Annotated in this window: 55 protein-coding genes and 2 pseudogenes (2 of these 57 cut by a window edge); 28 read left to right on the top strand and 29 right to left on the bottom strand. The window is 69.3% G+C overall.

What is annotated here, in order from left to right:
- Positions 1-422: the 5' portion of an amino acid deaminase/aldolase gene (locus ABZ877_RS23060; protein WP_361074178.1), read on the bottom strand. 781 nt of this gene lie to the left of the window's left edge; only the first 422 of its 1,203 coding nucleotides appear in the window; it begins with the start codon at positions 420-422; the stop codon falls past the left edge of the window.
- Between the two features lie 427 nt (positions 423-849).
- Here ABZ877_RS23060 and ABZ877_RS23065 point away from each other — a divergent pair, with 427 nt between their 5' ends.
- Both ABZ877_RS23065 and mycP read left to right on the top strand, forming a co-directional pair.
- Complete coding sequence (locus ABZ877_RS23065) at positions 850-1,713, top strand: hypothetical protein (protein ID WP_361074180.1); 864 nt, start codon at positions 850-852, stop codon at positions 1,711-1,713.
- Positions 1,710-2,870: a type VII secretion-associated serine protease mycosin gene (gene mycP / locus ABZ877_RS23070; RefSeq protein WP_361074182.1), complete on the top strand. Its 1,161-nt coding sequence runs from the start codon at positions 1,710-1,712 to the stop codon at positions 2,868-2,870. The genes ABZ877_RS23065 and mycP overlap by 4 nt, the downstream gene beginning before the upstream one ends.
- Here mycP and ABZ877_RS23075 read toward each other — a convergent pair.
- Entirely contained in the window at positions 2,854-3,747 is an 894-nt protein-coding gene (locus ABZ877_RS23075) for a serine hydrolase (RefSeq protein WP_361074184.1), read from the bottom strand. The genes mycP and ABZ877_RS23075 overlap by 17 nt on opposite strands.
- Before the next feature lie 96 nt (positions 3,748-3,843).
- On the opposite strand from ABZ877_RS23075, the gene ABZ877_RS23080 reads away from it, so the two are divergent.
- A complete protein-coding gene (locus ABZ877_RS23080) occupies positions 3,844-4,578 on the top strand; it encodes an SseB family protein (RefSeq protein ID WP_361074186.1) in 735 nt (244 codons plus the stop codon).
- Positions 4,579-4,591: 13 nt separating this feature from the next.
- On the opposite strand, the gene ABZ877_RS23085 is transcribed toward ABZ877_RS23080, so the two are convergent.
- Positions 4,592-4,972, bottom strand: a complete 381-nt coding sequence (locus tag ABZ877_RS23085) for a DUF1844 domain-containing protein (RefSeq protein ID WP_361074188.1) — start codon at positions 4,970-4,972, stop codon at positions 4,592-4,594.
- Positions 4,973-5,377: 405 nt separating this feature from the next.
- Here ABZ877_RS23085 and infC point away from each other — a divergent pair, with 405 nt between their 5' ends.
- From infC to ABZ877_RS23135, 10 genes are all read left to right on the top strand, one after another.
- Positions 5,378-6,025 (top strand): translation initiation factor IF-3, encoded by a 648-nt coding sequence (infC, locus tag ABZ877_RS23090; RefSeq protein WP_361074366.1) that lies wholly within the window; start codon positions 5,378-5,380, stop codon positions 6,023-6,025.
- 123 nt (positions 6,026-6,148) lie between these two features.
- A complete protein-coding gene (gene rpmI, locus ABZ877_RS23095) occupies positions 6,149-6,343 on the top strand; it encodes a 50S ribosomal protein L35 (RefSeq protein ID WP_003977225.1) in 195 nt (64 codons plus the stop codon).
- Positions 6,344-6,443: 100 nt separating this feature from the next.
- Entirely contained in the window at positions 6,444-6,830 is a 387-nt protein-coding gene (gene rplT, locus ABZ877_RS23100) for a 50S ribosomal protein L20 (protein ID WP_006350245.1), read from the top strand.
- A gap of 170 nt (positions 6,831-7,000) precedes the next feature.
- Positions 7,001-7,831, top strand: coding sequence for an RNA methyltransferase (locus ABZ877_RS23105; RefSeq protein ID WP_361074190.1), 831 nt, complete (start codon positions 7,001-7,003; stop codon positions 7,829-7,831).
- Between the two features lie 102 nt (positions 7,832-7,933).
- Positions 7,934-9,052 (top strand): ATP-binding protein, encoded by a 1,119-nt coding sequence (locus tag ABZ877_RS23110; RefSeq protein WP_361074192.1) that lies wholly within the window; start codon positions 7,934-7,936, stop codon positions 9,050-9,052.
- Between the two features lie 153 nt (positions 9,053-9,205).
- Positions 9,206-10,333: a phenylalanine--tRNA ligase subunit alpha gene (pheS, locus tag ABZ877_RS23115; RefSeq protein WP_361074194.1), complete on the top strand. Its 1,128-nt coding sequence runs from the start codon at positions 9,206-9,208 to the stop codon at positions 10,331-10,333.
- Entirely contained in the window at positions 10,333-12,846 is a 2,514-nt protein-coding gene (gene pheT, locus ABZ877_RS23120; RefSeq protein ID WP_361074196.1) for a phenylalanine--tRNA ligase subunit beta, read from the top strand. The genes pheS and pheT overlap by 1 nt, the downstream gene beginning before the upstream one ends.
- A 171-nt stretch (positions 12,847-13,017) precedes the next feature.
- Positions 13,018-14,109 carry a PP2C family protein-serine/threonine phosphatase gene (locus tag ABZ877_RS23125; RefSeq protein WP_361074198.1) on the top strand — a complete coding sequence of 364 codons (1,092 nt, stop codon included), beginning with the start codon at positions 13,018-13,020 and terminating at the stop codon, positions 14,107-14,109.
- A gap of 254 nt (positions 14,110-14,363) precedes the next feature.
- The gene (locus ABZ877_RS23130) at positions 14,364-15,704 is read left to right on the top strand and encodes a transcriptional regulator (RefSeq protein WP_361074200.1); all 1,341 of its coding nucleotides are present in this window, start codon (positions 14,364-14,366) and stop codon (positions 15,702-15,704) included.
- 71 nt (positions 15,705-15,775) lie between these two features.
- Positions 15,776-16,306 (top strand): NUDIX hydrolase, encoded by a 531-nt coding sequence (locus tag ABZ877_RS23135; protein ID WP_361074201.1) that lies wholly within the window; start codon positions 15,776-15,778, stop codon positions 16,304-16,306.
- A gap of 13 nt (positions 16,307-16,319) precedes the next feature.
- Here ABZ877_RS23135 and ABZ877_RS23140 read toward each other — a convergent pair whose 3' ends face one another.
- Both ABZ877_RS23140 and ABZ877_RS23145 read right to left on the bottom strand, forming a co-directional pair.
- Complete coding sequence (locus ABZ877_RS23140) at positions 16,320-16,577, bottom strand: hypothetical protein (RefSeq protein ID WP_361074203.1); 258 nt, start codon at positions 16,575-16,577, stop codon at positions 16,320-16,322.
- Between the two features lie 206 nt (positions 16,578-16,783).
- Positions 16,784-17,644, bottom strand: coding sequence for a 3-hydroxybutyryl-CoA dehydrogenase (locus tag ABZ877_RS23145; protein ID WP_361074205.1), 861 nt, complete (start codon positions 17,642-17,644; stop codon positions 16,784-16,786).
- Positions 17,645-17,812: 168 nt separating this feature from the next.
- On the opposite strand from ABZ877_RS23145, the gene ABZ877_RS23150 reads away from it, so the two are divergent.
- A complete protein-coding gene (locus ABZ877_RS23150) occupies positions 17,813-19,033 on the top strand; it encodes a family 10 glycosylhydrolase (protein WP_361074206.1) in 1,221 nt (406 codons plus the stop codon).
- A gap of 16 nt (positions 19,034-19,049) precedes the next feature.
- Here ABZ877_RS23150 and ABZ877_RS23155 read toward each other — a convergent pair whose 3' ends face one another.
- Positions 19,050-19,247 (bottom strand): DUF1918 domain-containing protein, encoded by a 198-nt coding sequence (locus ABZ877_RS23155; RefSeq protein ID WP_361074208.1) that lies wholly within the window; start codon positions 19,245-19,247, stop codon positions 19,050-19,052.
- A gap of 80 nt (positions 19,248-19,327) precedes the next feature.
- Entirely contained in the window at positions 19,328-20,251 is a 924-nt protein-coding gene (locus ABZ877_RS23160; RefSeq protein ID WP_361074210.1) for a DMT family transporter, read from the bottom strand.
- Here ABZ877_RS23160 and ABZ877_RS23165 point away from each other — a divergent pair.
- Complete coding sequence (locus ABZ877_RS23165) at positions 20,250-21,680, top strand: PLP-dependent aminotransferase family protein (protein WP_361074212.1); 1,431 nt, start codon at positions 20,250-20,252, stop codon at positions 21,678-21,680. The genes ABZ877_RS23160 and ABZ877_RS23165 overlap by 2 nt on opposite strands.
- Here the strand turns inward: ABZ877_RS23165 and ABZ877_RS23170 are convergent.
- The 6 genes from ABZ877_RS23170 to ABZ877_RS23195 form a co-directional block, all read right to left on the bottom strand.
- Positions 21,631-22,095, bottom strand: coding sequence for a DUF6314 family protein (locus ABZ877_RS23170; protein ID WP_361074214.1), 465 nt, complete (start codon positions 22,093-22,095; stop codon positions 21,631-21,633). The two genes, ABZ877_RS23165 and ABZ877_RS23170, sit on opposite strands and share 50 nt — an antisense overlap.
- A 285-nt stretch (positions 22,096-22,380) precedes the next feature.
- On the bottom strand, positions 22,381-23,349 hold the full coding sequence (locus tag ABZ877_RS23175) for an S-4TM family putative pore-forming effector (RefSeq protein ID WP_361074216.1): 969 nt from the start codon (positions 23,347-23,349) through the stop codon (positions 22,381-22,383).
- Positions 23,346-24,212 (bottom strand): CBASS oligonucleotide cyclase, encoded by an 867-nt coding sequence (locus ABZ877_RS23180; RefSeq protein ID WP_361074218.1) that lies wholly within the window; start codon positions 24,210-24,212, stop codon positions 23,346-23,348. Before ABZ877_RS23180 ends, ABZ877_RS23175 begins: the two co-directional genes overlap by 4 nt.
- Before the next feature lie 24 nt (positions 24,213-24,236).
- The gene (locus tag ABZ877_RS23185) at positions 24,237-24,740 is read right to left on the bottom strand and encodes a hypothetical protein (RefSeq protein ID WP_361074220.1); all 504 of its coding nucleotides are present in this window, start codon (positions 24,738-24,740) and stop codon (positions 24,237-24,239) included.
- A complete protein-coding gene (locus tag ABZ877_RS23190; protein WP_361074222.1) occupies positions 24,737-25,141 on the bottom strand; it encodes a hypothetical protein in 405 nt (134 codons plus the stop codon). The genes ABZ877_RS23185 and ABZ877_RS23190 overlap by 4 nt, the downstream gene beginning before the upstream one ends.
- 61 nt (positions 25,142-25,202) lie before the next feature.
- Complete coding sequence (locus ABZ877_RS23195) at positions 25,203-26,090, bottom strand: AAA family ATPase (RefSeq protein WP_361074224.1); 888 nt, start codon at positions 26,088-26,090, stop codon at positions 25,203-25,205.
- A gap of 262 nt (positions 26,091-26,352) precedes the next feature.
- Here ABZ877_RS23195 and ABZ877_RS23200 point away from each other — a divergent pair, with 262 nt between their 5' ends.
- A complete protein-coding gene (locus ABZ877_RS23200; protein ID WP_361074226.1) occupies positions 26,353-27,468 on the top strand; it encodes an XRE family transcriptional regulator in 1,116 nt (371 codons plus the stop codon).
- Positions 27,469-27,520: 52 nt separating this feature from the next.
- Here the strand turns inward: ABZ877_RS23200 and ABZ877_RS23205 are convergent, their stop codons facing one another.
- The 6 genes and pseudogenes from ABZ877_RS23205 to ABZ877_RS23230 all read right to left on the bottom strand — a co-directional run bounded on the left by ABZ877_RS23205 (position 27,521) and on the right by ABZ877_RS23230 (position 34,357).
- Entirely contained in the window at positions 27,521-28,564 is a 1,044-nt protein-coding gene (locus ABZ877_RS23205) for a hypothetical protein (protein WP_361074377.1), read from the bottom strand.
- Between the two features lie 375 nt (positions 28,565-28,939).
- A pseudogene (locus ABZ877_RS23210) lies at positions 28,940-29,395 on the bottom strand (TniQ family protein); the annotation flags it as partial.
- A gap of 3 nt (positions 29,396-29,398) precedes the next feature.
- Positions 29,399-30,613 (bottom strand): TniB family NTP-binding protein, encoded by a 1,215-nt coding sequence (locus ABZ877_RS23215; protein ID WP_361074228.1) that lies wholly within the window; start codon positions 30,611-30,613, stop codon positions 29,399-29,401.
- Between the two features lie 62 nt (positions 30,614-30,675).
- The gene (locus ABZ877_RS23220) at positions 30,676-32,946 is read right to left on the bottom strand and encodes a transposase (protein ID WP_361074229.1); all 2,271 of its coding nucleotides are present in this window, start codon (positions 32,944-32,946) and stop codon (positions 30,676-30,678) included.
- A 17-nt stretch (positions 32,947-32,963) separates the two neighbouring features.
- Positions 32,964-33,776, bottom strand: coding sequence for a TnsA-like heteromeric transposase endonuclease subunit (locus ABZ877_RS23225; RefSeq protein WP_361074231.1), 813 nt, complete (start codon positions 33,774-33,776; stop codon positions 32,964-32,966).
- A gap of 299 nt (positions 33,777-34,075) precedes the next feature.
- Positions 34,076-34,357, bottom strand: a complete 282-nt coding sequence (locus tag ABZ877_RS23230) for a helix-turn-helix transcriptional regulator (protein ID WP_361074233.1) — start codon at positions 34,355-34,357, stop codon at positions 34,076-34,078.
- 107 nt (positions 34,358-34,464) lie between these two features.
- On the opposite strand from ABZ877_RS23230, the gene ABZ877_RS23235 reads away from it, so the two are divergent.
- Complete coding sequence (locus ABZ877_RS23235; protein WP_361074235.1) at positions 34,465-34,794, top strand: transposase; 330 nt, start codon at positions 34,465-34,467, stop codon at positions 34,792-34,794.
- Between the two features lie 507 nt (positions 34,795-35,301).
- Here ABZ877_RS23235 and ABZ877_RS23240 read toward each other — a convergent pair.
- The 3 genes from ABZ877_RS23240 to ABZ877_RS23250 all read right to left on the bottom strand — a co-directional run bounded on the left by ABZ877_RS23240 (position 35,302) and on the right by ABZ877_RS23250 (position 40,131).
- Positions 35,302-38,400 carry a type ISP restriction/modification enzyme gene (locus tag ABZ877_RS23240; RefSeq protein WP_361074237.1) on the bottom strand — a complete coding sequence of 1,033 codons (3,099 nt, stop codon included), beginning with the start codon at positions 38,398-38,400 and terminating at the stop codon, positions 35,302-35,304.
- Between the two features lie 276 nt (positions 38,401-38,676).
- Positions 38,677-39,120, bottom strand: a complete 444-nt coding sequence (locus ABZ877_RS23245; protein WP_361074239.1) for a hypothetical protein — start codon at positions 39,118-39,120, stop codon at positions 38,677-38,679.
- Between the two features lie 414 nt (positions 39,121-39,534).
- Entirely contained in the window at positions 39,535-40,131 is a 597-nt protein-coding gene (locus ABZ877_RS23250) for a TetR/AcrR family transcriptional regulator (protein ID WP_361074241.1), read from the bottom strand.
- A gap of 19 nt (positions 40,132-40,150) precedes the next feature.
- Between ABZ877_RS23250 and ABZ877_RS23255 the strand changes: the two genes are divergently transcribed.
- Together ABZ877_RS23255 and ABZ877_RS23260 are read left to right on the top strand one after the other, a co-directional pair.
- Positions 40,151-40,255, top strand: a complete 105-nt coding sequence (locus tag ABZ877_RS23255) for a hypothetical protein (protein ID WP_361074368.1) — start codon at positions 40,151-40,153, stop codon at positions 40,253-40,255.
- A gap of 15 nt (positions 40,256-40,270) precedes the next feature.
- Entirely contained in the window at positions 40,271-40,789 is a 519-nt protein-coding gene (locus ABZ877_RS23260; protein WP_361074243.1) for a hypothetical protein, read from the top strand.
- Between the two features lie 35 nt (positions 40,790-40,824).
- Here ABZ877_RS23260 and ABZ877_RS23265 read toward each other — a convergent pair whose 3' ends face one another.
- On the bottom strand, positions 40,825-41,928 hold the full coding sequence (locus tag ABZ877_RS23265; RefSeq protein WP_361074379.1) for a hypothetical protein: 1,104 nt from the start codon (positions 41,926-41,928) through the stop codon (positions 40,825-40,827).
- Positions 41,929-42,237: 309 nt separating this feature from the next.
- A pseudogene (locus tag ABZ877_RS23270) lies at positions 42,238-42,813 on the bottom strand (TniQ family protein); the annotation flags it as partial.
- A 238-nt stretch (positions 42,814-43,051) separates the two neighbouring features.
- Here ABZ877_RS23270 and argC point away from each other — a divergent pair.
- The 5 genes from argC to ABZ877_RS23295 are packed head-to-tail and all read left to right on the top strand — an operon-like array spanning position 43,052 to position 47,953.
- The gene (gene argC, locus ABZ877_RS23275; protein ID WP_361074245.1) at positions 43,052-44,080 is read left to right on the top strand and encodes an N-acetyl-gamma-glutamyl-phosphate reductase; all 1,029 of its coding nucleotides are present in this window, start codon (positions 43,052-43,054) and stop codon (positions 44,078-44,080) included.
- The gene (gene argJ, locus ABZ877_RS23280) at positions 44,077-45,228 is read left to right on the top strand and encodes a bifunctional glutamate N-acetyltransferase/amino-acid acetyltransferase ArgJ (RefSeq protein ID WP_361074247.1); all 1,152 of its coding nucleotides are present in this window, start codon (positions 44,077-44,079) and stop codon (positions 45,226-45,228) included. Before argC ends, argJ begins: the two co-directional genes overlap by 4 nt.
- Positions 45,225-46,157 (top strand): acetylglutamate kinase, encoded by a 933-nt coding sequence (argB, locus tag ABZ877_RS23285; RefSeq protein WP_361074249.1) that lies wholly within the window; start codon positions 45,225-45,227, stop codon positions 46,155-46,157. Before argJ ends, argB begins: the two co-directional genes overlap by 4 nt.
- A complete protein-coding gene (locus ABZ877_RS23290) occupies positions 46,154-47,362 on the top strand; it encodes an acetylornithine transaminase (RefSeq protein WP_361074251.1) in 1,209 nt (402 codons plus the stop codon). Before argB ends, ABZ877_RS23290 begins: the two co-directional genes overlap by 4 nt.
- A gap of 18 nt (positions 47,363-47,380) precedes the next feature.
- Positions 47,381-47,953, top strand: coding sequence for an arginine repressor (locus tag ABZ877_RS23295; protein WP_361074253.1), 573 nt, complete (start codon positions 47,381-47,383; stop codon positions 47,951-47,953).
- A gap of 23 nt (positions 47,954-47,976) precedes the next feature.
- Here the strand turns inward: ABZ877_RS23295 and ABZ877_RS23300 are convergent, their stop codons facing one another.
- The 3 genes from ABZ877_RS23300 to ABZ877_RS23310 all read right to left on the bottom strand — a co-directional run bounded on the left by ABZ877_RS23300 (position 47,977) and on the right by ABZ877_RS23310 (position 50,387).
- Complete coding sequence (locus ABZ877_RS23300) at positions 47,977-48,990, bottom strand: bile acid:sodium symporter family protein (protein ID WP_361074255.1); 1,014 nt, start codon at positions 48,988-48,990, stop codon at positions 47,977-47,979.
- 92 nt (positions 48,991-49,082) lie between these two features.
- Positions 49,083-49,796 carry a L,D-transpeptidase family protein gene (locus tag ABZ877_RS23305; protein WP_361074257.1) on the bottom strand — a complete coding sequence of 238 codons (714 nt, stop codon included), beginning with the start codon at positions 49,794-49,796 and terminating at the stop codon, positions 49,083-49,085.
- Positions 49,797-49,799: 3 nt separating this feature from the next.
- Positions 49,800-50,387, bottom strand: coding sequence for a pyridoxamine 5'-phosphate oxidase family protein (locus tag ABZ877_RS23310; protein WP_361074259.1), 588 nt, complete (start codon positions 50,385-50,387; stop codon positions 49,800-49,802).
- A gap of 98 nt (positions 50,388-50,485) precedes the next feature.
- Here ABZ877_RS23310 and argH point away from each other — a divergent pair, with 98 nt between their 5' ends.
- Positions 50,486-51,913, top strand: coding sequence for an argininosuccinate lyase (gene argH / locus ABZ877_RS23315; protein WP_361074261.1), 1,428 nt, complete (start codon positions 50,486-50,488; stop codon positions 51,911-51,913).
- A 114-nt stretch (positions 51,914-52,027) separates the two neighbouring features.
- Here argH and ABZ877_RS23320 read toward each other — a convergent pair whose 3' ends face one another.
- Positions 52,028-52,297: a hypothetical protein gene (locus ABZ877_RS23320; protein WP_361074262.1), complete on the bottom strand. Its 270-nt coding sequence runs from the start codon at positions 52,295-52,297 to the stop codon at positions 52,028-52,030.
- Positions 52,298-52,441: 144 nt separating this feature from the next.
- On the opposite strand from ABZ877_RS23320, the gene ABZ877_RS23325 reads away from it, so the two are divergent.
- Together ABZ877_RS23325 and ABZ877_RS23330 are read left to right on the top strand one after the other, a co-directional pair.
- Positions 52,442-52,993, top strand: coding sequence for a helix-turn-helix domain-containing protein (locus ABZ877_RS23325; RefSeq protein WP_361074264.1), 552 nt, complete (start codon positions 52,442-52,444; stop codon positions 52,991-52,993).
- The gene (locus ABZ877_RS23330) at positions 52,990-54,519 is read left to right on the top strand and encodes an MFS transporter (RefSeq protein ID WP_361074266.1); all 1,530 of its coding nucleotides are present in this window, start codon (positions 52,990-52,992) and stop codon (positions 54,517-54,519) included. The genes ABZ877_RS23325 and ABZ877_RS23330 overlap by 4 nt, the downstream gene beginning before the upstream one ends.
- A 57-nt stretch (positions 54,520-54,576) precedes the next feature.
- Here the strand turns inward: ABZ877_RS23330 and ABZ877_RS23335 are convergent, their stop codons facing one another.
- Positions 54,577-55,206 carry a lysophospholipid acyltransferase family protein gene (locus tag ABZ877_RS23335; protein ID WP_361074370.1) on the bottom strand — a complete coding sequence of 210 codons (630 nt, stop codon included), beginning with the start codon at positions 55,204-55,206 and terminating at the stop codon, positions 54,577-54,579.
- Positions 55,207-55,520: 314 nt separating this feature from the next.
- Here ABZ877_RS23335 and ABZ877_RS23340 point away from each other — a divergent pair, with 314 nt between their 5' ends.
- Positions 55,521-56,174, top strand: the 5' portion of a protein-coding gene (locus ABZ877_RS23340) for a glycerophosphodiester phosphodiesterase (protein ID WP_361074268.1). It continues 549 nt past the right edge of the window; 654 of the gene's 1,203 nt are visible here — the first part of the coding sequence; its start codon is at positions 55,521-55,523; its stop codon lies beyond the right edge, outside the window.

Below are 56,174 nucleotides of genomic sequence, written 5' to 3' on the forward strand. Positions count from 1 at the left end.
ACCCGGATCTCCTCCCGGCCCCCGTCCCGGGCGCTGTCGATCAACCGCAGCTGCGCCGGATCGTCGATCATCACGGTCACGGCTGCGGCCAGCTTGGGATCGTGCGCCAGTTCGGCGTACCCGGCACGGTCCGCCGACGGATAGGCGAGCAGGACGTCCTCGAACCCGGACCGCGCCAGCCAGATCGACTCCGCGAGCGTGAACGACATGACCCCCGCGAACCCGTCCCGCGCGAGGACCCGTTCAAGGAGGGCCCGGCACCGTACGGACTTGCTGGCCACCCGGATCGGCTTCCCCGCGGCACGCCGCACGAGATCGTCGGCGTTGGCGTCGAAGGCGTCCAGATCCACGAGCGCCAGCGGGGCGTCGAGGTGTGCGGTGGCCCGGTCGAAGCGGGCCCGGTCGGCGGCGCGCGGTGTCATGGACGCAGCCTGCCAGACGCGATTACCGCAGGGTAGAGGGACGTTCCGGGCAGATCGGCCGCCGGCGCGGAGTGTGTGGCCCGGTCCCTGGGCGGGCCCGTTAGAGTGACGCGCACGCAGGCTGAGGAAACGGGGAGGCATGAGCACGGAAGCCCGCAGCGTCCCGCCGCGCCCCTCAACACCACCCCGCCCGACCCAGCCCCCACCGATGCCGACGACCCCACCCCCACCACCCGCATCATCCCGCCTCCCGGACACCCCGCCAAGCCCCGTCAGGGGCGCGGGGAACGGCGCGACCAGCCACGACGGCGCAGCACCCGCGACGAACACGACGACCCCCCACGGCGGGCCCGCGCACGCCCCGAGCGAAAGCACCGCCCGCCTCCGCCCGGCCCCGCCCCAAACCCCCCGCCGCCCCCTGGGCACAGTGGACCTCACCCCGAACCCGGCAACGGCCGGCAGGCCCTTCGTCACGTTCGCCCGCCCCGAGCACTACGACGACAGCACCACCCGCCTCCGCCCCATCGGCACCCGCCTCCGCCCCCGCGCGGCGGCCGCGGCGGCCTGCCTGGTCCTGGGTCTGGGCCTGATCGGCGGCGCGGCCACCGGCACCCTGCTGACCGGGGACGACAGCGGCGCCGCCGTCTCCGCGCAGAGCGCCTACCGCGACGCCGCCGACCTGTGGCACGCCACCCCCGTCGACCGGCTCTTCCCCCGCACCCTGAACGGCGAGGGCGCGGGCCCCGGCGGAGCCGACCGCACCTGGACCCGGATCGGCGTCGCCCCCGACAGCGGCTGCAAGGACGCCTTCGACCCGCTGCTGAGGAAGGCGCTGCGCCCGGCGGGCTGCCAGCGCCTGCTGCGGGCCACGTACACCGACGCGACGCAGAGCAACGTCACGACCGTCGGCCTGCTGTTCACCACCGCCGACGCCGAGACGGCCAAGTCCCTGCGCACCCGCTTCACGGAAGGGGGCCTGGACCGCCGCGCCGACCTCCTGCCCCGCCCGTACGCCGTCCCCGGCACCGACGCCGCGCACTTCGGCGACGCCCAGCGCGCGTCCTGGACGCTCAACGTCCTGACCGACGCCCCGGTCGTCGTCTACGCGGTCAGCGGCTTCGCCGACGGCCGCACCGTCGCCGACCCGCAGCCCGCCGCCGACGCCATGAAGACCGACGCCACGACCGCCCCCGCCCAGGCCGGCCTCGGCCACGAGGCGCAGGGCATCGCGGACCGGGTCGAACGGGGTCTGCGCAAGGCCGTCCAGAAGTCCACGGAGCAGACGTCATGAACCGCCTCCGCCGGGTCGCCGCCCTCGCGGGCGCCGCGGCCCTCACCCTGCTCCCGGCCACCGCCGCGCACGCCGACTCGGTCCGCGCCCAGCAATGGGGCCTGACCGCCCTGCACACCCAGGAGGCGTGGCGGACGACGAAGGGCGCGGGCGTCACCGTCGCCGTCCTGGACACCGGCGTCGACGACCAGCACCCCGACCTCGTGGGCAACGTCCTGGCCGGCAAGGACCTCATAGGGTTCGGCGCCGGACGCGGCGACCGCCCCTGGGCCCGCCACGGCACCGCCATAGCGGGCATCATCGCGGGCCACGGGCACGGCGCGGGCAACGGCGACGGCGTCATCGGCATCGCCCCGGAGGCCAAGATCCTGCCGGTCCGCGTGATCCTGGAGGACGGCGACGCCTCCCGCGCGAAGGCCCGCGAGACCCGCGGCAACGCCCTCGCCGAGGGCATCCGCTGGGCCGCGGACCACGGCGCCGACGTCATCAACCTCTCCCTCGGCGACGATTCGCCGACCGCCCACGCCGAGGCGGGCGAGGACGAGGCCGTCCAGTACGCCCTGAAGAAAGGTGTCTCCGTCGTCGCCTCCGCGGGCAACGGCGGCCAGAAGGGCGACCACATCTCCTACCCGGCGGCCTACCCCGGCGTCATCTCCGCCACGGCCGTCGACTCGGCGGGCAACCGCGCCGACTTCTCCACCCGCCGCTGGTACGCCAGCGTCGCCGCGCCCGGCCGCGGCATCGTCACCGCCGACCCCGACCGCAAGTACTACTCGGCGTGGGGCACCAGCGCCGCCTCCGCGTTCGTCTCCGGCGCCGTCGCCCTGGTCCGCGCCGCGCACCCCGGCCTGAGCCCCGCCCAGATCAAGCAGCTCATGGAGGACACGGCCGGGGACCCGCCCGCCGGGGGCCGCGACGACTCGCGCGGCTTCGGCATGGTCGACCCGGCCGCCGCGATCAGCGCGGGCGCGAAGCTGAGACCGCGGACCCTGGCCCCGGCCTCGTACGGCGAGAAGTACTTCGGCCCTGGCCCCGACGACCCGGACGACACCGAACCGGCGGGCTGGGTGGCCCCGGCCGCCTACACCCTCGGCGCGCTGCTCCTCGGCGCGGCGTTCCACCTGTGGCGCACCCACCGCGTCACGCGTCGCCGCTGACGGCCCCCACCGCCGCCCTCGCCACGCCCTCCACCAGCGCGATCCCGTCGTCCTTGGTGGTGCTGCCGTTGGACACCACCGCCACCAGGTACCGCCTCTCGGCCGCGCTCACCCGCCCGACGCTGTTGATGTCCCACAGCTCGGTGGTGGACCGCCGCAGCCAGCCGTTCTTCAGCTCGGCGGCGGCCCCGGCGGAGCCCGCGGCGGAGACGCCCCACGCCTGGTCGGCCTCGACGTTCCCCATCAGCCCCTGGACGTACGCGCGGGACGCCGCGCTCAGCACCGAACCGCCGACGCCGAACACCTGCCGGAGCAGGACGAGCTGATCCGCGGCGGTCGTCTGGGTGAGCCCCCACAGCGGGCCGTCGCCGCCGGTGGTGCGGGTCAGACCGAGGCGGCCGTTCGCCGCGTCGAGGCCGTCCGCGCCGCCGATGGTGCTCCACAGGGCGGTCGTCGCGTCGTTGTCGCTGCGCTCGATCATCGCGGCGGCGTACGCCTTCTCCCGCGCGGTCAGCGCCCGGTCCTCGTCCTGCGCCCGCAGCAGCAGCGCGGCGAGCACGTCGACCTTCACGATGCTGGCGGTGTCGTACGTGCCGTCGCCGGACGCGTACGTCGCGCTCGCACCGCCGGTCACGTCGAGCACGGCCACGGAGACCTCGCCGTCATGGCCGTCGGCGAGCGCCCGCACGGCGGCGGCGAGCTGGGCGTCCCGGTCCACGGGGCTCCTCTCGGCAGTGGTCCGCGAGACGAGCGCGGTCGCGTCGTGCGGCTGCGTCGTCACGTAGACCGTAGTGCCGGCGCCGACGGCGAGGAGCGCCGCCGAGGCGACGGCGGCACGGAGGAGGGGGCGTCGGCGACGGCCGGCTGCGTGGGACATGGTGCCGATGCTGCGGCGGCGCCCTGTGCGCACCCTGAGCCGCACCTCAGGGTCCGCTGAGAATACGGGCCAGGCGGCTCGGTAGGGTCGGTGAACGTGGCGAACAAGAACATTCCCGACCCCGGCTTCTCCGACGACGACGGCTCCGCGGACCCGCGCCTGGCCGAGGCCCTGGCCGCCTGGGACAAGGACCGCACGGCCCACGGCCCGGTCCTGGAAGCGCTGAAGGGGGCCCGCCTCCTGGTCCCGGTCGTCGCGGTCCTGGGCGAGGTGGAGGAGGACGAGAACGGGCTGCGCCGCGAGAAGACCAGCGACATGGCCGTCCCCACCCTCAAGGCGGGCAGCCGCACCGCGCTCCCCGCCTTCACCTCCACCCACGCGCTGGCCCTGTGGGACCCGGAGGCCCGCCCGGTCGCCGTCCCGCTGCACCAGGCGCTCCAGGCCGCCGCGCACGAGAAGGCCGACACGGTCGTCCTCGACCTCGCGGGCCCGGTCCCGTACGAGATCACGGGCGCCGCCCTCTACGCCCTGGCCGAGGGCCGCACCAGCGCCGACCCGCTGGCCGACCCGGCGGTCACCGGCGCCGTGCGCGCCGCCGTCGCCGCCGAGCCCGCCGTGCACCGCGCCCACCTGGGCCCCGGCCAGGCGGACGGCACCCTCGCCCTGGTCCTCGCGCCCGGCGCCGACCCGGCGACGACGGCCCGCGCCGTGGCCGGGCGCATCGCCGCCGACGCAACACTGAGGGCCCGCCTGGTGCGCGGCCTCGACCTGGCACTTCTGCCGGCCGAGGCGACGCCACCGGGCGAGCCCCTCTTCGTACGGGAGATCTGAGCAGACCGGGGTCCTAGCCGTACACCGCCCCGGTGTACTTCTCGCCCGGGCCCTGGCCCGGCTCGTCCGGGACGAGGGACGCCTCGCGGAAGGCGAGCTGGAGCGACTTCAGGCCGTCGCGCAGCGGCGCCGCGTGGAACGAGCTGATCTCCGTGGCGCTGCCGTCGAGGAGACCGGCGAGGGCGTGGATCAGCTTGCGGGCCTCGTCCAGGTCCTTGTGGGCGTCGCCCTCCTCGGTCAGGCCCAGCTTCACCGCGGCGGCGCTCATCAGGTTCACCGCGACCGTCACGATGACCTCGACGGCGGGCACCTCGGCGATGTCGCGGGTCAGCGCGTCGTAGTCGGGCGTCTCGGGGGCAGCGGGGGAAGCGGCTGCGGGGGTGGGCTCACTCATGCCCCACACGATATGCCGCCCTCACCGCACCCACGTGCGCGCACCCGGTTGGGCGTACCTGCCAAGTGCTGCTAACCTTGTGTAACGACCGGCCGGACACCCACGTCCTCGCACCCCGAGCGATCTGAGTACCCGGCCCACAAGTGGAGGCTCCGATCTCCCACCCGACCACCCTCACGGGAGGCGGGTCACCGGTCAGACGGTCCCCATCGTTCCGTACGGACGATGGAACCGTCCGAGTCTGCGCCCCGCGGTCCACCGTGGCGGTGCTCCGGTATTTCCTTGGAGCCCCGCGTGTGTACCGTCCGGGGCATTTTTTGTGCGTCGGCGCGGTTGGTAACCAGTGAAGAGACGAATACGCGGCGGTCCGCCAGGCCGTCGTGTGGTGCTAACCGAGGAGGATCCATCAGCGCCGAGCCCCGCATCAACGACCGGATTCGCGTTCCCGAAGTGCGACTTGTCGGTCCCAGCGGCGAGCAGGTCGGGATTGTTCCGCTTGCCAAGGCCCTTGAGCTCGCTCAGGAGTACGACCTCGACCTGGTCGAGGTGGCGGCGACGGCCCGTCCGCCCGTCTGCAAGCTCATGGACTACGGCAAGTTCAAGTACGAGTCGGCCATGAAGGCCCGTGAGGCGCGCAAGAACCAGGCGCACACGGTCATCAAGGAGATGAAGCTCCGGCCGAAGATCGACCCGCACGACTATGACACCAAGAAGGGTCACGTCGTTCGGTTCCTCAAGCAGGGCGACAAGGTCAAGATCACGATCATGTTCCGTGGTCGCGAGCAGTCCCGGCCGGAGCTCGGCTACCGACTGCTGCAGCGTCTCGCGAACGACGTCGAGGACCTCGGTTTCGTGGAGTCGAACCCGAAGCAGGACGGCCGAAACATGATCATGGTTCTCGGTCCGCACAAGAAGAAGACCGAGGCGATGGCCGAGGCCCGCGAGGCGCAGGCCGCCCGCAAGGCCGACGCGAAGGCCAACCCCGGCAAGTCGCAGAACGCGGCTGAGGGCGAGGCCGTCACCGAGGACGCCGAGGCACCTGCCGAGGCATGATCCGGCGGCGTACAGCCTGTGCGCCCCGGAAACCAACTGACACAACTGACGTTCCCGCACGGCCGGTCCGGGCCCTGAGCACGGACCGGCCGGGAGCGCCACTGACGAGGAGAGAACGGCGCTATGCCGAAGAACAAGTCGCACAGCGGTGCCAGCAAGCGCTTCAAGATCACCGGCTCCGGCAAGGTGCTCCGCGAGCGCGCCGGCAAGCGCCACCTGCTCGAGCACAAGTCGTCCCGCGTGACGCGCCGCCTCACCGGCAACGCCGAGATGGCCCCGGGCGACGCCGCGAAGATCAAGAAGCTTCTCGGCAAGTGACCTGCGGGCGCTTCGGCGCCGCGCACGTCGGCTGAACCGGGACCTATTCGAATTCGGGTCGGGTGAGTAACACCCCGGCCCCGCTACAAGGAGTCAACAAGTGGCACGCGTCAAGCGCGCAGTCAACGCGCACAAGAAGCGCCGGGCGATCCTCGAGCAGGCCAGCGGCTACCGCGGTCAGCGTTCGCGTCTGTACCGCAAGGCCAAGGAGCAGGTCACCCACTCCCTGGTCTACAACTACAACGACCGCAAGAAGCGCAAGGGCGACTTCCGCCAGCTCTGGATCCAGCGCATCAACGCCGCTGCCCGCCAGAACGGCATGACGTACAACCGCCTCATCCAGGGTCTGAAGGCCGCCAACATCGAGGTGGACCGCAAGATCCTCGCGGAGCTCGCCGTCAACGACGCGAACGCCTTCGCGGCGCTCGTCGAGGTCGCGCAGAAGGCGCTGCCGGCGGACGTCAACGCGCCGAAGGCCGCGGCCTGACGCTCCGCTGAGCCGGTGTAATCGGACCCGCAGGTCAGCTGGCCTGCGGGTCCGATGCGTTCGGCATCCCGTCTGCCATCGTCTGTCGTGTGCCGCGCACCGGCCGTGTGTGGCTGGTCGCGCAGTTCCCCGCGCCCCTTACGGGGCGCTCCTTTCCTAGGTGAGTTCTTATGGTTGCCGCTCCTGAGTTGATCTCTCCCAAGTCGTCCCGCGTCTCCGCCGCCCGGCGGCTCGGCAAGCGGAACTTCCGGGGGAAGGAGCGGCTGTTCCTCGCCGAGGGGCCGCAGGCCGTGCGGGAGGCCGTCGCGCACGGGGCGCTGGTCGAGATGTTCGCCACCCTCGACGCCGCGGAGCGCTACGCCGACATCGTCGCCGACGCCCGCGCCATCGACGCCCGTGTGCACCTCGCCCACGAGGACGTCATCGCCGACATCTCCACGACCGTGACCCCGCAGGGGCTCGTCGGCGTCTGCCGGTTCCTGGACACGCCGTTCGAGGAGATCCTCGCCGCCCGGCCCAAGCTCGTCGCCGTCCTCGCGCACGTACGCGACCCCGGGAACGCCGGGACCGTACTGCGCTGCGCCGACGCCGCGGGCGCCGAGGCCGTCGTCCTCACCGACGCCTCCGTCGACCTGTACAACCCCAAGGCCGTACGGGCGTCGGTCGGCTCCCTGTTCCATCTGCCCGTCGCCGTGGGTGTGCCCGTCGAGCAGGCCGTCGCCAAGCTCAAGGAGGCGGGCGTACGCATCCTCGCCGCCGACGGCGCCGGGGACGACGACCTCGACGACGAGCTGGACAAGGGGACCATGGGCACCCCGACCGCCTGGGTCTTCGGCAACGAGGCGTGGGGGCTGCCCGAGGAGACCCGCGCGCTCGCCGACGCCGTCGTCCGCGTCCCCATCCACGGCAAGGCCGAGAGCCTCAACCTCGCCACGGCCGCCGCCGTCTGCCTCTACGCCTCCGCGCGCGCCCAGCGCGCCCCCGGCGGGTGCCGTCACTGAGCCCCCGGGACCGTCGCGGTGACTGGTAGTCGGTCACTCGTGACTAGTAGGGTGGCGAACTCGGGGCCCACTGCGCCGTTTCGAGAGGTGGGGTACGGGGAGATGACGGTCCGCACCAGCAGGACAGCAGGGGTGAGCGCCCCCCACGGGGCCCCCACGCCCGGTCCCGCCGGAACCGGCCTCACCGCCGACGACCTGCCCGACGGACTCGTCGTCGCCGACGAGAGCGGCCACGTCGTCTGCTTCAACCTCGCCGCCGAGCGCATCACCGCCGTGCCCGCCGCCCGCGCCCTGGGCGCGCCCCTCGACCGCGCGCTGCCCCTGGAGGACCTCGAAGGGCGGCGCTGGTGGCAGATGACCGACCCGTACGGCGGGCTCGCCACGCGCGTGGGGCAGCCCGAGCGGAACCTGCTGCTGCCGGGCGGCCGTGAGGTCCTGGTCAGCGCCCGCTACGTACGCACCCGGCCCACCGGGCCCGTGCGCCGCGTCGTCGTCTCGCTGCGCGACACCGAGGCCCGGCGCCGTACCGAGCGCAGCCACGCCGAGCTGATCGCCATCGTCGCGCACGAGCTGCGCTCGCCGCTGACCAGCGTCAAGGGGTTCACCGCGACGTTACTCGCGAAGTGGGAGCGGTTCACGGACGAGCAGAAGCGGCTGATGCTGGAGACCGTCGACGCCGACGCGAACCGGGTGACGCGGCTCATCGCCGAGCTGCTCGACATCTCCCGCATCGACTCCGGCCGCCTGGAGCTGCGCCGCCAGCCCGTCGACATCGCGGCCGCCGTCTCCCGGCACATCCAGGCCCACGTCGCCTCGGGGCAGAGCGCCGACCGGTTCCTGCTGCGCGTACGGCAGCCGCTGCCCGATCTGTGGGCCGACCCCGACAAGGTCGACCAGGTCCTCAGCAACCTGCTGGAAAACGCCGTGCGCCACGGCGAGGGAACCGTCACCATTGACGTGGAGCCCTCCACGACCGCCAGGGAATCGACCTCGGTCACCGTCAGCGACGAGGGCCCGGGCATTCCGGAGGAGTCCATGAACCGCGTCTTCACCCGCTTCTGGCGGGGCAGCAAGCGCGGCGGCACCGGGCTCGGCCTCTACATCGTCAAGGGCATCGTCGAGGCCCACGGCGGCACCATCACCGTCGGCCGGGCGCCCGGTGGCGGCGCCCGCTTCCGATTTACGTTGCCCGTGGCGGCCCCGGCGTACCTGAACGCCTGAGCGGTACCGGCCCCACGGGCGCATCCCCACACGTCACCCCCGTTAGACTCGTCCTTTGGCACATTGCGTCTCCACGTCAGGGACAGTTCGTCCACATCATCGGGACAAGTCGCGACGGGGCCATCCGCCAGCCAATCGGAAGTACGGGAAGAGATGTCGGCACCGAACAAGTCGTACGACCCTGTCGAGGTCGAGGCACTGAAACCGGAAGAGATCGAGCGCGTGCGGGACGAGGCGCTCGCCGCCTTCGCCGCCGCGGACTCGCTCGAGGCGCTTCAGGAGGCCAAGGTCGCGCACACCGGCGGCACGTCGCCGCTGTCGCTCGCCAACCGTGAGATCGGCGCCCTGCCCCCGCAGGCCAAGGCCGCCGCGGGCAAGCTCGTGGGCCAGGCCCGCGCCGCCGTCGGCCGGGGCCTCGCCGCCCGCCAGGCCGAGCTGGAGGCCGAGCGCGACGCGCGCGTCCTGGTCGAGGAGGCCGTGGACGTCACGCTGCCCTACGACCGCGTCCCGGCCGGCGCCCGCCACCCGCTGACGACCATGATGGAGCGCGTCGCCGACGTCTTCGTTTCCATGGGGTACGAGGTCGCCGAGGGCCCCGAGGTCGAGGCGGAGTGGTTCAACTTCGACGCCCTGAACTTCACGCCCGACCACCCGGCGCGGCAGATGCAGGACACCTTCTTCGTCCAGGGGCCCGAAGGCACCGAGGGCGACGAGTCGGGTGTCGTCCTGCGCACGCACACCTCGCCCGTGCAGGCCCGCACGCTGCTCGACCGCGAGCCGCCCGTCTACGTCGTCTGCCCCGGCCGTGTCTTCCGCACCGACGAGCTGGACGCCACGCACACCCCGGTCTTCCACCAGATCGAGCTGCTCGCGGTGGACGAGGGCCTGACCATGGCCGACCTGAAGGGCACGCTCGACCACATGGTCAAGGCGCTCTTCGGCGACGACATGAAGACGCGTCTGCGCCCGAACTACTTCCCGTTCACCGAACCGTCCGCCGAGATGGACATGGTCTGCTACGTGTGCCGCGGCGAGTCCGTCGGCAACCCGGACCGCCCGTGCCGCACCTGCGGCAGCGAGGGCTGGATCGAGCTGGGCGGCTGCGGCATGGTCAACCCGCGCGTGCTGACCGCGTGCGGTGTCGACCCCGAGAAGTACAGCGGATTCGCCTTCGGGTTCGGCATCGAACGGATGCTGATGTTCCGCCACAACGTCGAAGACATGCGAGACATGGTCGAGGGTGACGTCCGTTTCACCCGGCCGTTCGGGATGGAGATCTGATGCGGGTCCCGCTTTCCTGGCTGCGGGAGTACGTCGACCTCCCCGCCACCGAGACCGGCCGTGACGTGCAGGCCAAGCTGGTCGGCGTCGGCCTCGAAGTAGAGACCGTCGAACAGCTCGGCGCCGACATCAAGGGCCCCCTCGTCGTCGGCCAGGTGCTGACCATCGAGGTCCTGGAGGGCTTCAAGAAGCCGATCCGGTTCTGCACCGTCGACGTCGGCACCGCCAACGGCACGGGCGAGCCGCAGGAGATCATCTGCGGCGCGAGCAACTTCCAGGTCGGCGACAAGGTCGTCGTCGTGCTGCCCGGCGCCGAACTGCCCGGCGGCTTCGCGATCGCCGCGCGCAAGACGTACGGCAAGGTCTCGCACGGCATGATCTGCTCCAGCGACGAGCTGGGCATGGGCGACGACGGCTCGCACGGCATCATCGTGCTGCCGCCGGAGCACGAGGTCGGCACCGACGCGATCGAGCTGCTCCAGCTCGTCGACGAGGTGCTCGACATCGCCGTCACCCCGGACCGCGGCTACTGCCTCTCGCTGCGCGGCATCGCCCGTGAGACGGCCACCGCGTACGGGCTTCCGCTGCGCGACCCGGCGCTCCTGGACGTGCCCGCGCCGAACGCGCACGGCTACCCGGTCCGCGTCGCCGACCCGATGGCCTGCGACCGCTTCACCGCCCGCACGGTCACCGGGCTCAGCCCCGAGGCCCGCTCGCCGATCTGGCTCCAGCGCCGCCTGCAGAAGGCGGGCATGCGCCCGATCTCGCTCGCCGTCGACGTCACGAACTACGTGATGCTGGAGCTGGGCCAGCCGCTGCACGCCTACGACCGCTCCCTCATCCAGGGCGCGATCGGCGTGCGCCGGGCGCAGCCCGGCGAGAAGCTCAAGACCCTCGACGGCGCCGAGCGCACCCTCGACGCCGAGGACCTGGTCATCACCGACGACCGGGGCCCGATCGGCCTCGCCGGTGTCATGGGTGGCGCCAACACCGAGATCGCCGACCACGAGGAGGGCGCCGGGACCACCGACGTCGTCATCGAGGCCGCGCACTTCGACGCGCTGACCGTCGCCCGTGCCTCGCGCCGCCACAAGCTGTCCTCGGAGGCGTCCAAGCGCTTCGAGCGCGGCACCGACCCGCAGGCCACGGCCGCCGCCGCGCAGCGCGTCGTCGACCTGCTCGTGCTGCTCGCGGGCGGCACCGCCGAGCAGGGCGTCACCGAGGTCATCGCACCGGGCGCCCCGCGCACCATCACGATCCCAGCCGACCACCCGGACAGGGTCGCGGGCGTCGCCTACGGCCGCGAGACGGTCGTGCGCCGCCTCCAGGAGGTCGGCTGCGACGTCTACGGGCAGGACGCGCTCACGGTCACCGTGCCGTCCTGGCGCCCCGACCTCACCGACCCGAACGACCTGGCCGAAGAGGTCATCCGCCTGGAGGGCTACGAGAACCTGCCCTCCACCCTGCCCAAGCCCCCGGCGGGCCGCGGCCTGACCGAGCGCCAGCGCCTGCACCGGCGCGTCGGCCGCGTCCTCGCGGGCGCCGGTTACGTGGAGGCGCCGAACTACCCGTTCATCGGCGAGGCCGTCCTCGACCAGCTCGGCCTGGAGAAGGACGACCCGAAGCGCCGCGTCGTCACCCTCGTCAACCCGCTCTCCGACGAGGAGCCCGCCCTCCGTACGACGCTGCTGCCGGGCCTCCTGTCCACGCTGCGCCGCAACGACGGGCGCGGCAGCCACGACCTGGCCCTCTTCGAGACCGGCCTGGTCTTCCACCCGCGGGAGGAGCTGCGCATCGCGCCGCGCCTGCCCGTGGACCGGCGGCCCACCGACGAGGAGATCGCGTCCCTCACGGCGGCCCTCCCCGACCAGCCCCGGCACGCCGCGGTCGTCCTCGCGGGCGCCCGTGAGCAGACCGGCTGGTGGGGCAAGGGCACCCCGGCGAGCTGGGCCGACGCCGTCGAGGCGGCGCGCGTCATCGCCCACGAGGCGGGCACCGCACTCACCGTGGAGCAGGGCCAGTACGGGCCGTGGCACCCCGGCCGGTGCGCCGCCCTGTACGTGACGCTGGACGGCGCCAAGACGCTCGTCGGGCACGCCGGTGAGCTGCACCCGCGCGTCGTGAAGGCGCTCGGCCTGCCCGCCCGCACCAGCGCCATGGAGCTGAACCTCGACCTCGTCGAGCAGGCGAGCGCCGGTCCCGTGCGGGCGCCGCGGATCTCGACGTTCCCCGTGGCCACCCAGGACGTCGCGCTCGTCGTCGACAAGGACGTCCCGGCGGCGACCGTCGAGGAGGCGCTGCGCGCCGGCGCCGGTGCACTCCTGGAGTCGCTGCGCCTGTTCGACGTGTACGAGAACGCGGAGCAGCTCGGCGAGGGCAAGAAGTCCCTGGCCTACGCCCTGCGCTTCCGTGCCCCCGACCGCACCCTGACGGTCGACGAGGCCAGCGCGGCGCGTGACGCGGCGGTCGCGCGGGCGGCCGAGGAGACGGGCGCGGTGCTGCGCGGCGCGTGAGCGGTGCGCGCACGGCTCCAGTGAGGGGCGCATCCGGGACCACCGGATGCGCCCCTCACTCGTTCGGGTGACGACCTCCCATGAGGTGGGCCGAATGGGGGCATGCGTCGTGAACCGCCGCCGGGCAGTCCGGCGTGCGCGCTTGCACACAGGGCCGAGGGGGCCGTCGGCATGATGATGCGGAGCAGGACCAGGGCGCCCACCCGTACCACCTTCCGTGCCCGGTTACGGGGCCTCGCGCTGCTAGGTCTGCCCACGCTGTGGGGCGGCGCCGCCGTCTCCTGGGAGCTGACGTGCCCGCTCGCCCGGCAGAACAGCCTCGGCGCGCGGATCGTCAGCAGCGCCGTCTTCTTCCTGGTCGGCAGCGGCCTGGTCAGCCAGGCACGGCGAGGGCCGCTGCGGGAGCTGCGGGACGTCAAGGCCGTCGCGGGCGCCGCCCAGTCCGTGCTGCTTCGGCCCCTGCCCGCGCGGCTCGACGGGTTCGCGCTCGCCGCGGGCCAGCTCTCCGCCGACCCCGCCGCCAGCATCGGCGGCGACCTCTACGACGTCGTCGCCACCGACCACGGCGTCCGGGTCGTCATGGGCGACGTCCGCGGCCACGGGCTCGGCGCGCTCGCCGGGGTCGGCGCCGTCCTCGGCAGCTTCCGCGAGGCCGCCCACGACGAGCCCGAACTCGGCGGCGTGCTGCGGCGGTTGGAGCGCGCGCACGGCCGCCATCTGCGCCGGCACGCCTGCGACGACCACCCGGTCGCCCCGGACGAGAAAACGGACTGCCCGCTCTCCGAGGAGTTCGTGACCGTCCTGCTCCTGGAGATCCGCCGGGACGGCACCGTGTACGCCCTCAACTGCGGCCACCCCTGGCCGTACCTGCTGCGGCCGGGCGCCGCGCGCTGCGCCGAACCGCTGACCGGCGGCGAGCCGATGCCGCCCGTCGGCATGTTCCCGCTGCCCGCCGACATCGCCCCCGTGCGGTGCGGGCGGATCGCGCCGGGCGAGGGGCTCCTCCTGCACACCGACGGCATGGAGGACGCCCGTGACGCTCATGGCCGGTTCTTTCCCCTCCAGGACGAGCTGGCCGGCGCCGTGCGCCGCCGCAGGATCGTGCCGGAGGACGTCATCCAGGCCGTGTACGGCCGTCTCCTCGCGCACGCGGGCGGTTCGCCCGGCGACGACGCGGCCCTGCTCGTCCTGCGCAACGACCGGGGACGCGTCCCCGTGCAGCACACGGAGCACACCGGCCGCCGCGCGCAACGGGTGCACTGAGGGCGCGGGGCCGGGCGCCGTCCGCCCGCCGCGGAGTTGTGGGCAGGCGAGCGGGCGGACGACGCGGGATCGGGCCGCCGTATGGAACGAGGGGGAGCCGGCGGCCCGGTCGGCCTCTCGCGAGGCAGTTCAGTCAAGCGGGGGGAAACCGGCCGGAACAGAGTGCACAGGCCCCGGAGTTGAGCATTCCGTTCACACCCCGTGTGAAGCCACCGGGACTACGCTGGGCAGTACCGAGCCCACGGAGGGCATTCATGCAGCCCAACACCCTGCTCGACGCGATACTCGACGAGGCCGGGATCTCCCACGCGGGTCTCGCGGCCCACGTGAACCACGCGGGCCGCGCCCGTGGTCTGGCGCTGCGCTACGAGCACACCGCCGTCGCCCGCTGGCTCAAGGGCCAGCGCCCGCGCGGACAGGTCCCCGACCTGATCTGCGAGGTGCTCGGCGCGCGCCTCCAGCGCCATGTCACGCTCGACGACATCGGCCTCGGCATCCCCGGCGAACCGGCGGCCCCGCACGCCTCCTCGCTCTCCGGGTTCGTGGAGCGGGCCACCGCGGTGTGGCGCTCCGACGAACAGCAGCGCCGCCACATCCTCGACGCCCCGGCCGTCACCGGCACCCCCGCCGTGATGCCCGTGTGGGAGTGGGAGAACCCGCCGGAGGACACCGACGTCTCGCGCGGCGGACGCCATGTCGTCAGCCCCGCCGACATCGAGATGATGCGCTCCGCCCGCACCCACTACGAGCAGATGTACCGCAAGGCGGGCGGCATCGCGACGCGCACCCGGATCGTCGGCTTCCTCAACGCGGAGGCGGCGCCCCTGCTGCGCGGCAGCTACACCGACGCCACCGGGCGCCAACTGCACCGGGCCACCGGCGGACTCGTCGCCATCGCGGGCATCTGCGCCTACGACTCCGACGCGCACGGCCTGGCCCAGCGCTACTTCCACCAGGCGCTGCGGCTCGCGAAGGCCAGCGGGGACCGGGGGCTCGGGGCGTACGTGATAGCGCTCCTGGTGAACCAGTCGCTGCACATGCGCGAGCACCGGCAGGCCGTCGCCTTCGCGGAGGCCGCGCTGCGCGCCGCCGGGCGCCACATCACCCCGGCGCTCGCCTCCGATCTGTACGCCATGCAGGCGAAGGCGTACGCGCACCTCGGCGACGGCACGAGCGCGCTCGAGTGCATCCGGCGTGCCGAGTCCGCCGCCGACCGCATCCGGCGGGGGCACGAACCGGACGAGACGGGTTACGTCCAGCCCGGGTTCGTCAACGTACAGGTCGCGGAGGCACTGCTGAGCCTCGGCGACTACGCCGGGGCCCGGGAGCACGCCACGGAGGCCGTGCACACCCCGGCGCACGACCGGGGCCGGGTGCACCGGCTCGCGGTGCTCAGCCAGATCCAGCTCAGACAGGGCAACACCGAGCAGGCCGTCGCGACCGCCGTCGAGATGGCCGAGGCCGCGCGGGGGATGGAGTCCCAGCGCCTGCGCGACAGACTCCGGGTCGTCCGCGAGCACCTGATGCGCAGCGGCTGCGCCGGCACGGCCGAGGCCGCCGAGCTCATCGACGGGGCGCTGCGCGTTCCACTCTGATCCCGCACCGGGGAGCCCAGCTCCGCCACTGCTGCGATATTGCCAGCAACTCGGCGGAAGGTGGCAGAACCGTGCAGTGGACGAAACAAAACGAACAAACCGTGTACGAAAACCGGTGGTTCACCGTCAATCTGGCGGACGTCGAACTCCCGGACGGCCGACACCTCGACCACTTCCTCATCCGGCTGCGGCCGGTGGCGGTGGCGACGGTGGTCAACGAGGCCAACGAGGTGCTGTTGCTGTGGCGGCACCGCTTCATCACCGACAGCTGGGGGTGGGAACTGGCCGCGGGCGTCGTCGAGGACGGCGAGGACATCGCGGACGCGGCCGCGCGGGAACTGGAGGAGGAGACCGGCTGGCGACCGGGACCTCTGCGGCACCTGATGAGTGTCGAACCGTCCAACGGGCTCACGGACGCCCGGCACCACATCTACTGGACCGACGAGGGAACATACCTCGGCCACCCCCAGGACGACTTCGAGTCGGACCGCAGGGAATGGGTCCCGCTCAAGCTCGTCCCCGACATGATCGCTCGTGGAGAGGTCCCGGCCGCCAACATGGCGGCCGCGCTACTGCTCCTGCACCATCTCCGGCTCGGTTAGCGCCTCCCGCGCGCTAATGCCCGACCGCCTGCCATATGGCGATGGCCAGGGCCCCGACCGCCGTCAGTGCGGCGACCGCGGGCAACGGCCATCGGGTGTGCTCCAACGCGCTGATCCGCGAGTTCAGATCGTCCTGGTCCTTGGCGGTCTGGTCGTCGCGGTGAGCGAGAAGGGTGAGTTGGCCGTCGATCCGAGTCAGACCTACCTCGAAGACACGGCGTAACTCAGCGAGTTCCTCCGGGACCACGGAATACTCCGGGTCGGTGGTCACTGATCCGCTCCTTTCTGTAGTCGTCCCATCCCTGATGTACGCAACAAAAGTGAACTCGCCAGGTGGGCGCCGCGACAGCGTGTGCGAAAGGCATATGCGGGTCACCCGCGCACTCCCCGTGCGAACGCAGTGGGCCCGGTGCTCCGAAGAGCGCCGGGCCCACTGACGAACACGGAGTGTGTTCGAGGTCTGTTCGGTCGGGCGGGTCAGCCGTAGGTGTAGAACCCCGAGCCGGTCTTGCGGCCGAGCCGGCCCGCGTCGACCATCCGCTGGAGCAGCGGCGGAGCGGCGTACAGCGGCTCCTTGTACTCGGCGTACATCGAGTCCGCGATCGAGGCGATGGTGTCCAGGCCGATCAGGTCCGACAGCTTGAGCGGGCCCATCGGGTGGGCGCAGCCCAGCTCCATGCCGTTGTCGATGTCCTCGCGGCTGGCGATACCGGACTCGAACATCCGGATGGAGGAGAGCAGGTACGGCACGAGCAGCGCGTTCACCACGAAGCCCGAGCGGTCCTGGGCGCGGATCGCGTGCTTGCCGAGGACCTTCTCCACCAGGACCTGGGCGCGGCTGATCGTGCCCTCGGAGGTGGTGAGCGCCGGGATCAGCTCGACGAGCTTCTGCACGGGCGCCGGGTTGAAGAAGTGGATGCCGATGACGTGGTCGGGCCGGGACGTCGCCACGGCCAGCTTCACCAGCGGGATGGACGAGGTGTTCGAGGCGAGGATCGCGTCGGGACGCGTCACGACCTGGTCGAGGACCTGGAAGATCTCCGTCTTGACCTGCTCGTTCTCCACGACCGCCTCGATGACGAGGTCCCGGTCGGCGAACTCGCCGAGGTCCGTGGTGAAGGTGAGCCGCTCCTGCGTCTCGAGCAGCTCCGCCTCGGTGATCTTGCCCCGCTCGGCCGCCTTGGTGAGCGAGTTGAGCAGCCGCGTCCGCCCGATCTCCAGGGCCTCACCGGTGGTCTCGGCCACCATCACGTCCAGGCCGCTGCGGGCGCACACCTCGGCGATGCCGGCCCCCATCTGGCCACAGCCCACCACGCCCACGCGTGTGATGTCAGTCAAGGCGTCCGTCACCTCGTGCCTTTCGCTGTTTCGTCCGGGGCCGCCGGCAGGCAGAATCCTCCCGGGCACTGTCGGAGCTGCACGTTACCCCCTGCTCTGGGGCGGGTGGAGCCCGGGTTAACGCCTGTTCATCCAGGACTACCGTGACACACGACATCGGGGGGAACCATGGGACGTATCTCACGCCGCGCCTTCGCTCTCGGCGCCGGGCTCGCACTGGCCGGACTCACCGCCGGTGACGCGGTCGCGGGCGGCGGCCACCGGCACCACCGGGCCCGGCACGCCATGCGGGGCATGTGGCTCGCCACCGTCGCCAACCGGGACTGGCCCTCGCGCCCCGGCCTCAGCGCCGCCGACCAGCGCGCCGAGCTGCTCGCCCACCTGGACACGGCCGTGCGCCGCAAGCTGAACACGGTGATCTTCCAGGTGCGGCCCACCGCCGACGCCCTGTGGCCCTCCCGGTACGAACCCTGGTCGCAGGTGCTGACCGGGACCCAGGGCAAGGACCCGGGCTGGGACCCGCTCGGCACCGCCGTGCGCGAGGCCCATCGCCGCGGGCTCCGGCTGCACGCCTGGTTCAACCCGTACCGCATCGCCAACCACACCGACCCCAGCCGCCTGATCCCCACGCACCCGGCGCGGGTCCACCCCGACTGGGCCGTCCCGTACGGCGGGAAGCTGTACTACAACCCCGGCCTTCCCGAGGTACGGCGGTTCGTGCAGGACGCCATGGTCGACGCGGTGCGGAGATACGCCGTCGACGCCGTCCACTTCGACGACTACTTCTATCCGTATCCGGTCGCGGGCCAGACCTTCGACGACGACGCGGCCTACGCGAAGTACGGCGGGAAGTTCCCGGACCGGGCGGCCTGGCGGCGCGACAACATCGACCGGCTGGTGCGCGAGATGTCCGGCCGGATCGAGCGGACCCGGCCCGGGACCCGGTTCGGCATCAGCCCCTTCGGGGTGTGGCGCAACCGGGCCACCGACCCGGAGGGCTCGGACACCACGGCGGGCGTGCAGACCTACGACGACCTGCACGCGGACACCCGCAAGTGGGTGCGCGAGGGCTGGATCGACCACGTGGTGCCCCAGGTGTACTGGAACCTCGGCTTCCCCGCCGCCGACTACGCGAAGCTCGTCCCCTGGTGGGCCGGGACCGTACGCGGCACGGGCGTCGACCTCTACATCGGCGAGGCCCTCTACAAGGCGGGCGACCCGGCGCAGCCCGCCGCCTGGCAGGACCCGGCCGAACTCTCCCGGCACCTCACCTTCGCGGGACAGTTCCCCGAGGTGGGCGGCCACGTCTACTTCTCCGCGAAGGAGGTCGGCCAGGACAGGATCGGCGCCATGGCCCGCGTCGTCGCGGACCACTACGGCCGGTTCTAGCGGGTGCGGGTGCGGCTCACTCCCTGCGGCCGGTGACCGGCTGGACGACCGCGTCCGGGCCCGGGGACATGATGGCCTCGTGGCCGTCCTCGAAGCGGACGCGGAACGGGGGGCCGCCGTCGGCGCCGAGGACTTCGATGATCTGCGCGATCCGGTCGTGCTGACCGACGATGCGACCGTGCATCAGGAGCCGGTCGCCTACGGTTGCGTGCATCAGGAGTGACCTCCTCGCCGTGCCCGTATGGTGCGGCAAGTCTACGGCGGGACACGGGGGTTGGGACCCCGGTCGTTCGGTCAGCCGCGGGCGCGCTGGGTCACCGCGATGCACACCAGGACCGCGACCGCCGTGAGCGGCGCCGCGACCGTCAGCGACTCGCCGAGCAGGAGCACCGACCACACGAGCGTCACCAGGGGCTGAGCGAGCTGGAGCTGGCTGGCCTTGGGGATGCCGATCAGGCTCATGCCCTTGTACCAGACGACCAGGCCGAGAAATTGCGAGCCCACCGCCACCCACAGCAGGCCCGCGACCGCGTGCCCGGTCAGCCGCACCGGCTCCTGCGCCAGCGCGAGCGCCGCGCCCGCCACGGCGAGCGGCAGGCACAGGACCAGCGCCCAGGCGATCACCTGCCAGCCCGGCATGGCCGAGGCGAGCCGGCCGCCCTCGGTGTACCCGGCCGCGCAGATCAGCAGCGCGCCGAAGAGATACAGGTCGGCCCGGGTCAGCGCGCCCCCGCTCTGCTGCACCGTGAACGCGATCACCGCCGCCGCGCCCGCGCACGCCGCGATCCAGAAGGCGCGGGAGGGCCGGGCCCCGGTGCGCAGGGAGGAGAACACGGCCGTGGTCAGCGGCAGCAGGCCCACCACGACCGCCGAGTGCGCGGTCGTCGCCGACTGGAGGGCCAGCGTGGTCAGCATCGGGAAGCCCAGGACCACGCCCGCGCCGACGACGGCGAGCCCCGCCCAGTGCCGTCGCGCGGGGACGGGGACGCGCAGGACGAGCAGGCCGCCGCCCGCGACGAGCGCCGCGAGCACGCTGCGGACGGCCACGAGCGACCAGGGGCCGAACCCTTCGAGGCCCCAGGCGGTGGCGGGGAAGGTGAGCGAGAAGGCGAGGACGCCGAGCGCTGCCAGGATCGTGCCGGGTGCGGTGGCCCGCCGCGGGGCGGGAGCGGTGACTGCTATCGGGGGAGCGGCGGTAGCGCTATTCTCTGTCCTCATGCAAGAGCGTAGCAGCGTGGGTGAACTGGCGAAACGGCTCCGCGATGAGCTGAAGCGCTACTCGGAGGGTGAGAAGCTGCCGTCGAGCCGGGCGCTCGTCGAGCGGTTCCGGGTCAGCCCGGTCACCGTCTCCCGCGCGCTCGCGCAACTCGCCGGGGAAGGGCTCGTGGTGACGCGCCCGGGCGCCGGAGCGTTCAAGGCCGCCCCGCGCGCGACCGCCTCCGTCGGCGACACCTCCTGGCAGGAAGTCGCCCTCAGCGCCGACGCCACCGCCGACGCGGTGCCGCGCTCGGTGGACGCCTCGGGGGTCCTCGTCACCCTGGCCGCGGCACAGCCCGGCGTCATCGAGTTCAACGGCGGCTACCTGCACGAGGAGCTGCAACCGGTCGGCGCCATGTCCGCCGCGCTCGCCCGCGCGGGCCGCCGCCCCGGCGCCTGGAACCGGCCGCCCGTCGACGGCGTGCCCGAACTGCGCGACTGGTTCGCCCGCGGCATCGGCGGCGCGATCACCGGCGCCGAGGTCCTTGTCACCTCCGGCGGCCAGTCGGCCCTGGCCACCGCGTTGCGGGCGCTGGCCCCGCCCGGCGCCCCCGTCCTGGTCGAGTCGCCCACCTACCCCGGCATGCTGGCCATCGCGCGGGCCGCGGGCCTGCGCCCCGTCCCCGTCCCCGTCGACCGGGACGGCGTCCGCCCCGAACTGCTCGCGGAGGCGTTCCGGGCCAGCGGCGCCCGCCTGTTCGTGTGCCAGCCGCTGTTCCAGAACCCGACAGGCGCGGTGCTCAGCGCCGAACGCCGCTCCGAGGTGCTGCGCATCGCCCGCGAGGCCGGGGCCTTCGTCGTCGAGGACGACTTCGTGCGCCGCCTCGTGCACGAGGACGCGGGCCCGCTGCCGCGCCCGCTGGCGAGCGACGACCCGGACGGCGTCGTCGTGCACGTCTGCTCGCTCACCAAGGCCACCTCGCCGAGCCTGCGCATCGGCTGCCTCGCCGCGCACGGCCCCGTCCTGGAGCGGTTGCGCGCCATCCAGGTCGTCGACCACTTCTTCGTGCCGCGCCCCTTGCAGGAGGCCACGCTCGAACTCGTCGGCTCACCGGCCTGGCCGCGCCATCTGCGCACCGTGGCACGGGAGTTGCGGACCCGCAGGGACGTGCTGGCCACCGCACTCGCCGCGCGCCTGCCCGAGCTGGCCGTGGACCACGTCCCCGTCGGCGGCTACCACCTGTGGGCGCGCCTGCCCGACGGCACCGACGAGCGCGGGCTCGCCGCGGGCGCCCTGCGGGCGGGCGTCGCGGTGGCCCCGGGGCGCCCGTACTTCGCGGCCGAGCCCCCGGCCCCGTACCTGCGGCTGAGCTTCGTCGCGGTGGCGGGGGTCGCGGAGATCACGGAAGGCGTACGGCGGCTGGCGGCAGCCTGCGGTAGTCAGTGGTGAGGACGAGGTCCTTCGCCGGGCCGCGCACCCGCCACACCGTCCGCCAGCCGTCGGCGTCGTGGACCGTGAACTCGCCCCGGTAGAGATCGGCCGAACAGGGGTGGTCGGCGATGTGGTGGCCGTCGCGCAGGTCGAGGCCGTGGAAGAAGCGGCCGTCGGAGAAGCGGACGACGGCCGTGCCGGGCTCCTCGCCGGGCAGAAAGCGCAAGGTCCGCTCGGCGGGCCGCGCGACGCCGCGCCACTCGAAGGTGCCGGACTCGAAGTGCAGCAGCCCCTCGCCCTCCGCCGTGAAGGCGGTGGTGCCGGTGAAGGTGCCGGTCACGTCCTCGGCGAGGTCCCGCACGGTCCGTTCCACGCGCCAGTCCCCGGTCAGGAACGCCAACGCGTCCGCAACCGGCCAGAGTCCGCCCGCCACACCCATCACTCCCGTACACCTCCGCGCGAACCGTCGACGCGCGCACCGCAGCTTCCCATCTTGCCGGTCGCGAGCGGGACGGTGCTGCTGTGACCGAGATCTTTAGTTGGCGGATCATTTTCTGGGATGCAGAGGTCAGGAGCGTGTGGAGAATTCTGTTTGGCGGATCTTGAGAGGCATAGTTGGCGGACCTTGAGATTTCGGCATTCACTGTGCGTGAGCGTGTGCGCCGCTCTTAGTCGCGGCGGGTCGGTTGGGCGGGCTGGGAGTATCCCGCCCAACGAACTACGCGGGTGGGGGTGTGTTTTGGGCGAGGCGGACGCGGTGGCCTTCTGCAGTGTCGCCGAAGTCGCGTTCGTCGTCGTCGCGGAAACGCTTGTAGAACCACTCGGGTACTCGGGTGCTGTCCAGGCGGGTGCGGAGTACGCCGTCCTGCACGTCCCGTGCAACGCTTCGAAGGCGGCGCCATTCGTCGTCAGGGACGGGGCCTGGGCGTCCGCTGTGTAGCTCGGTGTTGACGACCTTGGTGAGTCGGTCGCGTTCGTCAGCCACTTTGCGTTGGCCGGACCAGATTTCGTAAGCGATCTGGTAGACCGCTAGGGATGGGACGAAGAAGCTGAGGAGAGTGTCGCCCAGAGTGGCGTCCGCGACCACCAAGCCGGCGAGGAAGCCGATGGCGGCCCACAGCATCGCAACGGCAGCGATGACGTAGCTATAGCGACGGCGAAGACGAGCGTCCCAGGCGAGGTTCTGTTCCTGAGCAATGAACACGTCGTAGGGGTGGTGGACGTCGTCGGTGGGGTCGTACCAGCCGTCAGTGATGCGCTTGTCCTTCGGGCCGCCTCGGGGGAGCTTGCGCGCGAGACGGCGGACGTCGGGTTCGGCGATGGGGTCGCCTGCAACGGTGGCGCGCCACGGCAAGTGGAACAGGGCGACGTCGAACATCTCTTGGAGCAGGGCGCCCTGGCGGGCGGTGCTCCCGGCGAGGCCCTTGAGCAGGAACGCGGAGACGACGAACCAGAAGAACCCGACGACCGAGACGACTGTCCGGCCGTGGCCGGACAGCGTGATCAGGACACCGGCGGCGGCGAGCAGAACGGCGGCGGTGACGCGCACAGCTTCGAGGAGCTGGCCGCGTTGGTGGCTTGCCGACGCGGCGCGCTGGAGAAGCAACATGTCGTCGTCGAGCTGCCGCTCGTGGATAGCCCGAGGCGGTATCCCGTGAACGCCGCCGGGGTCTGTGGAGAGGTTCATGGCCTGGTCATCCTGTTCCCGAACAGCTTCTTCCACTCGTCGTAGGCGGCGCGCTCCTGGCCCTCGTCCTCCAAGTCGACCGCCCGCTCTGTGATGGCGCGGGCCTGGGTGAGTGCGTTGGCCGCGGCGAGCTTCTGAGTCGCGTTCATGACGGCGTTGACGTCACCGCCCAGGCCGGCGGGGTCAGGCCACTCGTCGCCGATGCGTTCGGCGGCGGTGGCCAAGAACAGCACGATCTCGTCCTGGTAGCGCCCAATCGGCGGTTTCACCAGCGACTGGGCCATGACCTCCAGCAGGAAGGAGGGCGACACGGGCTCACCGAGTTCGCGGTTGATGCCCTTGACCATCTTGACGAAGGGCACGTATTTGCCGTCGCAGTCGGCGTTCTTGGCGATGCTCAGCTCGTGGTGGCGCTTGGGGTTGGTCGCGATCCAGTCGCCTGCCGAGGGATTGGGGATGTAGTAGCCGCCCTCGTCTCGCTTGAAGGCGGGGACCACGTCGATCGACATGACCTCGTCGTCGGGGCCGTAGGGGATGACGACGGCCATGCCGTCGCGGGCGGCAGCGCTCCACTTCTGACGGAGCAGGGTCTCCAGGGCGTTGATCACTTGGATGGGCGCCCGATCGCGGAAGCCGGCCTGGGAGCCGTTGGCGTCGAGGACCACGAAGATATCGATGTCCTTGAGCTTCTTCGTCTTGGTGTCGCGCCGGTAGCTGCCGGTGAGGAAGTCGTCGGCGAGGTCCCAGTGCGACCGGACGAAATCGCGGATGGCCTCGTGCCGTGCCTTCGCCAGGTTCTGCTCGGTCTGGGTGATCTCCAGGTTGTGCCTGAGCTTGGTGAAGGCGTCGTCGATGTATCCCATAGCGGTGTCTTCCTGCTCGTGGCCTCAGGTGTGGTAGTACCGCATGCCGGTCGAGGCGTGTGGGGCGGAGCCGAGGGTGCCGAAGGTGATGCCGCGCAGGCCGTCGGTGCTCGCCCGCTGGCCGGGGCCCCAACCCGGTTGTGGGGTGCGGGGCCCGTTGAAGGTGCAGAACAGCCGGTAGGCTGTGCCCGCGGGCACCTGGTCGAACTTGGCCCGGAACCGGGCGGCTCGGGCACGAGAGGCGGTGAACTCGGCGTTGCCGTCGCCGGCGGTGGTGTAGGAAACCGGGAACTCGATCACCGGTGCCACGGCGCCCGAGGGCTGGTGGCACTCGAGGACGACCGTGTCGAGTGAGCCCTCCTCGATCCACGCCTTGATCGCGTTCTCGTTCTGCACCCAGTCGCGATGCAGCCGGTCCATGTTGATCCCCAGGTCGGCGAGGATGTCGGTGATGGTGCCGAGGATGACGTCAGTCAGGTGCGTGGCGGTGTGGGTCCGGGTGTAGCTGTAGGTATAGGTGGAGGTCATCGCTGGGTCACCGCCCAGCGCAGAGCCTCACGATCGATCAGCGGACCGGAGCTGACCGCCTTCGTCTCCGGAGCGGGCGGGACAGCGTCGGACAACCGGGCGTGACCATCGACGACTGCCTTCACCTGCTCCTGGAGCGGGGTCGGGGACGGCAGGTGGATCGTGAAATCGTCGGCGCCTGCCGCGCCGGGGACCGGGTTGAGGTTCTCCTCCAACGTCAGCGCCGCCGTGCCGGACACCGTCGTGATCTCGCAGTGCACCTTGCCGGCCACCAGGGTGATCGGGTGCTGCTGCAGGTGCCCTGCCGCGATCAGCATCCGCCCGATTGCCTCGGCGGCCGACATCGCCTGCACCGCCTCGTCGCGGGACAGCGCGGAGGACTGCGCCACGGTGTCCGCCACGAGGTCCGAGATTACCGCCCAGGTTCCGCTGGCGCTGCGCGTGGGGGAGGCCGCCACCTGCCTAGCGCGCCGCACGGGACACCTCCGGCTGGCCCGTCTCCGCGACGGCGTTGTGCACCGCGGCGGCCAGGTCGTCTTCGGTCAGGCTGCCGGGGTCCAGCACCGTGTCCAGCCGCTGAGCCAGGGCTTCGAAGACCACCTTGCGCGTACGGCGGCCGTCCAGTCCGTGAGCCGCCTCGGCGATGCGCTCCACCCCCGAGGAGCGCGCAAGCTCGCCCAAGGCGGGGTACTTGTGGGCCAGCATCAGCAGCGTGGAGGCCAGGATCTTCCGCAGCGCCTCCGGCTCGGGAAGCGGGACGAGGATGGCGGCATCGGAGCGGGAGAGGAACGCCTCGTCCAGAGCGGTGGTGAAGTTGCTGGTCGCGACGAAGAACAGGTGCGGGTGCTCGGCGGCGTTGAGATCCAAGGCAGTGAGCACCGCGTCCGTGGCGCGGTGGACGTCGGCCGGGTTGGCGGCCAGCGACGCCGCCGAGCGGGCCACCGCCATCGACTCGACCTCGTCGAGGATCACCACGGTCGGCACGCCATCCGACGCGAGGCCCGGAACGTACTCGCCGAGCAGCTCGCTGACCCGCTGCTGCGACTGCCCGTGTTCGGCGCTCATTAGCCCGTGCGGGTTGATCTCGATCCGTCGGACCGCGCCTCCACCGACGTAGCGGGCGACCTGCGCCGGCAGACCCCGCGCCAGGGTCGTCTTGCCGGTACCAGGAGGACCGTAGAGCGTGCACAGGCCGTGCAGCGCCGTCACCGCAAAAGGCAGGTCAGGCCGCACAAGCAGCGACAACACGGTTTGGTTGCGCAACCGCTCCTTGATCCCCTCCGGCACCACGATGGCGTCCCACAAGGCGGCCTCCGCCGAGTCGGCGGTGATCACCTCGTCCGACAGCACGCACTCCTGAACTTTCAGCACCTCAGCTCCGTCCCCCACTGGCGATGGGTTACCTCAGATCTGAACATCATTTTCCGTGCGTTAGGTAGAGTACATGACGGAGCGAGGATGCAAGTCGACACACTTCACTCAGGCGTGGTCGGCTGAAGCCGAGCGATTTGACCGACCGGTAACCAAGGTGTGCCTAAGATGCGGGCGGAGCATTCAAGATCAAGAAGCGTCCGCTGACCTGTGGACGTCGACGGGCCGGGAGGCGAGCGACGTGAACGACCCGCAACTGGACCCCAGCGATATCGCCGCCCTGTTCGATCGCGCCCGGCTGCGAATGGCACGCGAACTCCGGGGGCTCACCCAGGTGCAACTGGCCAGGGAAGTGGGCTCCGTCACCGCAGCCTCGATCAGCCAGTTCGAGAACGGGCACACCAAGCCCGCCACATCGACGCTTCGCCGGCTCGCGGTCGCCTTGCGGGTGCCGCCATCATTCTTCGCAGCCCCAGCCCGCCCCCCTGCTCAGGCTCAGGTCAACGGGTTCTTCCGCAGCCTTCGATCGACCTCCCCCCGAGATCGCCAACAAGCGCTTGCGTACGTGCACCTCGCACGAGAACTCGCGCTTGAGCTCGAAAAATACGTCGCGCTTCCCGATCTCAATCTGCCGCGCATTCCAATCAACGAAGAGTGTCCTCTTCAATCTGCTGACATCGAACAAGTGGCAGCTCAGATCCGCGATCACTGGAATGTCCCACGCGGTCCAGTGCAAAACGTCGTGCGCCTGATGGAAATGAACGGCGTGATCGTCGTCCGTTTCCGTGTCAGCATTGAGAAAGTTGATGCATTCTGCGTCGACTTCCCCGACAGGCCTATTGTCGCCCTCGGGGCCGACAAGGGATTGCGTGACCGCTCCCGCTTCGATGCGGCCCATGAACTAGGGCACCTAGTCTTGCATGGCCTCACTGGAAAAATCGGCGACAAGGTCACTGAGAGCCAAGCCCACGAGTTTGCTGCTGCGTTTCTCATGCCAGCTGACGACATCAGATCCGAACTTCCGGAACAGCTCGATTGGCCCGCATTTCTTCGCTTGAAAGCGAAGTGGCATGTTTCGCTAGCGGCCCTCCTGGTTAGGGCAAGAACGCTCGGTGTCATGAGTGAACACACCTATGCGCAGGCATGGAAAGCCTTGTCCGTCCGAGGGTGGAGGAAAGTCGAGCCAGGCCCTCTTGGGAATCCGGAAGTTCCCGTGCTCTTGCAGCGCGCACTAGAGCTCACGGAGACAACCGGGATCTCCTTCGCTGATTTCATCAATCGTTCCGGACTTCCAGAATTCGATGTTCGAACTCTAGTGAGCCGGGATATCAGTGAACGACCCCGCGTGGAATTTTAACTGGCCCCACTCGGTTACTCAGCATGTGAGTGCGGATCGTGATAGTCGGCGCTTACTGTCCAGAAGTGCCGGGCTGTCCGTTTGCCGTTGGGGATCTGCCTGCACTCGAGTCGATGTCCCGGGCCAACTGCTGGGCGTATTCGGCGAGGAGTTTCCGTAAGTCGGCGTAGTGCCGAAAGGTGTCTGGCCGGACGAGGTTGTACCAGGTGGTGTTGCGGCGCAGGGCCCATTCGTGCTGGACGTTCTCAGGCTGCTCGGCCTCAATGGGACGCGGGGCGAAGAGGTGTTCGCCCCGCGTGACCTGTACCCAGATGAAGACGGAGGCGTCCTGACGTTTACGGTCGCCGACTGGTGGCCGGATGGGGCCGGGGAGGGGTGGCAACTCGCTGACCAGGGCGTCCCATTCGTCAGGAGGCAGAGCCCAGTCCCTGAGTGCCTCACGTCGGTGCTGGTAGTCGATAAGTGGTTGGCGCGGTGCTCGGAGTTCGGCGCCGAGCTCGCGGAGGACTCGTTCGAACTCGGCCGGGCTGCGTCCCGCGCGCTCCCAGCGTTTGAAGTCGGTGTTGGTTCTGAACCGCACCAGGTTTGGGGTGATGCCGAGGTAGGTCGCGGCCTCATCGAGGGGTCCGCCTTTGGCCCACTGGACGAGCTGGACTGCAGCGGTTCGACGTAGCACCTTCGGGGCGATCCCGGTAATGGGTGCGAAGTGCCTTTCATACCAGTCCGGTTCCAGGTATGCCGGGATGTGCTCTGGCCGGTAGTCGTCCCGCTGGGGTGCTCGGTATTCCTGGGGGCCGCCGATTTTGCGGTAGGTGCGGGTCAAAGGTTCGGCCGCGTCTCGGAACCGTCGCGAGCACGAGTTTTCATGGCGGGCGTAGATGCGTACCCAGGGTGTGCGTGTCGGCCGCTCCCCTGGGGTGTGGATGAGGTGGGAAAGGTGTTCGGACAGGTCGTCTGATTCGAGCAAGGAGTGTGCGGCGCGGAGGAGTCCGGCACAGGCGAGCGGGTCGCGCGGTGGTGCATCGCGCAAGCGATAGTGCTGCAGACCGTTGCTCGTGCCGGGATGCCCTGAAGCGGAGTCGACGTAAGCGGTCACATGCTCGGCGAGGGTGCTGTCGAGAAGCTGCTGCCCTGCTGGCCATGTAGTGCCGATCAGTGCGGTGGCCAGCCGGAGATCCGTGAAGTACTCGGATGCGTCCGTGGGCGGAGTCGGTGGCTTTAGGCGGGTAAGGAGGGACTGCTGGAAGCGGAGGACGCCCGGTGTTGGTTGTGGCCGACGGCCGGGATCTGTTCCAACTCGCTGATCGAGTCTGCCGCCGCAGGCGCGGGACTTCCGTTTCTGCGTCGGGGTGTCGATCGTCCACCGGCATTGCGCTGGATGCAGGGTGTGATCGTTGGCTCGCTCGAGCAGGCGCCCTGATACGGCGCGCGGCCTGCCGCAGTGCGGGCAGCCTGCTTCCAGATAGGCCTGATGTTCTACGCAGCTGAAGGCAACGGGAAGGTGCCAGAGCTTGTGCCAGGGGCCGCCGTGTAGTTGCTGGGCCGGGGTGCCGTCGCCCGCCAGGCAGGAGGGGCAGAACCGCGGGGAGCCGACGAAGAGCCATGGGTCCGGCCTCTTCGGTCCCGGTCCGGGCACGGACGACCAGGCGATGGGTGGGTACCGGTCTCGCCACAGTGTCAGTGTCAGTGCCGACACTTCCTGGGCTGTCTGGCGGGTCAGGTGGGCGAATCCTTGGGCCTCCGGCCCGGTGAGATTCAGCAGCAGGCTACCTGGGATGTGAGTGGCTTGGACGCGATCGGTCCAGCCCGCCGCACGAATCAGCTGCAGAGGCGGGAGGCTGAGCCGATGCCCAAGCCGAAGCAGGTAGCCGACCAGGGACTCTCCTGACAAGGGTTCGAGACTCCGGGGCAGAGGATGCAAGTTCATTTGTCAGGCGCCCGTGTGCGCAGTGGGGCCGCGGTCATCGAGGGTGGTGTTCCGCGGCCGCTTCGCCCGCCGTCTCTTGACGGCGGTCTGCAGGTCGGCCGGAATCACTGGCTCGTCCGGCGGCTGCGTGATCTCGTCACGGCGGAGCACGATTTCGTCCAGCAAGCTCTGGTTGATCAGTTCCTTCCCGGACTCCATGGCCTCCTGGGCGCCGTCCTCGAGCAGGCGGCCCAGCAGGCCGACAACGCCGCCGGTACGGCGCATCAAGTACTCCGGCATGGTGCCAGCGGTCAGCATGCCCTTCTTCGCGTTCAGCAGCCGCAGGTGCTGCTCGATCCCCTCCAAGTGGTCGACGAAGGCCTGGATCTGCTCCGAGGTGACGTACCGGAAGCGGTCGAGTTCGATGAGCTCGAAGCGGTGCTCGGTCTGGGTGATCTCCAATCCGTGGATGCGGGTTGACTCCAGCGGTGGCATCTCCCACTGCCGGGTCGTCTTGTTCCACGTGGCCTCGCGCAGCAGTCCGATGCCGGGGATGTTGACGCCGGTCAGGATCAGGGTGACGTCCAGGCTCATGAATGCCCGCATCAGGTCGAGGACGTCCTGGTCGTCGGCCCGGTGCATCCGAAGCCTGCTGATGTCGTCCAGGATCAGCGTTTTGACTCCGTGGTCGTGGACGGAGTCGGCGACGTGCCGTACGAGTTCCGGCAGCGTGGTCCCTTTGCGGATCGGCGCACGGAAGAAGCCCAGGATCGACGCGCAAAGGCTTTTCGGGGTCGCTGTCACCGGAGTTGAGACGTAGACGACTGGCGCGTGGAGATCGCGTGTGCCCGGCAGCGCCCCAGGGTTGAGGGAGCTGTGCAGCTTCAGCCACTGGTCTTCGAAGACGGCCCCGGCTGAGCGAACCGACGCCGTCTTGCCGTAGTTGCCCCAGCCGCTGATCATGACACCGGCGCGCGTCTGGTCATCCCTCTTCCTCGTGTTGCCGCTCAACCGGCGCCGGATCAGCCTGCCTACCTTGTCGTGCATCGGGGTGTCCTGCAGCGGGAGGTTCGCGTTCGTCAGCTCCCGGTAGAGGTCGTAGTCGTACTGGCGGCTCTCGGGAAGCATCGACCACCGCCGGGGCGAGATCTTCGAAGCCGGGATGAGCAGACCGCAGTTGGCGCGGTAGTGCTGCCAGCCGGCATAGGTATCGAGGGGCGGGCGGCTGCCCAGGATCAACTCGGCGATCCTGGCTCGTGACGGCAGGCCCTTCGGCGGACCAGCGTGCGCGAGAGCTGGGGTCATGCCTCGTCCTCCCGGGTCGTTACATCGGCTTCTGAGTCTTCGGGGGGCGGGAGGCGGAACATGGGGCGCCGATTCAGAGCCTCGTGCAGCGTCGCCGGGGCAGCGGGCTTGGTGCCCGCGAGGGCTTCTTCACGTCGGCGGCGGCGGTCGGCATCGACCGCGCGGTCGATGGTGTGGGCATGCTCGGCCCAGGCCGCGGGCATCTCGGCCGGAGCCGGGGCGTCCGCGGGGGCAGGTGGGGTGGGGCGGTCGGCTGTAGCAGCCTGCGCGCGGGTGATCTCGCGGGTCTGGGCGATCCGCTGCTTCTTTCCAGCCTTCTTCTTGACCTGGCTGGGCCACTGGTCGACGGGGGTGACCGAGCCGAGGATTCCCAGTAAAGGCTCCAAGAGCTCGCTCTCGGAGTGGACCCTGATGTTGCTCGCCCTCACGTGTGCCAAGAGGGCGTCGGCGGTCTTGTCGGAGAAGGCAGGGATCTCTCCTTCGGGCGGGAGCCCCCGCCAACGCAGGATGTGCCAGATCTCGTGGTCGGTGTCGTCCTGGAAGAACACCTGCCGGCGGTCCCTTCGGTCGCTGCGGACCACCCACTGGGTCGCGTGCGTGCCGCCTCGGACGGAGGGCTGCTGGAAGCGCGGCTCGTCGAGGACCGGGTGGTGATACCAGAGCCCGAGGATCTTTACCCCGCGACGCGGATGGATCTTGACGTGGTGCTTGCGCAGGACCTTGTAGTAGAAGCTCGGTTCGGGGAAGTCCAGGTCGAAGCCGCCCTGTTCCATCGCCGCGGCGAACAGCGTGTTGGGACTGTGCTCCTCACCCGGCCCCCAACTCGGCGCGTATTCGCCCAGCTTGTGGTTCTGCCAGATCCGGACGATCCAGGTCGCGATGATGTGCTCGGCCTGCTCGAGCGTGAGACTCGCATCGCGTTCCGGGTCGGTCCCGCGGTCCGCGACGTCACCGCCGGTGAAACCCAGCAGGTGCTCAAAGAGCATGGTCTGTATGGTGAGGAACTGCCGCTCGACCGCAAATTTGTCGGTCTGACGCAGGACGCGGGCGGGCAGGATCCGGCAGCCGATCTCCCGCTCGGCCTCCACCACATCGTGGTTCTTGTACGGGCCGCCGTGGTCGGTGGTGACCGTCTCCGGGGCGAAGAACGGCAGAGCAGCGACCCGGTGCCCGGCGAACTCTGCGATCACGTCGGCCGGGGCCCCGGCGTAGGGCCATTCCATGTCTTCGCCCCAGCCGTCCCGCATCGGAAGCGGCAGCATCACGTCCCGCAGCAGCATCGCGACGTCGACCGAGGTGTCGGACTGCAACGTCAGCCGGAAGGCCGGCAGCCCGTGTGTGTACAGATCGAGCGCAAGGGTCAACGTCGCGGTGACCGCCTCGCCAAACACGGCCTCGCGCAGCTTCATCGGCATCGGCGTCGAGTCCAGCACAAGAACCTGGCCCGGCCTGTGGACCACTATCCGACCGGAGACTCCGGCCTCCGCCGCGGCCTCGGCCGTCCGTGCGTAACGTGGCCGGGCGCCTCCAGGCCCGAACCACTCCTCCCAGACGGTCGCGAACGTCCAGCGGGAAGGGATCTTCTTGGTGGGAAACGCCGGGAACCGCTCACGCATGTACTGATGCATCAGCCGGTACCTGGCGGCCAGACTCACACGAGCGCGTTCGCGGCACTCGGCCTTGACCGCGAAGATCGCCTCCCGAACCTCCTCGGTGACGCTGCGATGCCCACTGCGACGCCGTGTCCAGCGCCCGTCCGCGCAGGCCAGCAGGAGACTGTCGCCCGCCAGTCCCGACAAACGCTCCAGAGTCCGAAAGCTCAGATGCTGCAAACCGCACCGGACCGCTTCCGGGCGGGGCATCGCCGCCATCTCCGCGACCTTTGCGTCCCGACGCTGGGTCAGCGTCGTACGGTCCGGGTCGTAGGCTGGCCGGGGCTCGCCTGGCAGGCCCCGAGCCGGATGGCCCTCCCGGAATCCGGTCTCGGCTTCCAGTACGTGCGCGGCCCGCAGCCGGGCCCGCGCCAGCTGGTCTTCGGTCAGGTCGGCCAGCGTCCTCGGCTGACGGGGGACCGGTGACGCGCGACGTGCTTCTTCGGCCGTCGGCAGCAGCCGCAGGTCAGCATGGTTGATGAGCCAGCGGAACGAGCGGGTCTCCGTACGGCCTTCATCGTCCGTGAGGACGAGCCGGCCGAACTGGCCATGGACGGCTTCGATCGTCCACTCGATGCCGTTGAGGGCGACCCGCCGGCCCGGCGCGATCTGCAAGAACCCCCTCGCCGTCATCATGCCGCCCAGATCAGCGAGTCGTCGCGCAACGGACTGCCCAGATCAACACCGAGCTCGCGATGCCACAGCAGCCGGACGATGTTCGCCCGGCCAACGGACGGCACGCTCGTCGCGTCCGCCAACTCCGAGAACTCCATCACCCGCCCCTCCCGGGCGCCGATCGCCGAGAGCAGCTGGTCCCGCATCCCCAACAGATCCCTCGACGGCCGCCGACGCGAGGACAATTCATCAAGGACGCCCCAGACATGCGGGCGCCAGCCCGCGACCACCGAGTACCGCCACCCGCAAGCGGCCGCCACCTCCCTGGCCGCCGCGAACTTCAGAGCATCCTCTTCCTCGACCAGCTCCATCGGACGGACGTCCAACAACCACATCCCCCTGCCGACCAGGGCCAGGTAGTCCGGGATGTGCCACGTCTGCCCGCCAACGTGCTCGAAGTCCAACCGGAACGGCTGCGACAGCACCTCCGATGCCCGCAGGAAGTCCAGTGCGACCAGCAGCCTCAGCTCTTCCAGCGACTCGAAGCCATGGGCCCTGCGCGTGGACACCAGCACCTCAAGCCCGGGGCGATTCCGCTGCTTCGCCCGCCATGTGAACCCCCGCATCGGCCGGGACGACAGGACCGGTACGTGCGCCATATCCCGAACCGGCCAACAGACTTCGCCGCCGCTCACGCGCCATGTCGAACTCCAACGACGAGGCCAGTCGCCCTCCAGCCGCAGCCGCTCGCGCAGGCCGGAATCCCCGTCGTACTCCACGACCAACTGATCAAGGTGGCTTGAGTCCGACGGGATCTTTGCCCTCGCCATGTGGCCCACCTACTCACGGCAGCACACTCCTTCCGGTAAGCGGGGCCCAGCTCTGGAATTGCTTACAACACGGCGTGGACGGACTAAAATCCGCCCTCGCGCGCTCGCCCCAAGCCCGTAAGCGAGGTATCGAGGTGGGGGTCTGAGCTGTCCTTGACAACCCCATCGGCGGCATCGCTGAAGCGGCCAACTCGGCGTCAGAGGTGGTCGGGCTGGCGGGAGCAGCCCTGTCCAATAGGTGGGGACCCTCAGGAGGCGAATGGAATCATTCACCGCTCATTCCTGACTGAGGCTTCGCCCTACTCGGAAGCCTCGGGCGGTGCATCGAAAATTTCCAGCAGTGCGGACGGCTGAACCTTGAGGCCGCGCGCAAGGTTGAGCAGGGTAGTCAAGCTTGGATTGCGCTGCCCGTGCTCAATGTAGACCACGCCTCGAAAGCGCATACCACTCCGCTCCGCCAACGTCTCTAGAGAAAGCATCCGCGCTTCCCGTAGGCGCCGCACATGCATACCGAAGGCATGCAATTGCGGGTCGGGGTGGTGTAGTCGCGGCACGCCAACGACTCGAACACTCGGGCGCATGCGAATACCATGAACAGTTGTGCATAATCAATCGCTGATCCCGATGCCTTTAGGCTCCATGGCTCAGCGCTGACCGTTAAGGCACCAGTTTCCCGAGAGGAACCCGCATGCCCGCTCCGAGGAAGTACCCGCCTGAGTTGATTGATCGAGGGGTTCGGATGGTCACAGAGTTGAGGCGGGACGATCCTGGACGGTCAGGCACAGTCCGGCGGGTGGGCGAGATGCTGGGTGTCCATCCTGAGGTACTGCGACATTGGGTCAGGAAGGCAGATGCTGCAGTCGACAAACAGCCGAGCTCACCGAGCATCGACGCCGTTCTCCTGCGTCGTCTCGAACAGGAAAACGCGGAGCTCCGTCGCGTCAATGACATCCTCAAAGCGGCCGCGGTTCTGTTCGCCGCCGAACTGGGAGAGAAGAAAGATCACTCTAGCAGCTGATATGCCATTTGACGCGCTATGGCGCGGTGCTGCCGTGAGCGGGTCTTTTGCAGATCAAGCTGACTGACTGCCGGTCGTCCGAATGACTGCGCCCTGTGCTTATCGCGGCAGCGAGACATTCGCATACGTCGGGCAAAGCTTGACAACACGGATCCTTGACTTGACTCAAAGCTTGACGTGACGGCACGTACATCAAGATGAGCCGCAGTGATTACGTTCGCCGCCAAGGCCCCTGGTGTAGTCGGATGTGCGACCGGCGAAGCAGGCTGTTCTGGAATCAGCAAAGACGCTTCAGCAGGACCGGATCCTTCTTCATGGCGAACTCCAGGCGTGAACCTATCTGGTCGCAGACTGACGAGCCCCCAATGATGACGCATCGACAGGCACGGATTTTCCAGCCCGCAGAGAACCCCGCGATCGCGGATACCGCGCCTGTCGCTGCGCTCCACCCAGTACGACATCAACTACCGGCGTCGGCCAATCAGGCCGAAGCAATTCCTGTGGAAGTTACACCGAGAAAGGCAACTGACCCTCGCGAGGCGCGGATTCGAATTTTACTGCCTTACGAGCCTGGGGGGGAACGGGAAGAATGCCCATGCTAGTCAAGTCCGAAATGTTGATGAGTTCGCCCGCCACGATCTCTCCCAGAATCTGCTGCTGTTCCGACTCTTGTTTCACCAGCAGCCCGATAACATGGAGGAGGTCAAGCATCTCCGCCGTGTACCGAGAGCTCCATTGCTTGGAATGCAAAAGGAGCAACTCGGAAGTGCGACGATCCCCCATGATGACACGTTCACGACTCTTCTTGCGATAACTGAACCACTTGTCGAGCACGGGCATGCCTGAAACTTCATACTTAAACACCTCAGGAGGGACATTACCAATCTTTCCCCGCCCGACCTCCAGAATGCATTGACTCTCGTCGTAATTCAGCGAGTCCGGCATCTCGTCGCTACTTGCAGGGATTGAGTGTCCCGCAAGCACCTTGGGTGCCTCTTCAGCCGGCAGTCTCGGCTTCTTCCCTGGCAAGCCAGCCGTAGGGTCAATGAACCGTTGACCATAGGTGTGGAGCCAGATCACCTTGGCGCCTACCGCCGTAGCGCGACGGAAGAGAGCACCATCTGCAGTGAGCGGAACACGCACTCCAGGGTTTTTCAGCTGTTCACGGAATCGATCTGTGTACCCGGAGTGGGCTGCTACACACGCAATGTAGGCGTACAAGTCTTCGGCCGAAACGTCGAAGCCATAAAGAGAACTCAAGTTTTCGAGAAGCCCTGGCACCACATTAGGGCGTGAAGCTGCGGCATCCTGCCACAGCGGATACGCCCGACCCGCGAAGTTACCTTTGTAGTGGTGATGGTCCGGGATTCCAGCGGTGAAGCTGACAGCAGGTCCCGCAGTCGGCGATTCCGTATCCAGAGCGGTGAGGTACACCTGTTCTCCGGAGTGCGCTGCCCAGAGCTCAGGGCTAGGCCGGTTGATAAGCCTCTTGTCGGGAATAATCCACTGTTGATCCAGTGTTCTGTACCCGATTTTGATCGGCTCCGGGCAAGGCCCGGACTCGTCTTCGATACTCCCCGCTGGTGCGCTTTCCGGCCGCCCGTCAAGCCCAGTGGACGGCACACTGTCGACTCGCGGGTGTGTTTTATGTTCAGAGAATAGCAACGGCTTGCTTTCGCGATCTGCGCTTACCAATGCATCCCAACGCTCGCGCAGAAATTCTGGGTCGGGGTCCACGACCCAGGTACGACCAGTTAGTGTGCCACTACGAGACCGCCGCAGAAGGTCATCGAGATGCGGGAACTCCAACCATTGCTCATCGCTAGGTGGCACGAAGGCATCGCGCCAGCCCTCACCGCAGACTTTCCACTCTTCGTCGGCCAACCCGATATTGGCAAGTTCGACAAACTTGGCGTCGCGCGTTCCCTTGGCCAACGAGCGGTGGTACACGGGAGCCGGTGAGTCTTCTGAAGTGCTCCCGTCGCGTACTGCGATGGTGATACAAACTTCATTCTTCACCTCCTCGAAAATTCGAGTGTTTGAGGGAGCCATAAATTTGTCAGGCGTACAGTCGATCACCCAGATCGCGTCGGCCTTCTGCCGTAGGTACTGACGCATGCGCTGAAAGCCCAGACCATCCGTAAAACCTGCTGGTGTGATGAAGCACACAATTCCATCGTCTGCTTCCGAGTGAGCGTCAAACACCTTCCAAGTTGCCCACCTCCAGAAGTAAACATACGGATTGTACAGATGCTTACTGTGTACACCGACACCCCAGGACTTCGGTGGAATGAAGTCAGTTAGAGGTGCCTCATCAACGGCCGGGCTTCCCTTCTCGATCCATCCACCCTTACCTCGGGACTTATCCTTGTATGGAGGATTTCCCAGCACAACTAGAACGGGAACGTCTCGCTTTATCTTGTTCGCCTCGCGCCGACTCTCAGCGATCGGTTCGTACCAGGTTCCGAGTGTCTGCTCCTCCACATAAGGATTGTCAATCGTATTTGTGACGTACATCCGAATACTCTTCGGGTTCTCCACCTGGGCACCAGCATCTCGGAGCTCAGCCAGTACCCGAAGTTGCGCCACAGCGAATGGACCGAGTTGCAACTCGAACCCGATCAGCCGTTCCATCGCATCCGCTATGGCTGCTGGTACCGCGCCCTCTCCCTGCTCCTCGGTGACCTGCGCAGAGATACGCCGAATCACTTCAAGAAGGAAGGTGCCCGTACCCATGGCCGGATCGACAACCGTTACCCTGGGGTCGGCGAGGCCGCTCTCCATCGATAGACGACTCTGAAGTGCCTCATGCACAATTCGAGTCATCGCGGTCACAACCTCAGCCGGTGTGTAATAGACTCCGGTCTGCTTCCTCAGGTCGTTATCGTACTCTCCGAGGAAGTGTTCGTAAAAGTAGAGCCAAGCATCCGGATGTTCTTTTGCAATCAATTGCCAGTCAACGACTGAGAACATCCTGCTAATCGTAGAAACAGAAGTGGCCAAAACGTCTGTCTCCACGACCGCATCGGTGAGGACGCGGAGAGCCGCCCCAATCAACGAGTGCGTGCTCGCGGCTAGCTTTTTAGCTGCGGCCCCGACTCCCTGGGCAAGACTGATGTTCTGCGAGCGCGCCAGAAGAAGCCCAAAAGTAACGGCTTGTGCATAGCTGTCGGCGAACTGTTTAGTAGTCGCTTCGGGGAACAGCAGCTGACGCCAATCCCTGTGCAGTCCCTGCAGCGTAGGGTCGCCAGCTTCTACCTGTTCCTTAACTTCTTCACGGAGAATAAGGCACAGACGAGCCGATACTTCGGCCAACACCTTCGGACTCGTAGGGACGATCGGCTCCCATGAGAAAAAATCTTCAAATAGAGGAAGCAGCCCAGCGGGAACGCTTTTAGAGGCTCGCCCGCTACTGCGGATAGCGTCGTCGAACTTCGCTACTTTACCGACGAGAACACCATTACGCCAAAGACTGAAGTGAACACCGTCCGTGTAGATCAAGTTTGGAAGCGCTTTGAGTTTCTTCCATTGCTCTTTGTCGTGGGGTTCTTTGAATTTTCGAGGATCAGCCCCCTTGCCGGGCGCTTTGATTTCGATGAATCCCAAGAGTAGATCGTCATATGTGACGGCGTAGTCGGGCCTAGTTCTCAGCTCTTTCAGAGACGACTCGCCGACCAGCACTAGCTTTGACGGGGTGAGCCCGCAAATCTCAGCAAGGGAAGTCACCAGATTTTCTAGCGGAGCACGTAGTTGATCCTCCGGCTGCCCTTGGATAGCCACAGCATTGAGTTTCGCATCAAGGGAAGCCCCATACTGATTAATCGCTGCCTCGAGGTGCGCCCCACCTAGTCCCACGAAATCCTCCCCAGAGTTGCAACATCGCTACACCCAGCGTAGCCGCTGACTCACCTTGGAGCTCGTAACACGATCTTCTTTGCTCAATGCCCAGCCTGCGCTGCAGCGTCGTGCGGACTGGAGGATCGTTGCGCGGTCGCGCAACTGTGAGGTGCGCCGGAGGGGCAGGGCCCGGTAGTCAGTCCGAAGCGAGGTGATCGATGGATTGCGCAGCACGGTGGGGCCGGTGCTGTTCTGCCGGGTGACGGCGAGCATGGCGCGTCCGGCAGTGTCGGTGTTGGTGATGTACCGGGGGAAAGCGCGCCGGAGGAGGGGGTATAGGGCCCCGGTGGCGCGGTAGAGGATGCGGTAGATCGGGGTGCGGGAGGTGGGGCCGTTGACGGGCTGGATGTAGCCGGGGCGGAACATGTACGCGGTCATCGGCATGGCCAGCAGTTCGTTCTCGGTGCGGCCCTTGACGCGCGCCCACATCTGGCGGCTCTTGCCGGTGGGGTCGGTGCCCTCGCCGGAGACGTAGACGAACGTCAGTGAGGGGCTCGCTGCGTGCAGGGCGCGGGCGGCGGCGAGGGTGTAGTTGTGCGTGATGCGGGTGTACTCCTCCTCCTCGCGTCTGACGGCGGAGACGCCGGAGGCAGAAGAAGCAGGCGTCCAGGTCCTTCAGCTGGTCCTGGATGGCGGTGTAGTCGGTGAAGTCGGTGTGGACGATCTGGCGCAGCTTGGCGTGTGTCAGTGGGACAGGGGTGCGGACGACGGCGGGACCTCGGTGACCGTGTCGTCGAGGAGGCAGGCGCGTAGCGCGCCGTGCCCGACCATGCCGGATGCTCCGAAGATGATGACGCGCACGACTGCTCCTGGTGTGAGGTGCGGCGGGCGGGGGCGGCGGGGTCAGGGCGTGGTGCGGGCGAGGGTGCCCACAGTGAGGGTGGCGAGCATCTGCCGCAGGGAAGTGATGAAGTCCATTTTCAGAACGGCGAGGGAGGGATCGGCTTCGTAGGCGGCGAGCATCGCCGGTGAGGGGCGGGCGTGGGTCCACACCGCTCCGACGACCATGATCGTGGAGGCCGCGAGCTCAGGTGCCCGCTCTCCGAGTTCGGGCAGGTGGAGGCGGGCGAGTGCGGCGAGTTCGCCGACGTTGGCGACGGCGGCCCTCTTGTAGCGGGCGGCCACCTCGGGTGACACGTTGTGCTCCAGGACGCCGGCCTGGGCGCTGAGCAGGTCGCACAGTACCCGGCGCCCGGTGAGGGAGTTGGTGATCGCCGCGGCGAACTGCTCGCCTCGCTCTTCCGCCGTAGCCTCCGCGTCGACGGTGGCGGTCAGCCTGCCGGGTAGGGCGGCGGTCCACTGCTTCCACGCCTGGTTCAGCAGTTCCAGCAGGACGGCCTCGCGGGACTCGAAGTAGCGCAGCACGTTCGATTTGGCCAGGCCGACGCGGCGGCTCAGCTCGTTGAGGCTGACCTCGCGGCACCAGATACTCCACGCCACTTCCGGGATGCTGGCCGAGATGCCGGTCGCAAAGGTGAGCCTGAACGGATTGAGCCGACGGGTCGGTCTCGCTAAGTCGAACGTGCTGCGCTACTTCGAATCACGCGAAGCGATTCTGCTGTAGCTTCTTGAGGCCGAGGTGCAGAATTGGCTCAGTGAACTGGAGCACTCGTTCGAACCAGTTGAAGGCTCCGCCCGAGAGCGCGGGGATCAACTCGCAGGGATTCTGGCCGAGTCCCTGAATCGGCGCCCGGTGCTGTGCGATCTGACCAGTGCGCAGGCCGCAGTGCTCGAACACAACGTGTCGGCCAAGGCCGCCATCGAGCACAAGATTGCCACGCTGCGCGCGTTCCAGGGCCTGGCAGGGCTGTTTCTGCGATACCTGCCAGAACTCGGCACGCAGGATGCGTTCCGGCTCGTGGGGCTGACCACTCTGGCGATAAGCGCAGCTTGGCCGCACGGCCGACCGCCAGAGACGCTGTTGGCCGCCTACGCCTCCGATCCGGCGCTGGCCCCGATGCGGGCGGACTTCACCGATCTGGTGCGCCAGTCTGTGCAGGTGACGATCTCTGGATTGCTCGTTCGCTCGGAGAACGGGCCGTTGGGAGCCGGGCCCCTCGACGCGGCCCATAGACGACCGTGCACGTCGAGACGCTGATCGCGGTACCCGCGCCGACTGGTGCCTTCAAGGCTTCACCCATCGCCGCGCCGCTCGCGACCTGCGCCGGTTCCGTTCCCAGATCTGACGGCTCGTTCGACGAGGAGCTCACCCGCGTCGATCTGCCTGGCAAGCGCTTGCCCGTGCTCGATCAGTGCTTTCCGCAGGTCAACGTAGGGGCTCCGCGGGCTGGGGCGGGAAAGTTGGAGCCACGTGCTGCTCCGGCGTCGCGCCCACTCTTGTTGTACAGCCAGTGGTTGCTCGGTCTCAATGGGGCGAGGTGCAAACGGGTGTTCGCCATGAGTGACGTGGACCCAGATGAACGTGGACGCTTCCTGACGCTTGCGGTCATCGCGTCCAGGTCGACCGCCGTGTGTGTGCTGTAGCTGGCTGACGAGGCGCTGCCAGGCGCCGGGGGTGAGGGCCCAGGCGCGTAGGGCGTCGCGGCGGCGTTGGTAGTCGATCAGTTCGTTGGCCTGGCGATGCAGTTCGATGGCGAGGTTCTGCAGTGCGTTCCCGAAGTGCTTCGCCTCGGTTGGTGAGTTTAGCCAGGTGTGAACGTTGTTCTCGGTGTTGTACGGCATCTTGCTGGTGTCAATGCCTAGATAGCGTGCCGCTTCGGCAATGGAGTCTTGAGTAGCCCACTGGACGAGTTGAATGGCGGCGATGCGCCGCAGAGTTTCGGGTTCGGTTTGGCCGTCGAGATTGCGGAGGTGGTGGTCATACCAACTCTGATCTAGGTATGCGGATATGTGCTCTGCCCGGTAACGGGTGGGGCGGAAATCGGCCCATCCGAGACTTTTGGAGTAAGTAGAGACGAGGGGTGCTGTCGCCGTACGCACAGCCTGTAAGCAGGAGCCCTCGTACTTGGCGAAGATCCGAGCCCAGCCGGCGCGGGCGGGCGTGTTGTTGAGGCCGGACTCGAAGGCCTTGGCGAGGACGTCGACAAGGCGCTCGGTTTCCAGCAGGGAGTGGGCGGCGCCGAGTATGGCGCCGCAGGCGGTGGAGTTGACGGGGCTGGCGTCGTGGACCCGTAGCGTGCCGAAATAGCCTCGGGCTCGGGCTTCTGCTTCGACGGCGGAGGCGAATGCGGAGTCGACTCGGTGCCGGCTGTAGGGCCAAGTGGCTGTGATGACCACGGTAAGGAGGTGCAGGGTGCTGAAGTGCTCGTTCGCTTTGTTGCGACCTTCCGGGGAGTGGAGAAGGTTGAGGAGGTCACGCTGCAGTTCGAGTAGCTGTGGGGTGGGCCGAATTGCGGGAAGAGGAGCCAGATCAAGGCGGGCTCGGCAAGGCGACTGTATGCGCTGCCCAGCCCTGGGTGACGTTAGATAGCGGCACTCGGCTGGGTGTAGGTCATGGAAACCGTCGTAGGGGATCAATCCGGTGCGTTCCAGGCCGTTTTCGGCTGGTCGATGACACTGCGGGCACTGGTGCTGGAGAAAACACTTGTGCCGCAGGCAGGCAAAGACGATGCCGAGGTGCCATTCCTTCTTCCATGGCCCGCCGGATCTGCGATGGACCGAACTGCCGTCCCCGGCCAGACACAAGGGGCAGTACCGGGGGAAGGTGCCGAAGAGCCACCTATCCATCTGTGGCGATTGACCGAGCCGAGTCGGCGACGACCGGCGGACCGGCTGGTAGCAGTGCCTCCAGGACCCCAAAGTGAGCCCGTGCGCTTCATCGCGCGAGAGCCTGGTGGCTCGGGTAAACGCGTCAAGCGATGGACCAGGCAATTCCACAAGGAGCTTACGCGTGAGACGGCCGCTGCTGGACGGCGGCAAGCCCGTCAGGCGTCCGAGGTCGGCAGGGCTCAGGCCGAGCCGGAACGACAGGCGCAACAGGTAGCCAGGCAGGGATTCGTCAGGCAGTGGATCAAGACTTCGGGGGAGGGGGTGCACATCCCCTAGCGCAGCCCTCGGCGCGGGGTGACGATGCGGCTTCCGGGTATTCCAACGCAGGCGGGTGACGTGGCCGCTACCGTGCGGCCAGCCGAGGCGCTCAGGCCCGCAAGGGCTGGCGCTCACTCTCGAGTTTGGCTTGACCGATGAAGGACTCCGAGGCCTGATGAAGCGATCGGGGTGCAGCTCGTCCCCCGACGCGGCGCTGGCCAGTTACCGAGCGTTACGGGATCAAGATCCGCCATCTAACGTGCTCACCCGCCAACTAGAACTCTCGGTCACAGCTGCTCGGTGGTGCGAAGGCCGCATGATTGCATAAACGTGCAGCGCGACGTATAGTCATGCCATCGAGGAGGAGGGTTCCATGGCGGTACGCGCTGCAGTGGCGGGAGCGAGTGGGTACGCGGGCGGCGAAGTGCTGCGCCTGCTGCTCGCCCACCCCGAGGTGGAGATCGGCGCTCTCACGGGCAACTCGAACGCGGGACAGCGGCTCGGCGCGCTCCAGCCGCACCTGCGCCCGCTCGCCGACCGCGTCCTCCAGGAGACCACCCCCGAGGTGCTCGCCGGCCACGACGTCGTCTTCCTCGCGCTGCCGCACGGGCAGTCCGCCGCCGTCGCCGAACAGCTCGGCCCGGACGTCCTCGTCGTCGACATGGGCGCCGACTTCCGGCTGAAGGACGCGGCGGACTGGGAGAAGTTCTACGGCAGCCCGCACGCCGGGACCTGGCCCTACGGGCTCCCCGAGCTGCCGGGCGGCCGCACCGCGCTGGCGGGCACCAAGCGCATCGCCGTACCCGGCTGCTATCCGACCGCCGTCTCCCTCGCCCTGTTCCCCGCGTACGCGGCGGGGCTCGTGGAGAGCGAGGCCGTGATCGTCGCCGCGTCAGGGACCTCCGGCGCGGGCAAGGCGGCCAAGCCCCACCTCCTCGGCAGCGAGGTCATGGGGAACATGACGCCCTACGGGGTCGGCGGCGGGCACCGGCACACCCCCGAGATGATCCAGAACCTCAGCGCGGCGGCGGGGGAGCGGGTCTCCGTCTCCTTCACGCCGACGCTCGCGCCGATGCCCCGCGGCATCCTCGCCACGTGCAGCGCCAAGGCCAAGGACGGCACCACCGCCGAGACGCTCCGCGCCGCGTACGAGAAGGCGTACGCCGACGAGCCGTTCGTGGAGCTGCTGCCCGAGGGGCAGTGGCCCGCCACGGCCGCCGTGTACGGGTCGAACGCCGTGCAGATCCAGGTCGCCTACGACGAGGCGGCAGGCCGCGTCCTCGTCATCAGCGCCATCGACAACCTCACCAAGGGCACCGCCGGCGGCGCCCTGCAGTCCATGAACATCGCCCTCGGTCTCGACGAGACCACCGGGCTTACGACGATCGGAGTCGCGCCGTGAGTGTGACGGCAGCCAAGGGATTCCAGGCCGCGGGCATCGCCGCCGGGATCAAGGAGAGCGGGAACCCGGACCTGGCCCTCGTGGTCAACCGCGGCCCCCGCCTGGCCGCCGCGGGCGTCTTCACCTCCAACCGCGTCAAGGCCGCCCCCGTCCTCTGGTCCGAGCAGGTCCTCAAGGGCGGCCTCGTCTCGGCCGTCGTCCTCAACTCCGGTGGCGCCAACGCCTGTACGGGGCCGAAGGGCTTCCAGGACACGCACGCCACCGCCGAGAAGGCAGCCGAGGTCCTCGGACTGAACGCGGGGGAGGTCGCCGTCGCCTCCACCGGCCTCATCGGCGTCCTGCTCCCCATGGACAAGCTGCTCCCCGGCATCGAGACGGCGGCGGGCAAGCTCTCCGAGCACGGCGGCGAGAAGGCCGCCATCGCCATCAAGACCACCGACACCGTGCACAAGACCGCCGTCTACGAGGGTGACGGCTGGACCGTCGGCGGCATGGCGAAGGGCGCGGGCATGCTCGCCCCCGGCCTCGCCACCATGCTCGTCGTCCTCACCACCGACGCCGACCTCGACAGCGAGACCCTGGACAAGGCGCTGCGCGACGCCACCCGCCTCACCTTCGACCGGGTCGACTCCGACGGCTGCATGTCCACCAACGACACGGTCCTTCTCCTCGCCTCCGGCGCCGCCGGGGTGACGCCCGAGTACGCCGCGTTCGCGGAGGCCGTCCGCACCGTCTGCGACGACCTGGGCCGCCAGCTCATCGGCGACGCCGAGGGCGCCAGCAAGGACATCAAGGTCGAGGTCGTCAACGCGGCGAGCGAGGAGGACGCCGTCGAGGTGGGCCGCTCCATCGCCCGCAACAACCTCCTCAAGTGCGCCATCCACGGCGAGGACCCCAACTGGGGCCGCGTCCTGTCCGCCATCGGCACCACGAAGGCCGCCTTCGAGCCGGACCGGCTCAATGTCGCGATCAACGGCGTATGGGTCTGCCAGAACGGCGGCGTCGGCGAGGACCGCGACAAGGTCGACATGCGCTTCCGCGAGGTCACCGTCACCGCCGACCTCGCCGCGGGCACCGAGACGGCCACCATCTGGACGAACGACCTGACCGCCGACTACGTCCACGAGAACAGCGCGTACTCCTCATGACCGAGACGCACAGCAGCAGCCAGCCCACCGCGCGGAAGCACACCGCACTGCCCAAGGCCCGCACCCTCATCGAGGCGCTGCCCTGGCTGACCCGCCACCACGGCAAGACCGTCGTCATCAAGTTCGGCGGGAACGCGATGGTCGACGAGGAGCTGAAGGCCGCCTTCGCGCAGGACGTCGTCTTCCTGCACCACGCGGGGCTGAAACCCGTCGTCGTGCACGGCGGCGGCCCGCAGATCAGCGCGGCCCTCGACCGGCACGGCATCGTCAGCGAGTTCAAGGCGGGCCTGCGCGTCACCACCGAGGACGCCATGGACGTCGTACGGATGGTGCTCGCCGGACAGGTCCAGCGCGAGCTGGTCGGGCTGCTCAACCAGCACGGTCCGCTCGCCGTCGGCCTCACCGGCGAGGACGCGCACACCATCACCGCCACCAAGCACACGCCCCGCATCGAGGGCGAGCTGGTCGACATCGGCCGCGTCGGCGAGATCACCGAGATCGACACCGGCGCCATCGAGGCCCTGCTCGCCGACGGCCGCATCCCGGTCGTCTCCTCGATCGCCCGCTCCCAGGACGATCACCATGTCTACAACGTCAATGCTGATACGGCGGCTGCGGCACTCGCTGCTGCGCTGGACGCCGAGACGCTGATGGTCCTGACCGACGTCGAGGGCCTCTACGAGGACTGGCCGAACTCCGACGAGGTCATCAGCCGGCTCACCGCCACCGAACTCGAGAAGCTGCTCCCCGAACTGGCGAGCGGCATGGTGCCGAAGATGGAGGGCTGCCTGTACGCCGTGCGCAACGGCGTGCACACCGCCCGCGTCATCGACGGCCGGGTCCAGCACTCGATCCTGCTGGAGATCTTCACGGACGAAGGCATCGGCACGATGGTCGTGCCCGACGCGGAGGGGGAGACCACGGTATGAGCGAGCACGCCGGGAACGCGGCGCTGACGTCACGCTGGCAAGGCGCCCTGATGAACAACTACGGCACCCCGCGCCTGCCCCTGGTCAAGGGCGCCGGCGCCAAGCTCTGGGACGCCGACGGCAAGGAGTACCTCGACTTCGTCGGCGGCATCGCGGTCAACGCGCTCGGCCACGCCCACCCCGCGGTCGTCGAGGCGGTCAGCACCCAGATCGCCTCCCTCGGCCACGTCTCCAACCTCTTCGTCGCCGAGCCGCCCGTCGCCCTCGCCGAGCGGCTGCTCCAGCTCTTCGGCCGGGACGGCGCCGTCTTCTTCTGCAACTCGGGCGCCGAGGCCAACGAGGGCGCGTTCAAGATCGGCCGGCTCACCGGCCGCCGCCACATGGTCGCCACGACCGGCGGCTTCCACGGCCGCACCATGGGCGCCCTCGCCCTCACCGGGCAGCCGGGCAAGCAGGACGGCTTCACCCCGCTGCCGGGCGACGTCACCCATGTCCCGTACGGGGACGTGGACGCACTCCGCGCCGCCGTCACCGAAGAGACCGCCTTCGTCATCATCGAGCCCATCCAGGGCGAGAACGGCGTGGTCGAGCCCGGCGACGGCTACCTGAAGGCGGCCCGGGAGATCACCCGCGCCACCGGCACCCTGCTCGTCCTCGACGAGGTGCAGACCGGCGTCGGCCGCACCGGCCACTGGTTCGCCTACCAGGCCGAGGACGGCATCGACCCGGACGTCGTCACCCTCGCCAAGGGGCTCGGCGGCGGCCTCCCGCTCGGCGCGACCGTCGCCTTCGGCGAAGCGGCGAAGCTGCTCAAGCCCGGCCAGCACGGCACGACGTTCGGCGGCAACCCCGTCGCCTGCGCCGCCGGGCTCGCCGTCCTCGACACCATCGCCGCCGAGGACCTGCTCGCCAACACCAAGCGCGTGAGCGAGAAGCTCAAGGCCGGAATCGCATCGCTCGGCCACCCGCTGGTCAGCCATGTCAGGGGCGCGGGCCTCCTGCTGGGTATCGTGCTCACCGGGCCGCGCGCACCGCAGGCGCAGCAGGCGGCCCAGGACGCGGGCCTCCTGGTGAACGCGCCCGCACCCGACGTCATCAGGCTCATGCCGCCGCTGAACCTGACCGACGCCGAAGCGGACGCGTTCCTCGCGGCGCTGCCCGCCGTCCTGGACACGGCCGCGGCCGACGGGGAAGCAGGAGCCTGAGGAAATGGGACGACGACGATGAGCAGCAAAGCGGAGAACGACGAGCGGGCCGCGATCAACGCGGCGCTGGCCCAGACCTCGCACGGGCCTGCCGTGCCGCAGACGCGCACCGCGCGCCACCGCCGGATCGTGGACATCCTCAACCGGCAGCCGGTGCGGTCGCAGAGCCAGTTGGCGAAGCTGCTCGCCGACGACGGGCTCACCGTCACCCAGGCCACGCTCTCCCGTGACCTGGACGAACTGGGCGCGGTCAAGATCCGCAACACCGGTGGTGAGCTGATCTACGCCGTGCCCAGCGAGGGCGGCTTCCGCACCCCGCAGGCGCCGCTCGGCGAGTCGGCCAAGGAGGAGCGGATGCGCCGCCTCGCCGGTGAGCTGCTCATCTCGGCGGAGGCATCGGCGAACCTGGTGGTGCTCCGTACGCCGCCGGGCGCGGCCCAGTTCCTCGCCTCGGCGATCGACCAGGCCGAACTCCACGTCATCCTGGGCACGATCGCGGGTGACGACACGCTGATGCTGATCAGCAGAGACCCGCAGGGCGGCCAGTCCCTGGCGGAACACCTGCTGCGCCTGGCACAGAACGAGCACTGAACGCCTCCGGCGCCGGCAGGGGATCAGCCCAGCTCGGCGACCTCGGAACGCCGGGCCCGATAGGACATCCACGCGGCGACGAGCGCCCCGGACACGTTGTGCCACACGGAGAACACCGCGGCGGGCAGTGCGGCCAGCGGGCTGAAGTGGGCCGTGGCCAGGGACGCGGCGAGCCCGGAGTTCTGCATGCCGACCTCGAACGCCATCGCACGCGACGAGGGCGCCCCGAGCCGGGCGAGCTTCCCGGCGCCGTAGCCGAGGGCGAGCCCGAGCCCGTTGTGCAGGACCACCGCGAGGAGGACCAGGGCGGCGGCCGACTTGATGGCCTCGGCGCTGCCCGCCACCACCACTGCCACGATCACGGCGATGGTCAGCGCGGAGAGCCAGGGCAGCACCTTCAGGACCCGGTCCACGTACCGGCTGAGCAGCAACCGTACGACGAGCCCCGCGAGGACCGGGAGCAGCACGGTCTTGAGGATGTCCGTCATCATCGACCCGGCGTCCACCGGCAGGTAGGCGCCCGCGAGCAGCAGCGTCAGCGGCGGCGTGATCAGCGGGGCGAGGACGGTGGAGACCGTGGCGACGGAGACCGACAGGGCGACGTCGCCGCGCGCCAGATAGGTGACGACGTTGGACGCGGTGCCGCTCGGCGCACAGCCGACGAGGATGACACCGGCCGCGAGCTGCGGCGACAGGCCGAGCGCGTGGGCGATGGCCCAGCCGAGCCCCGGCATGATCACGTAGTGCGCGACGAGTCCGAGCCCCACGGCCCACGGTCGCTGGGCGACCCCCTTGAAGTCGCCGAGGGTCATGGTGAGGCCCATGCAGAACATCACGACGCCGAGGAGGTAGGGCACGTTGGTGCCCCATCCGGCGAAGGTGTCCGGGGTGGCGAGCCCCAGCGCGCCCGCGATGAGGACGAGTACGGGAAAGACGGTGACCGCGAGCCGGGCCGCCCGGTCGGCGGTCCCGCCCGCTCCGGACGGTGTCCCGGCCCCGGCGGAGGCGGAGGTCGTGTGGTCGGTTTCGCTGTGCACGGGCCGATGCAACGCCGGGGACGTGCGCGGACGCAATCGCGTCTCGATATGTGGTCGCTACACGCGTATCGGTCGGCGCCCGGACGGCAGGCTCAGTACCGGGTCAGCGCCGTCGCCCCGCCCGTCGTCCCGATCGCGATGTGCGGTGACTTGCCGGGCCGCACCCACGTCAGGATCCGCCGCATGTCCGCCTTGGGCACGGAGACGCAACCGGCCGTCGGGCCGCGCCCGTTGACGTGCAGGAAGATCCCGGCGCCCCGGCCGCGCACCGGGCGCTGGTAGTTGAAGCCGACGACCAGCGCGTGCGCGTACTGCGCCGGGTAGGAGGCGAGCCGCTCGGACTCGGCGGCGCGGCAGTCGCGCGGGCGCGGGTCGGTCCAGCGGTTGTAGGAGCGCGAGCGGACGTCCTCGCACCACCAGCTACTGGCGCGCACCCGGCGGTAGGCCACCGAGGTGCCGGTGGGGGCCGTCGCGATGCCGAACGCGAACGGCAGGTCGTAGAGCCCGGTCGGTGTCGTGTTCGTGCCCTGCTTGCGCCGCACCCCCTCCACGAGCCCCTTCGCGCCGAACCGCGCCCGCGCCGAACCGGCCTTGACCCAGCGCCCGTCGGACAGCCGGTTCCACCAGATGACGGTGCCGCTGGTCGAGGACGTCCGCGGCGCCTCCGCGGTGATCAACTGGCTGCCGCCGCCCGTGTCCGCCATCCGGGCGGGCAGCGGGGCGGCGGCGGACGAGGCGGACGGCGCGGCGCCGAGCACGGCGCAGACGGCAACGGCGCTCGCGATACCTGCTCGTAAGGGACGCATGGCTCAGAACGTAGCGGGCGGCAGCGGCAACGGCAGCCCCGGCAGCCCGTCCAGGCTGGATCCGATGTGCTCCTTCTTTTGGAAGTAGGCGTCGAGCGAGGCGTCGTCCTCCCGCGCGAACCGCTTGGCGTGCAGGTCGCGGTCCTCGTCGTAGGTCATGAACGGCACCGCGTAGCCGCAGGTGTCCCGGATCAGTTCGGCCCGTACGAGGATGATCGCGCGCAGGCCGTGCGGCGTCGGGTCGATGTCGGGGAAGTGGGTCAGCAGTTCGGCGAAGCGCGGGTCGTCGCGGAAGACGGGCTCGCCGCGTCCGTGGACGCGCACGATGTTGGGCGGCCCCTGGAAGGCGCACCACATGAGCGTGATCCGGCCGTTCTCGCGCAGGTGGGCGATGGTCTCCGCGTTGGAGCCCGCGAAGTCGAGGTAGGCGACGGTCGCTTCGTCGACCACGGCGAAGGAGCCCTTGAGCCCCTTGGGGGAGAGGTTGACCGTGCCGTCGCCGTCGAGCGGCGCCGTGGCGGTGAAGAAGACCGGCTGGGACTCGATGAAGGTGCGCAGGCGACCGTCTATGCGCTCGTAGCTTTTACCCATGCCGGGATTATGGCCCCTGCCGCCCGTCGCGTTGACGATTCATGCGGGACTCTGCATAATCATGCACAGCGATACTGGACCGGCTTGAGGAGCAGCACGTGAGCAGCAACACCGGCGATGTCCGCCTCTGGGGCGGCCGGTTCGCCGACGGCCCGGCCGAGGCCCTGGCGAAACTCTCCGCCTCCGTCCACTTCGACTGGCGTCTCGCCCCGTACGACATCGCGGGCTCCCGCGCCCACGCGCGCGTGCTGCACAAGGCCGGCCTGCTCACCGAGGACGAGCTGATCCGCATGATCGCCGGTCTCGACCAGCTGGAGGCGGACGTCGCGGCCGGCTCCTTCGTCGGCACCGTCGCCGACGAGGACGTGCACACGGCCCTGGAGCGCGGTCTCCTGGAGCGGCTCGGCCCGGACCTCGGCGGCAAGCTGCGCGCGGGCCGCTCGCGCAACGACCAGGTGGCGACGCTGTTCCGGATGTACCTGCGGGACCACGCCCGCATCATCGGCGGCCTCATCGCCGACCTCCAGGAAGCCCTTGTCGGCCTCGCCGAGGCGCACCCGGACGTCGCGATGCCCGGCCGCACCCACCTCCAGCACGCCCAGCCGGTGCTCTTCGCCCACCACGTCCTCGCCCACGTCCAGTCCCTCTCCCGGGACGCCGAGCGGCTGCGCCAGTGGGACGAGCGGACGGCCGTGTCGCCCTACGGCTCGGGCGCGCTCGCGGGCTCCTCGCTCGGCCTCGACCCGGAGGCGGTCGCGGCCGACCTCGGCTTCGAGCACGGCTCCGCCGCCAACTCCATCGACGGCACGGCGTCGCGGGACTTCGTCGCCGAGTTCGCGTTCATCACGGCGATGATCGGCGTCAACCTCTCGCGGATCGCGGAGGAGGTCATCATCTGGAACACGAAGGAGTTCTCCTTCGTCACCCTCCACGACGCCTTCTCCACCGGCTCCTCGATCATGCCGCAGAAGAAGAACCCGGACATCGCCGAACTGGCGCGCGGCAAATCCGGCCGCCTCGTCGGCAATCTGACCGGCCTGATGACGACCCTCAAGGCCCTGCCGCTCGCCTACAACCGCGACCTCCAGGAGGACAAGGAGCCGGTCTTCGACTCCTGCGACCAACTGGAGATCCTGCTCCCGGCGTTCACCGGCATGATGGCCACGCTCACGGTCAACCGGGAGCGGATGGAGGAGCTGGCCCCCGCCGGTTTCTCGCTCGCCACGGACATCGCCGAGTGGCTGGTCAAGCAGGGCGTGCCGTTCCGTGTCGCGCACGAGGTCGCGGGGGAGTGCGTCAAGGTCGCCGAGTCCGAGGGCAAGGAGCTGGACGAGCTGACCGACGACCAGTTCGCGAAGATCTCCGAGCACCTCACCCCCGAGGTCCGCACGGTGCTCAACGTGCCGGGGGCGCTCGCCTCCCGCTCTGGCCGCGGCGGCACGGCGCCGAGCGCGGTCGCCGTCCAGCTCGCCGAGGTCAAGCAGGACCTGACGGTGCAGCGGGCGTGGGCGGACGCCAAGAAGTAACCCCCCCCCCGCGAGCACGCGGTCAGGGCCCGGTTCGTCCATACGTGGACGGGCCGGGCCCTCGTCCGTCCACACCCCCGGTTCAACGGATCAACAGATCAACAGATCGACGGTTCAGCGCCGGGAGCGCGCCCCGCCCCCGTAGCTCGACATGTCGAGCAGCAGCCCGATCAGCACCACGAACCAGCCGATGCCCCGCACCCCAACGACCGGGGCGTACGCGAAGACGTAGGCCAGCGTCGTCCACGGCACGAAGAGCAGCCCGAGGAAGGGCAGGACCCGGCCGGTGAAGGCGCGGTCCACGACGTTCGTGAAGAGCCAGGCGAGGACGAGCGCGACCCGGGGACCGATCGCCGCCGTCGCCGCGAAGACGCAGCACCCCATGCCCGTACCTCCCGAGACGCACCCTGAACGCAGTGCTGTCAGTCGTAACACTGGGTGAACGGACCGGCCACCGGAGTGATCCTCCACGCCCCCGCGCACACCCTCGATGAGACATTGATGTCTCACCTGGGTTACTGTTGTCTCATGTCAGTCGACCGCGAACAGGTGCTGCGCAGCGCCGCCGCCCTGCTCACCCGTAAGTCCACGGCCACGATGGACGAGGTGGCGCGGGCCGCCGGGATCAGCCGCGCCACCCTGCACCGCCAGTTCGCGGGCCGCGACGCCCTCGTCCGCGCCCTGGAGGACCTCGGCATCCGCGCGTGCGAGACCGCGCTCGACCGGGCCCGTCTCGACGAGGGCCCGGCCGAGGACGCGCTGCGCCGGCTCATCGGCGGACTCGAGGACGCGGCCCCGCTGCTCGCCTTCCTCGTCACCGAGAACCAGCTCTTCGAGGGCGACGAGCAGAACGAGGGCTGGGCCCGCCTGGACACCCGGATAGCGGCACTGTTCAGACGCGGTCAGGAGGCGGGCGAGTTCCGGATCGACCTGACGCCCGCATGGCTGACCGAGGCGCTCTACGGCCTCGTCGGCAGCGGCGCCTGGGCCGTCCAGGACGGCCGGGTGGCCGCGAAGGACTTCACCTACATGATCGCCGAGCTGCTGCTCGGCGGCGCACGACGGAGAGTGGAACCATGACACGCACGCACCAGCACACACCCGAGGCGGAGGTGGTGTCGCGCCCCGCACGGTGGCTCGCGCTCAGCGTCCTCGTGCTGGCCGTGCTGCTCGTCGCCGTGGACGCGACGGTCCTCGGCCTCGCGACCCCGTACATCAGCGAGGACCTGAAGCCGTCCGGCACCCAGTTGCTGTGGATCGGCGACGTCTACTCCTTCGTCATCGCCGGACTCCTCGTCTCCATGGGCAGCCTCGGCGACCGCATCGGCCGCAAGAAGCTGCTGCTGCTCGGCGCGGTCGCGTTCGGCGCGGTCTCCGTCCTGAACGCGTACGCGAACTCGCCGGAGCTGATGATCCTCGCCCGCGCCCTGCTCGGCGTGGCGGGCGCGACGCTCATGCCCTCGACCCTCGCCCTGATCCGGAACATCTTCCACGACCCGCGCGAGCGCTCGCTCGCCGTCGGGATCTGGGGCGCGATGGCGTCGGCGGGCGCGGCGGTCGGCCCGGTCTTCGGCGGCTTCCTGCTCGAACACTTCTGGTGGGGCTCGGTCTTCCTCATCAACCTGCCCGTCATGGCGGTCCTGGTCGTGGTCGGCGCCAAGCTCATCCCCGAGTCGAAGAACCCGGTCCCGGGCCCGTGGGACCTGGTCAGCGTCGTCCTCTCCCTCGTCGGCATGATCGGCGTCGTCTACGCCGTGAAGGAGGCGGCCGCGCACGGCTTCCGCTGGGACGTGGCGGTGTCGGCGGTCCTCGGCGTCGCGGCGCTCACCTGGTTCGTCCGCCGCCAGCTCACCCTGCCCGCGCCGCTTCTGGACATGCGCCTGTTCCGCAGGCGCGGCTTCTCGGGCGCGGTTTTGGCCGATCTCCTCACCGTCCTCGGCCTGTCGGGGCTCGTCTTCTTCCTCTCCCAGTTCCTCCAGCTCGTGCAGGGGCGGCGGCCGTTCGAGGCGGGCATGGCCGAACTGCCCGCCGCCGTCGGCGCGGTGGTGGCCGGGCTCATCGCGGGGCTCGTGGCGCGCCGCTTCTCCGTGCGGTCCGTCGTCGCGGGCGGCCTCGCGGCGGTCGGCCTCGCCCTGGCCGCGCTCACGACGCTGACCAAGGACACCGGCTACCCGCTGCTCGGCGCGGTCCTCCTGGTCGTCGGCGTCGGCGCGGGCTTCTCGTTCACGGTCACCGCGGACGTGATCCTCTCCAGCGTCCCCAAGGAGCAGGCGGGCGCCGCCTCGGCGGTCTCGGAGACGGCGTACGAACTCGGCGCGGCCCTCGGCATCGCCCTGCTCGGCTCCATCGTCACCGGCGTCTACGCGGGCTTCACCGCGCCCGCGGGCACCCCGGCGGACGTGGCGTCGGCGGCGCACGAGTCCCTGGGCGGCGCGGTCGAGGCGTCCCAGTCGCTCCCGGCCGAGCAGGCGCGGACCCTGCTGACCTCGGCGCAGACCGCGTTCGTGGACGGGCTCCAGGTCGCGGCGGGCATCGGCGCGGCGGTCCTCCTCGCGACGGCGGCGGCGGCCTGGTTCCTGCTCAGGGGCCAGCACCTGGAGAAGTAGCCCGGACATGGCTGAGCCCCGGTCACCGACCGGGGCTCAGCAGCGGGTTGCGAGGCGTTACGCGGCCTTCGCCTTCGTGGCGTACATGTCCACGTACTCCTGCCCCGAAAGCCGCATGACCTCCGCCATCACCGAGTCCGTCACGGCCCGCAGCACGTACCGGTCGCGGTCCATGCCCTCGTAGCGGGAGAACTCCATCGGCTCACCGAAGCGCACGGTGACCCGGCCGGGGCGCGGCATCCCCGCGCCGCCCGGCTGGAGCTTGTCCGTGCCGATCATCGCGAACGGGACGACGGGCGCGCCCGTCATGAGGGTGAGCCGGGCGATGCCGGTGCGGCCCCGGTAGAGGCGGCCGTCGGGGGAGCGGGTGCCCTCCGGGTAGATGCCGAAGATCCGGCCCTCCTCCAGGACCCGGCGGCCGGTCATGAGCGCGGCGACACCGCCGTTGGCGCCGTCCCGGTCGACCGGGATCATGCCGACACCGGTGAAGAACCAGGCCATCGCACGGCCCTTGAGGCTCTTGCCGGTGACGTACTCGTCCTTGCCGATGAAGCAGACCTGCCGGTCGCAGACGAGCGGCAGGATCATCGAGTCGATGAACGTCAGATGGTTGCCCGCCAGGATGACGGGACCGGTGCCCGGAATGTTCTCGGCGCCTTCCACACGCGTGGGGAACATCAGGCGCATGATCGGTCCGAGCACTGCCTTGATGAACGCGAAGCGGGACAACGGGCCCTCCGGTGTCAAGGAATGGACGATGGGGTTCGGTGCAGGTGAGGACGATACTCGCGGCCGGGTACCCCACGCACATCGGGTTCACGGACCCGAAACGCACAGTTGACGCGAATCAGACGCCCCACACATGGCGAAAAGGACACCCAGGGTCCATCCCGCATCGCCCCGACGTTCCGTCCGGGGTCTCCCGCTCGTCACTTCCGCCCACCTACGATCGATCGCGCCTCGAACAGGCGCAACGCGGTCATCGGTGGGAGGAGTGCTTGATGGGGAACGAGAAGTCACAGCCGGCGCGGGGGGCACAGGAGCCGCGGACCGAGGGGGCCCTCGGCCGCCGCGGTCTGCTCGGCGCCGCCGTGCTGGGCGCGGGCGCCGCCGCGCTCGCCGCGCCCGGCGTGGCCACGGCCGCAGGCCGGGACAGTGGCGGACATCACTCCGGAAAGGGGTACAAGAGCCTGCCCGTCCCCACGATCGTGGCGCACCGCGGCACCAGCGGCTACCGCCCCGAGCACACCCTCGGCTCGTACCAACTGGCGCTCGACATGGGCGCCCACGTCATCGAGGCCGGTGACATCGTCCCCACCAAGGACGGCCATCTCGTATGCCGTCACGAGCCGGAAATCGGCGGCACCACGGACGTGGCGGCGCACCCCGAGTTCGCCGGGCGGAAGACCACGAAGGTCATCGACGGGGTCTCCACGACGGGCTGGTTCACCGAGGACTTCACGCTCGCCGAGCTGAAGACGCTCCGCGCCAAGGAGCGCATTCCCGGCACCCGCCAGCACAACACCCTCTACGACGGCCGCTGGGAGATACCCACCTTCGAGGAGGTCCTTGAGTGGCGCGCCGCGCAGAGCAGGAAGCGCGGGCGCGAGGTGTGGATCCACGTCGAGACCAAGCACCCCACCTACTTCCGCAAG

Origin of the sequence: Streptomyces sp. NPDC046939 (genome assembly GCF_040644575.1) — a bacterium.
Classification (GTDB): Bacteria; Actinomycetota; Actinomycetes; order Streptomycetales; family Streptomycetaceae; genus Streptomyces.

Coding starts and splice junctions, on each gene's coding strand:
- ABZ877_RS23160 (WP_361074210.1), bottom strand. CDS start 20,251: ATGAGGACAGAGAATAGCGCTACCGCCGCTCCCCCGATAGCAGTCACC.
- ABZ877_RS23230 (WP_361074233.1), bottom strand. CDS start 34,357: ATGCGCCCGAGTGTTCGAGTCGTTGGCGTGCCGCGACTACACCACCCC.
- ABZ877_RS23165 (WP_361074212.1), top strand. CDS start 20,250: ATGCAAGAGCGTAGCAGCGTGGGTGAACTGGCGAAACGGCTCCGCGAT.
- ABZ877_RS23085 (WP_361074188.1), bottom strand. CDS start 4,972: ATGAGTGAGCCCACCCCCGCAGCCGCTTCCCCCGCTGCCCCCGAGACG.
- ABZ877_RS23150 (WP_361074206.1), top strand. CDS start 17,813: ATGGGACGTATCTCACGCCGCGCCTTCGCTCTCGGCGCCGGGCTCGCA.
- ABZ877_RS23105 (WP_361074190.1), top strand. CDS start 7,001: ATGGTTGCCGCTCCTGAGTTGATCTCTCCCAAGTCGTCCCGCGTCTCC.
- ABZ877_RS23235 (WP_361074235.1), top strand. CDS start 34,465: ATGCCCGCTCCGAGGAAGTACCCGCCTGAGTTGATTGATCGAGGGGTT.
- ABZ877_RS23310 (WP_361074259.1), bottom strand. CDS start 50,387: ATGGGTAAAAGCTACGAGCGCATAGACGGTCGCCTGCGCACCTTCATC.
- rpmI (WP_003977225.1), top strand. CDS start 6,149: ATGCCGAAGAACAAGTCGCACAGCGGTGCCAGCAAGCGCTTCAAGATC.
- ABZ877_RS23185 (WP_361074220.1), bottom strand. CDS start 24,740: ATGACCTCCACCTATACCTACAGCTACACCCGGACCCACACCGCCACG.
- ABZ877_RS23155 (WP_361074208.1), bottom strand. CDS start 19,247: ATGCACGCAACCGTAGGCGACCGGCTCCTGATGCACGGTCGCATCGTC.
- ABZ877_RS23245 (WP_361074239.1), bottom strand. CDS start 39,120: ATGTGGGCGCGCGTCAAGGGCCGCACCGAGAACGAACTGCTGGCCATG.
- ABZ877_RS23255 (WP_361074368.1), top strand. CDS start 40,151: ATGCCGGTCGCAAAGGTGAGCCTGAACGGATTGAGCCGACGGGTCGGT.
- ABZ877_RS23330 (WP_361074266.1), top strand. CDS start 52,990: ATGACACGCACGCACCAGCACACACCCGAGGCGGAGGTGGTGTCGCGC.
- ABZ877_RS23125 (WP_361074198.1), top strand. CDS start 13,018: ATGATGATGCGGAGCAGGACCAGGGCGCCCACCCGTACCACCTTCCGT.
- argC (WP_361074245.1), top strand. CDS start 43,052: ATGGCGGTACGCGCTGCAGTGGCGGGAGCGAGTGGGTACGCGGGCGGC.
- argB (WP_361074249.1), top strand. CDS start 45,225: ATGACCGAGACGCACAGCAGCAGCCAGCCCACCGCGCGGAAGCACACC.
- ABZ877_RS23075 (WP_361074184.1), bottom strand. CDS start 3,747: ATGTCCCACGCAGCCGGCCGTCGCCGACGCCCCCTCCTCCGTGCCGCC.
- ABZ877_RS23110 (WP_361074192.1), top strand. CDS start 7,934: ATGACGGTCCGCACCAGCAGGACAGCAGGGGTGAGCGCCCCCCACGGG.
- ABZ877_RS23180 (WP_361074218.1), bottom strand. CDS start 24,212: ATGGGATACATCGACGACGCCTTCACCAAGCTCAGGCACAACCTGGAG.
- ABZ877_RS23290 (WP_361074251.1), top strand. CDS start 46,154: ATGAGCGAGCACGCCGGGAACGCGGCGCTGACGTCACGCTGGCAAGGC.
- pheT (WP_361074196.1), top strand. CDS start 10,333: ATGCGGGTCCCGCTTTCCTGGCTGCGGGAGTACGTCGACCTCCCCGCC.
- ABZ877_RS23225 (WP_361074231.1), bottom strand. CDS start 33,776: ATGGCGAGGGCAAAGATCCCGTCGGACTCAAGCCACCTTGATCAGTTG.
- ABZ877_RS23335 (WP_361074370.1), bottom strand. CDS start 55,206: ATGCGCCTGATGTTCCCCACGCGTGTGGAAGGCGCCGAGAACATTCCG.
- pheS (WP_361074194.1), top strand. CDS start 9,206: ATGTCGGCACCGAACAAGTCGTACGACCCTGTCGAGGTCGAGGCACTG.
- ABZ877_RS23325 (WP_361074264.1), top strand. CDS start 52,442: ATGTCAGTCGACCGCGAACAGGTGCTGCGCAGCGCCGCCGCCCTGCTC.
- ABZ877_RS23295 (WP_361074253.1), top strand. CDS start 47,381: ATGAGCAGCAAAGCGGAGAACGACGAGCGGGCCGCGATCAACGCGGCG.
- ABZ877_RS23320 (WP_361074262.1), bottom strand. CDS start 52,297: ATGGGGTGCTGCGTCTTCGCGGCGACGGCGGCGATCGGTCCCCGGGTC.
- ABZ877_RS23305 (WP_361074257.1), bottom strand. CDS start 49,796: ATGCGTCCCTTACGAGCAGGTATCGCGAGCGCCGTTGCCGTCTGCGCC.
- ABZ877_RS23130 (WP_361074200.1), top strand. CDS start 14,364: ATGCAGCCCAACACCCTGCTCGACGCGATACTCGACGAGGCCGGGATC.
- ABZ877_RS23175 (WP_361074216.1), bottom strand. CDS start 23,349: ATGAACCTCTCCACAGACCCCGGCGGCGTTCACGGGATACCGCCTCGG.
- mycP (WP_361074182.1), top strand. CDS start 1,710: ATGAACCGCCTCCGCCGGGTCGCCGCCCTCGCGGGCGCCGCGGCCCTC.